Here is a 45,797-nt window from a genome sequence, read left to right as displayed (position 1 = left end):
CTTGCATGTATTAGGCATGCCGCCAGCGTTCGTCCTGAGCCAGGATCAAACTCTCCAATTTGTATTGAAAAGAGCGATTGCTCATTTTGAAACATCTGACGAGAATTTACATTCTCTAACCGACAAGCTCACTCAGCATAAATGCCGTGAAACTCATCTTCTTTTGGATTTTACTTTCGTAAAATCCCACTCACTCGTTGTTCAGTTTTCAAAGATCAAGTTCTCACATTAGCTCGCCGTGCATCTCAGCAGCGACCTTTATAATATATCACAGCACCCTTGCTTCAGTCAAGCGTTTTTTTAATTTAACTTTTCGCTTACCATCTTGGAAAGTTATTCGAGAACATCTTGTCCAAAGGGCCGAGACTTAATGTATCATATATTGCGAAGCTGCGTCAACCATTAATATAATGTTATTTTTAGTCCCAGCAGCATTATCACACCCGGAAGCCCCAGAACCGTTACTGCGCCTATGGTCGCGGGATTCAAGGGTAGGTATACCTCTGTGATCAATCCCGAGAAATTCACCAAATATATTCCTAGAGCAGCAAGGATCAGGTGCGTACCGAACAAGCTCAGCCAACCCCAACCTAATTTTTTCCTAAATACAATTAATATTAAGATTATTGCTGATAAGAACAGCACCCCTATTGCGATCGTTCTGAGCATTTCCAGTCCTCCTTTACAGTTCTTAATATTCCTTTACATCTGACTGCGGTTTAGCCCTAAACTTTTTGCATACTTAAGATGAATCTGATATTTTCGTTCGGCTGCTTCCAAGATATATATAGCGTAGTCGATCTGATCCTGACCCAGAGCTTCATCAAACATTAGATAAGCCCTCTCCCACTCCGAGTGTGCCTTGCGCACTTCCAAAAATGTTACCCAGCTAACATCCTCCCCCTTCACTTGTTCTTCGCCGGAGCCTCTTCTCCACAGATCCCACCATCCCATTGTGATTCCCCCTTCAATATTAAATGAAAAGCACGTCCTACTCATCTCGTTATTCTCATTCATATCGAATTGGGGACAAACTTAGAACCAAAAAAAAGAAGCCCGCATAGGGGCTCCCTTCTATTAACTACTTATGTGAGCTGCTAGAATAGCTCTCGACGGCCTTCTAGCGCTTTGGACAGGGTGACTTCATCCGCATACTCAAGGTCGCCACCCACAGGCAAGCCATGGGCTATCCTGGTGATTTTGATTTCAAATGGACGAATAAGGCGGGATATATACATTGCTGTTGCTTCACCCTCAATATTAGGGTTAGTTGCCATGATTAGCTCCTGTACCCTGTCATCACTTAGCCGAGTTAACAATTCCTTCAAACGAATATCATCCGGCCCAATCCCCTCCATAGGTGAAATTGCGCCTTGGAGAACATGATAATACCCGTGGAATTCCTTGGTCCGCTCTATAGCCACCAAATCCTTGGAGTCCTGGACCACACAAATCATGGAAGGATCGCGGGTTTTGTCCTGACAAATCCGGCAGGGATCGGTATCGGTAATGTTGCAGCAGACTGAGCAGTAATGGAGATTGCGCTTAACGCTTACTAACGCTTTGGCAAAATCAATAACTTCATCTTCTTTCATGCTAAGCACATGAAAGGCTAGCCGGGCGGCTGTCTTTGGCCCAATCCCTGGCAAGCGTGTAAAAGCATCGATCAGCTTAGCTAACGGTTCGGGATAATACAAAGTGATGTTTCTCCTTTGGACTTGAGTGAAGTGTGGGTTAGAACAAGCCTGGAATCTTCATTCCGCCAGTGAATTTACCCATGTCGCTATTCGCCAGTTCTTCAACTTGGCCCAGCGCGTCATTTACAGCTGTAATTACGAGATCCTGCAGCATTTCCACATCCTCCGGATCAACAGCCTCCGGTTTGATCTGAATGGACAGCAGTTTCTTGTGGCCGTTTACTTGTACAGTAACTACGCCTCCACCGGAAGAACCTTCAATGGTTTTGCTTCCTAGTTCCTCTTGGGCTTTAAGCATTTGCTCTTGCATTTTTTTAACCTGTTTCATCATTTGATTCATATTGTTACTCATATTTGATCTCTCCTTTAGAATGCGCGTTTAGCGCTATTATACTGCAATATTAGTCTTTTATGATCACAAGGTCTTCTCCAAATAACTGGATTGCCTCGTCAATCCAAGGTTCCGCTTTCGCTTCTGGGGTTTCATGCTCATGCTCCAGCCGCAGTTCTTCTGTACCTTGCCGCTCTGCTGACTTCAGAGTAGCCTCATTCCAATCACGAAGCATCATAGTGACTAACCTGTAGGGTTTACCAAGACGCGCTGCTAACACATGCTCAATCACTTGTCTATTGGCCGGCTTCTCGGTAGTATCGCGGTGGATGGTATTCTTAAATGCAACCAACACTGCATCCTCCATGACCGAAACAGGCTCACCGTCCACAAACCAAGCATGGACCGTTACCTTCTCCTCTTTAACTCCTTGTAGAACAAGGCTCCACTGTTTATAAATATTCGCAAAATCACTGTGATCTTTGCCTGCGATGAATTTATCCAAATGTGGTGGCATCTTGGAGGAGGGCATCCGTGGAGCAGAACTCTGAGCCACCGCTGATTTCTGGACAACGGCGTTCTCACGCACTCCTCCAGAAATTCCACCTGACTGCAGCGCTTGCTCCAGCTTCTTCTCCAGTGCAGTAATCTGTCTTTTTAGCACATCCAGTTCGCTCAGATCTACGGTGGAAGTGTTGGCTCCCCCAACATCTTGCAACATACCCATTGGAGCAGCACTCAGCGTAGGAGTGATCTCCTGCTGTAAGCTGCAGAGCTTCATTAAAGCCACTTCAAAGAGCGTTTGCGGATGAGTGGCATATTTCATCTCGCCCAGATAACGATTGAGCGTATCCACAATCTCGAACAGTCGTTCACGAGGAAAGGAGGAAGCCATATCTCGGAATTCAGCGGGATTCAGCACTCGCTCTGTTAATTGATCTGCTTTCGGCACCATTTTGATCATTAGTAAATCGCGGAAATAATACAGAAGATTCTCAAGACACTTATCGGCACTCTTACCTTCCTGCATAAGCTGCTCCACAAGATCAAGGAGAAGTCCCATGTCACCTTCCAAGATCGCGGTGGCTAGACGGGCAAACTGCTCCGAAGGGATCCCCCCCGTCATGCCAAGCACCTGTTGATAGGTGACATTCCCGTCAGTAAATGATGATATCTGGTCCAATATACTTACAGCATCACGCATACCGCCATCGGAAAGACGGGCAATGTATTGTAATGCATCAGCATCTGCTGCTATGCCTTCCTTCTCACAGATTAAGCGTAAACGCCCAACCTGATCCTCCAACGATACTCTGCGGAAATCAAACCGTTGACAGCGGGAAATAATCGTTGCCGGTAATCTGTGAGGCTCTGTAGTTGCCAGAATAAACATTACATGTGGCGGCGGTTCCTCAAGCGTCTTCAGCAGGGCATTAAAAGCTTCTGTTGTCAGCATATGCACTTCATCAATAATATACACTTTACGGCGTACCTCGGTCGGCGCATATTTCACCTTATCCCGCAGGTCGCGAATTTCTTCGACACCCCGGTTCGACGCAGCATCAATCTCTTGCACATCCATTACATTACCCGCAGTGATCCGCAGACAGGAAGGGCACTCGTTGCAAGGCTCCGGACCCGGACCGCGTTCACAATTGACCGCTTTGGCCAATACTTTGGCAGCACTCGTCTTACCAGTCCCACGTGGACCACTAAACAGGTAGGCATGCGAAACCCGCTGTTCACGAATTGCGTTCTGCAGCGTTTGGATAATGTGCTGTTGTCCCACCATGTCTTGAAACGACTGCGGCCGCCAGGCACGGTACAGCGCGATATGTTCCACTATGCATTACCCTCTCTTAGGTTGCCGCTTTCCCGGCGTTTGTCGCTAACTCATTATACTATATTCCCCAGACTTTGACCAAAAACAAAAAGCATCTTTGCTTGTGGCAAAGATGCTATTATAGGCAAACTTATAAACCGTGCACCTGTTATTGATGACTGCGATCCAAGCGGCAACCCTACATGACTGCTCGGGCTAGGCAACCCTCCGGCACAAGAGTAACTTGCTTATGGCTGCTTCCTTCCGGACCTGACCAGGTTCACAAGCACTCATTGCGGAGGACCCAACCGTCAACACAGCCCGTAGGGACCAAGACCTTACATCGACAGCACCGCTAACAGGAATTCAACCTCGCTACAGCGGATTGCGAGTTACAGGGCACCGCTACCTCCCCGTCTAGCACGGCGAAGATAAGTATAGCCTACGGCCAGATAAAAATCAACCACAGGTCATAATCTCATACATCCTAAGCGGTCTGTCCGTTCTGATTAGATACCATATTTTCTCTTGAATTTATCGACACGGCCACCGGCATCCAGAAATTTCTGTCTGCCTGTGAAGAATGGATGACAGTTCGAGCATATCTCCACACGAAGGTCCTGTTTGACAGAGCCCGATTCGAAGGTGTTGCCACAAGCGCAGGTTACCCTGGTCAGTGTGTACTTAGGTTGAATAGTAGTTTGCATATTGAATATCCCCTCGTTTGCCCTGAGCCTCATGCGGACTCAGAGTTAATAAATATTTCGATATATTTTAGCACGAAATAATGAAGTGGACAATATGTTACATTTAAATATTCTCTCTACTTTAGCTATGAACCCGCCCCTGTTTAGCGCGGGCTAAACCAACAGGCGGAACATGAGTATAAGAGCCGATTACTACTTCTGGCAGTTCCTCACGAAAAATATCAAGCATTGTCTTCATTCCAAGAATATCGCCTTGTGCTGGTGGAATTAATCCCAGATAACTCTCAGGGTCAATATTCAAGTTACGCATCTGAATTAGCTTCAAATCAGTGCGCTTGACGAATTCAACCATTGCTTCAATCTCTTCTTCGCGATCTGTAACTCCCGGAAATATGAGATAGTTAATCGATGTGTACACACCCTGTGAGGCGGCATAGATAAGAGATTTCTCCACATTAGCAAGCGTATACCCGCGGGGCTTGTAGTAAGCATTATAGTGTTCATCAAGAGCGCTAATCGTACTGACGCGCATCAAATCAAGTCCGGCATCCACAATTCCGCGAATATGATCGTTCAGACCCGCGTTCGTATTGATATTGATATAGCCCATATCTGTCTTGGAGCGTACTTCACGCATAGCTTCAATAATAATTTTGGCTTGAGTGGAGGGTTCACCCTCACAGCCTTGTCCAAAGCTGACTATGGATTCAGGTGTCTTCAAATGCTCCAACATAATTTGTGAAAGCTCATTGACGGTAGGCCGGAAATCCATTCGTGTCTGCGGAGATACAAATCCGCTATCATCAGGTTGTTCGGAAATACAACCGAAGCAGCCCGCATTACACGAAGAAGATACAGGTACTGCACCTTCCCAGCGCCCTAAAAATGTATTGGAGGAAGTCAGACATTCATAACCAAGTGCACAGTTAGAGAGATGCTCGATTAGGCGATTCTCAGGGTACTTGGCAGTCAACGCACTGACTCCAGCCTCAACATCCTCCCGTGCACAGTTCAGAGGATTCCATTTATCCGGACTATCAGTAAGATCAGCCGCCACATAGAAGCCGCCATCCTTCCACACTACAGCAGAGTACCCAAACAAGGGCAGTTTATACGATTTATCTGTCTTGACATAACCAGGAAGGCACAGACGGGTAAAGCCCTGCGGTAGCAATGCTCCCACGGCCTGCGAACCCACTGGCAGTGGCATCATCTCACCCGTTTCCGGATTCATGCCCACGGCCCGCGTACTAGGCAATCCCACTAATGTTGCACCTTCTGGCAACGGGATTAATTCTTCTTCCAGTATTTCAACAATCATGTCTCCGCTGCGGGCTAAGCCGTACAGTTCGGGATGATCGTATACGTTTCCTTGCTCGTCAGCATATACCAAATACATGTTAGTCTCCTCTTATTATCGATCTAGGTGAGTTAAGTTGTAGGCACCGAAGGCGTTTTCGCTCTTGGCGTCCGGCGTGTAGCCGCTGCGCCACTGTTAGAGGTTCCTCCAGCGCTGGCAGTACCCTTCGCGGATTCCTTACTCCCTGCAACATCAAACGACGCCAAAAATTCGGCATTGGTTTGGGTATCACGTAATTTTTTGATGAAACCTTCAACAAAATCGTAGGATTCATTCATATTTTTACGAATCATCCAAATCGTTTCTAGTTCATCTTTGCTAAGCAGCACTTCTTCACGACGCGTACCCGAACGACGAATATCTATTGCAGGGAAAATACGGCGTTCCGCCAGCTTGCGGTCCAAATGGAGCTCCATATTTCCTGTTCCTTTAAATTCTTCATAAATGATATCATCCATACGCGACCCTGTATCGATCAATGCAGTGGCTAGAATCGTCAGACTTCCGCCTTCTTCTACATTCCGCGCCGCTCCAAAAAATCGTTTTGGACGATGAAAGGCTGCCGGATCAATCCCTCCGCTAAGTGTCCGACCGGATGGCGGAACTACGAGATTATAGGCACGGGCCAGACGGGTAATGCTATCTAGCAGGATAACTACATCCTTCTTATGCTCGACTAACCGAAGTGCTCGCTGCAGCACAAGCTCCGCTACTTTAATATGATTCTCGGGAAGCTCATCAAACGTTGATGCAACCACTTCACCTTTTACAGAACGCTGCATATCCGTGACTTCCTCGGGACGTTCATCTATCAGTAATACAAATAGGGCTATCTCAGGATTATTAGTGGCAATGCTGTGGGCAATTTCTTTCAGAAGGAGCGTCTTGCCTGCTTTAGGTGGTGCTACGATCAAACCCCGCTGCCCCAAACCTACAGGAGCGAGCAAATCCATGATTCGAGTAGATAAATTAGTAGGGGATGTTTCAAGTGGCAACTTATCTTGCGGATAAAGAGGTGTCAGCGCTGCAAAGTGAAGACGTTCCGCTGCACTGGCAGGGTTCTCACCATTAACGGCGTTGACCTGAAGCAATCCAAAATAACGTTCATTTTCTTTGGGCGTCCGGCATTTCCCAGAAACCAAATCACCACTTCTGAGATCAAACTTGCGAATTTGAGAAGCAGAGATATAGATATCTTCAGTGCTTGGCAAATAATTAATCGGCCTTAGGAATCCGTAGCCCTCGGGCAAAATCTCCAGCACGCCTTCCATAAACATAAGCCCGCTTTGCTCCGCCTGTGCCCGAAGGATCGCAAAGATTAGCTCCCGTTTCTTCAACTGCCCGTAGTAAGGGATCTGGTATTTCTTGGCCAGCTTATACAAGTCGGTCAGCTTCATTTCTTCCAGATCGGAAATTTGAAGATCCATGTAATAACCACCTATTCAATTTTTATGAGTTCGTCTATCAATGAATGTCTACCGGGCAAAATATGAGTCTATTAAAATCCTCATTAGAATAGCATTACCCAGATTGGAAGAAGATATGCAGTTCAGCTGCAAATTACCTTCCCCCATCTTATAGGATAACCATAATTATTCGTTCTCGCGCCAAACATCAGCTCCAAGATTGCGAAGATTGCTTACCAAGTTGTCGTAACCACGGTCAATATACTCTACGCCTGTTACCTCGGTGATTCCTTCTTCCACGGTCAATCCAGCTATAACAAGGGCTGCGCCAGCCCGCAGATCGGCCGCTTTTACCTTTGCAGCATTAAGCTTACTGCCTTCAATAATTGCCGATCGTCCTTCAACACGGATCTTAGCGCCCATGCGCACCAATTCCGGCACATGCTTGAAACGGTTACTGTACACAAAATCACTAAGAACACTAACTCCTTCGGCCTGAGTCAACATACTTGCCATTGGGGATTGCAAATCAGTGGGAAAGCCAGGGTAGACCAGCGCCTTTACATCAGCATGCGCATATTGAGATCTGCCAATCACACGAATACTCTCATCAAGTTCTTCGATTTCTACGCCCATTTCCAAAAGTTTGGCAGTCAAGGCTTCCAAATGCTTGGGAATTACGTTATCTATCAACACATTGCCACGCGTAGCCGCAGCGGCAATCATATAAGTTCCAGCCTGAATCCGGTCAGGAATGATGGAATGACGGCAGCCGTGCATCTCCGTTACGCCTTCGATCCGGATTGTTTCTGTACCAGCGCCTTTAATAACAGCGCCCATAGAGTTTAATAGGGTAGCTACATCTATAATCTCAGGCTCTTTAGCCGCATTTTCAATAATTGTTGAGCCTTTGGCTCGTGAAGCCGCCAACATGATGTTAATAGTTGCTCCTACGCTGGATACGTCTAAATAGATCTTGGCACCGCGTAATTCTTTGGCGTATAAGTGGATAGAGCCGTGTTCATTGGTAACTGTTGCTCCCAGCGCTTCAAATCCCTTAATGTGCTGGTCGATCGGACGGGGCTCGAAATTACAACCACCAGGAAGTCCTATTGTGGCTTCCTTAAATCTTCCAAGAAGTGCTCCCATCATATAATATGAAGCTCTAAGCTTCTTGACAGGACCATTGGGCATTGGGATAGAAACGATACGGGAGGGGTCAATTCTCATCTGACTGCCTGACCAAGTAACACTTGCGCCAAGTTCTTCTAGAATTTCGGAGTATACGGCTACATCGCTAAGGGACGGTAAATTATCAAGAACAACTTCAGATTCGGCTAAAATCGCCGCTGGAATAAGTGCAATTGCACTATTCTTCGCTCCACTGATGGTTACAACGCCCTGCAGCGGACGTCCACCGCCAATCATTAATTTTTCCATAGATTTATCTGGTTCCCCCTACGTGTATTGCAGCTTCTCAACAATACGTGCTGTGGATTTCATTGTGATGAAAATGGAAAGACACCGGCTACGCGGTGCTCTCCACATCAAACTATTCAACTGGGCAGTATTCCTTCATCTATCCGGACCGCTTAAAAGCGGATATTTGTTCCTGAAAGATCAGGATAAATTGCTGCGAAATTAATACTTATTAATTCTTTAGTTGGATATATTACGCTTGGTTTGTAGAACCGAATTCGCGAATTTTGCCGATAACGGTTTGTTTGATAGCTTCGCGGCCTGGTGCAATAAATACACGTGGGTCATAAGCGTTAGGTTTTGCAGCAAGAACTTCACGAACAGTCTTAGCAAATACGATTTGGTTCTCTGTATTTACGTTGATTTTGGAAGTACCTAGCGAAATTGATTTCTTGATGTCGCTAGTAGGAATACCTGTTCCACCATGAAGTACAAGCGGAAGGTTAGTTGCGTTGCAAATTTCTTCCATTTCTTTGAATCCGAGGTTAGGTTCGCCAAGGTAAGGTCCGTGTACAGAACCCAGCGCTGGAGCCAAAGTGTCAATGCCAGTTTCTTTTACGATTCTGACGCAGTCATTCAGGTCAGCATACATGATACCGCCGATAACGTCATCTTCTTGTCCACCAACAGTTCCAACTTCTGCTTCAACAGAAACACCTTTAGCATGAGCGTAATCTACGACTTTCTTCGTCATTGCGATGTTCTCATCAATTGGGTGATGGGAACCATCGATCATTACGGAAGTGAAGCCAGCATCAATTGCGTCCTTACATTTATCAAAGCTTGAACCATGGTCAAGGTGAATGGCTACAGGAACGGTAATTTTCATGTCGTGAATAAGACCTTCTACCATCTTAACAACAGTGTAGAAGCCTCCCATGTGACGAGCTGCTCCTTCGGAAACGCCAAGGATAACTGGTGACTTCTCTTCTTCTGCGGCACCAAGAATCGCTTGTGTCCACTCCAGGTTGTTGATGTTAAATTGACCAACTGCATATTTTCCTTCAAGTGCTTTGTGTAACATGTCTGTCATAGATACTAATGGCATGGTTTCAATCCTCCTAAGAATGTGTTTACTATGTTTTAAGCCGACATCACATACAGGCTTATTATAGCACATCCTGTGTCAAATGCTAAATAGGATATACAAAAAAATGTCCCGGTGGGACGATATGCGACCATCCCATACTGCAGGCAGATTCCTCCTCTTCACATTTCCTATAAAGGGACCGCTCCAAAGAGGAAAATCACACTCTAGCTGCATTGATCGACAGAGTTATTGTAAAGATGCATATTGACTGCAACCCGCATTTCATCAATGTCGAATGGCTTCGTAAAATGCATTAACGCTCCTAGCTTCGTCGCTTCCTTAATCATGTCCAATTCTCCGTAGGCAGTCATCATAATGACTTTAATAGCTGGATTAAGTTCCTTCAGGTGCTTAAGAATCTCCAGTCCGTCCATTCCCGGGATTTTCATATCGAGTAGGACCAAGTCGGGGGATTCATTGCGGACAATGTCTAATGCCAATTTACCGTTAGCCGCCTGAAATGTGGTATATCCCTCGCTGTTAAATACTTCCATGAGAAGAATCCGGATCCCGTTCTGATCATCGACAATCAACACTTTCTTTTTCTCCATACAATACCCTCCCAGATTTTTAAGGCAGTTTGACTATACCGCGCTCCACAGCTAACGGCCCCTTCATAACTTAGTCCGTACGAAACCTATAATTCGCGCTTTACAGTCAAAATCCTGCTAATCGGATAAATTGGATAAATATATGTCATGAAATGGGTTGAATGTGCATCCGCCAGACATAAGAAAGAAAGAGAGCCTCCAATTGGAGGCTCTTCAAGACCCTTATGAGGCCTAACTCTTTTAGTAGATTACTGTTGCTGGGAATGGGTCAGAGAAGCTTTGACAAATTCACGAAACAACGGCTGCGGACGATTCGGACGGGATGTGAATTCCGGATGGAATTGCACCGAAAGGAACCAAGGATGGCCCGGAAGCTCAACAATTTCCACCAAACGACCATCAGGAGACGTTCCGGAAAAAACAAGACCTGCTTTTTCCATTTCATCACGATAGGCATTATTAAATTCATAACGGTGACGATGGCGTTCATATACCAGTTCATCATCATAACAAGCCATTGCCAACGAATCGGGAAGCAGCTTGCATGGATACAGTCCAAGACGCATTGTGCCGCCCATGTCCTCAATATCCTTCTGTTCAGGCAGTAGATCGATCAGTGGGAACGCAGTCGTCGGATCAATCTCCGAGCTGTTCGCCCCTGCTAGCTTTAGAACGGAACGACCGTATTCAATCACCGAAACCTGCATACCCAAGCAAATTCCGAAAAATGGAATAGCTTTCTCACGGGCATAACGAATGGCGGAAATTTTACCTTCTATTCCCCGATCGCCAAAACCACCAGGAACCAAAATTCCATGAGCACCGCTCAGGAGTTCGTCCACATTCTCATCGGTAACATCCTCAGCATGTACCCAGCGAAGCTTAACCTCAGCATTGGCGGCGAAGCCAGCATGTGAAAGTGATTCCACTACACTCAAATAGGCGTCATGCAGAGCTACATATTTACCAACAATAGCGATTTCCACTGTGTGCTCCAGCTTTTGAATCCGCTCCAGCATACTTTCCCATTCCCGCATATCCGGTGGAGGTGTTGTAAGCTTCAGATGATTAACAACAATCTCATCCAATCCTTCATCACGCAGATTAAGCGGAACTTCGTACAATGTTGACGCATCACGGCATTCCACAACTGCATTAGCATCAATATCGCAGAACAAAGCGATCTTGGCTTTCATATCTGCAGAGAGGGGGTGCTCTGTACGGCATACGATAACATTCGGCTGAATACCAATGCTACGCAGTTCTTTAACACTATGCTGCGTTGGCTTCGTCTTGACTTCTCCCGCAGCCTTGATATAAGGAATCAAGGTTACATGGATGTACATTACATTTTCCCGTCCGATATCACTTTTGATTTGACGGATCGCTTCCAGAAACGGAAGGCTCTCAATATCGCCGACGGTTCCGCCAATTTCAGTGATAACCACATCCGAGCTGGTCTCGCGGCCTGCGCGAAATACGCGCTCCTTGATCTCGTTCGTAATGTGCGGGATAACCTGAACGGTTCCGCCTAAATATTCTCCACGCCGTTCTTTACTAATTACTGATGAGTAAATCTTGCCTGTCGTCACATTGTTATTCTTGGACAGGTTGATGTCAATAAACCGTTCATAATGTCCAAGATCAAGGTCAGTCTCCGCACCGTCATCGGTAACGAATACTTCACCGTGCTGATAAGGACTCATCGTTCCGGGGTCTACATTAAGATACGGATCAAATTTCTGAATCGTCACCTTTAGACCTCGGTTCTTGAGCAGCCTGCCCAGCGAAGCGGCGGTAATGCCTTTGCCAAGGGAAGACACAACGCCACCCGTTACAAAAATATACTTTGTCACTGTAAAACCCTCCTAAATAAAGTCCAAAAATTCAGGCGACGCATGATGTTTATCGTAACCCGCTTTTCTAACATGAAAACGGGGGAACTCAGAAGTTACTTTAAATCACGGAAAACCGCAGCTTCTTGGCATTTAAAAAAACAAAAAAGTGACACCCGTAGAACCGGGGCACTTTTTATTTTAGAAAACACAATTATTAACTTTCATGATAAGCCCATGCAATAGTTTACTCTGAGGACCCTCCACTGTCAAGGAAGGAATTATACCAGAGCAAAGACTGTTCTAATATTAAGCGTTCTCTTCTTCAGCATCCTCATCGGTGCCGTCCTCTGAATCGTCATCGTCAGTTTCCTCAATGTCCTCGTCATCGATAACGACATCTTCGTCAACTTCTTCTTCGCTATCGTCATCAGAATAGAGGTCGTCGCGATCATCGTCGATGGCGTCGAAATCCTCTTCGTCAGCAGTATAGCTCTCTTCTTCTTCAGTGAAATCATCATCTTCCAAATCGTCATCTTCATCGTTGATGATGCGGACACGTTTGGTGTTACCAACCGGATCATCAGAACGTTCCAGAGGATACCAGCGCTTCAGTCCCCACAGGTTAGTTCCAACGCAGGCAAAACGCCCATCAATGTTAATCTCGGTATATAACTGGGCAATAGTATCGTTGCTTTGTTGGTCGGTCATACCGCGCAGCTTGGCCACCTCGACCATCAAATCACGGTAATAAAACGGAGTATTAGCCGACTTAAGCACTAAAAAGGCTAAGTCTACCATCGGCATTTCTTTAACTTTCTCAGGATCCAACTTTAAATTGAGTGGCGCACTCATTAAAGGACACTTCCTCTCACACATTGTTCACTTTATGCTTTATTTCAATAATATCCATTAACAAACCTAAGTAAAACCTATTTGCCAACAAATTGCAAGTCAAAAGCAGTAAGTGCAGATTGAAATACCCCCACCAGACTTAGCCGATGGGGAAAGCCACCCTGTCATAGGCAAATGCTTATGTAACCGATCAAGAAGAAACGGCTTTGCCGTCCTCTGAAAGAGGCGGCATCCGTTTCTTCGAGAAATATAAGGATAAGTTATCGTGTGAAACATATAAATTCTTATATTTTCAAGAAAGGCGGAGGAAGAACCTCCGCGCATGACTGTATCCACGCCAAGGATCGGCTCCTTACGGGATCTTGTGAAGAGAGTTTTGCTCTCTTCCGTTTATTTTATGTGTTGCTCCGTCATTTGACACGATGGGCAGCCCATTTCGTTAAAAAAGGGCAAGTTCCCATTCGTCCTCCCTCCTTTGTTCATACAATATGGCAGCACGGCACCGAGGAGGGACGGCGAGAGAAATGGACTATTACGGATTTTGGCAGATGCTGCTTGAAGAAATATCAGCTGCTCCCAAGAATGGTGAGCGGCGTATCGTTACCTTCAATGATGCCCGCCAGTACGCCGGAGCGCTGTCACAATGGAAGACTCTAAAGGCGAAGCGGCCTGGGTTACGAAAGGTGCAAATCTCTCCATTGATACGGGCCTTTTTCGTACCCGCTGCCGGAATAGGAAGGCTGATGAATAGATTCGCGGACGTGCTATATATCGAAGAGGATATACGAATACAAATACATGCTGCACCTGGGGAAAAGAGCGGAACAGCTATGATGCCGTGGGGCGTGAAAGCGATTCATGCTCCCCAGGCCTGGTCCAGATCAACAGGCGTTCATGTCAAAATAGGTGTAATCGACACGGGTGCGGATTACCGCCATCCAGACTTGCGGCATTCACTTGCCTCTGGCGTTAATCTTCTGCACCGCGGCATGCTACCGCTTGATGATAACGGACACGGCACCCACATCGCTGGAACGCTCGCCGCGGCAGGGGGGACTCGGGGGATGATGGGCGTAGCTCCACGGGCGCTGCTCTATCCAGTCAAAGCTTTTGATCATAGCGGCTCTGCCTATGTATCAGACATAGTACTTGGCATCGATTGGTGTGTACAGAACAGGATCGATATTATCAATATGAGCTTTGGAATGAAGACAAGAAGCAAGGCACTACACGATGTTGTCATCAAAGCCTATCGTGCCGGAATTGCCATCGTTGCCTCCTCCGGCAACGACGGTAAACGTGGCGGGGACTATCCCGCACGTTACCCAGAGACTATTGCTGTCGGAGCCGTAGATAAAAGACACCGTGTTGCCAGCTTCAGCAACCGTGGTCCTTATATCGATGTATACGGACCCGGCGAAAGCATCCCCTCCTGCTGGCTAAGAGAGGGCTACAAGGAGATGAGCGGCACCTCCATGGCGACCTCTCACGTTACGGGAGCTGCTGCCCTGTTGCTCGGCCTGCGACCAGGGCTCACGCCAAGGGAGCTGAAGCTGCTCCTGCGCCGCAGCTCATCACCGGTGCTGCTGCGCAAGGGCCAGCGCCGTGCCTCCTTGGGCGGCGGCGCTGCCGATGCCCTGCGCCTGCTGAGAGCAGGCGCAAGGGCCAAGCGGGGTTCCTCCGCGAACGTGTAATTCTCGGCGTGAGCAGGGTTCTTTCTGTCCCGGCGTTGTTCACCGGGACAATTTAAAAATCCGCCCCCCAGAAACCGGAAGGCGGATTTATTATTACAGTAATATGGATTACATGCGATCAGGAGCAGATACACCGATAAGACGCAGAACATTGGCAATTGCGGTACGTGTTGCACCTAGCAAGGCAAGTCGCGCTACGGTCTGAGCAGCATCTTCGGTAATTACACGCTCTGCTTTGTAATAGCTATGGAAAAGCGCGGACAGATCGTAAACGTAACGAACCAGACGATGTGGTGCATAACCTTCAGCCGCGATAGTGATTTCTGCTGGCAGTTCGCCGATTTTGCGCAATAAGTCATATTCATGAACAGCTGTCAGCTTAGTGAAATCAAGCTCAGAGTAGTCCGGCAACGTTACGCCTTGCTCCTCTGCCTGACGGAAGATACTGCAGATACGCGCGTGCGCATACTGAACATAGAACACAGGGTTCTCATTAGAAGTAGAGATCGCTAGATCCATATCGAAATCAAGGTGGGAATCCATGCTGCGCATGGTGAAGAAATAACGCATCGCATCAAGGCCGACTTCCTCCATCAAATCCTCCATAGTCACTGCTTTACCCGTTCGTTTGGACATTTTGACCTTCTCACCATTCTGGAACAGACTAACCATCTGGGCGATTAATACAACCAGCTTGTCGGGATCATTACCGAGCGCGGACATCGCCGCTTTCATTCGTGGGATATAGCCGTGGTGATCGGCACCCCAAATGTTAATCATTCTATCGTAACCACGACCATATTTATCGCTGTGATAAGCAATGTCTGGTGTGAGATACGTGTAGGTTCCATCATTTTTGATCAGCACACGGTCTTTATCGTCACCGTATTTGGTCGTCTGCAGCCAGGTTGCGCCCTCCTGCTCGTACACTTCTCCACGTTCACGCAGCTCATCGAGCGAACGGAGTACTTCTCCATTCTCATAAAGCGAGGTTTCACTGAACCAAATATCGAAGGAGACACGAAAAAGACCTAGATCCCGCTTGATTTTGTCGAGCTCTTTGTTCAATCCATAGGTACGGAAGAATGCTGCGCGGTCTCCGGGAGTCATCGCAAGCAAGGTTTCGCCTTTCTCAGCCACAAGTTCTCTGGCAAAGCCCTTGATATCTTCGCCATGGTAACCATCTTCAGGCATCTCTGCCGGCTGGCCCAGTTCCTGTAAATAACGGGTCTCGATCGACTTGCACAGATTGGCGACCTGGTTACCTGCGTCGTTAATATAATACTCACGCGTCACTTTGTAGCCTGCGAAATCCAGAACATTGCAGAGTACATCCCCAACAGCGGCACCACGAGCGTGGCCTAAATGAAGGCTACCCGTTGGATTAGCACTGACAAACTCCACCTCAACCTTTTGCCCATGACCTATATCCACTCGACCATAATCTTCACCTTGCTCGGCCACCCGGTTAATCACAGGATACAAGTAATGCTTGGACAGCGTAAAGTTGATGAAGCCCGGTCCAGCGATTTCAGCTTTTTCAAAAGTAGCACCGCTGGTATCCAAATGCTCTATAATAGCTTCGGCGATTTGGCGTGGATTGCGCTTGGCAATTTTGGTAAGCTGCATGGCGGCATTAGTAGCCAAATCACCATGGGCTTTGTCCTTTGGCACTTCCAGCACGATTGCCGGAAGCTCTTCGCGAGTTACCAAACCGGCAGCAACTATTGCATCGGCAATAACTTCTTTCACCCGTTCATTAATAAGCTCTAACGGATCTTTACTATGTGTCATAATTTAAGTTCCTCCTGTATATGCAAACTGATAGCGAACTGACCTGACAACTCCTCGTATACATACAGATCATAATCCCACGTAACTGTCAGTGAGCGTCCGTCACGCACTATTTCCAGCTTTCGGGTTTCTGTAGATAGGTTGAACTGCGTATAAGCTGAACGGTAGAAACCCGGCAAGCGGTTACCCGATTGGAAGGTCTGCTCGGACTGTACCGCGCCGTGTCGGATCAGCTTTAGTTCATTGCCTGCAATCTTTATAGTTGTTCGGACAGAACTGTCTTCTCCTTGAGGTCCCTGTTCCGTTTCCTCATACCGAATGTACATCTGTGATCCTTTGGTTATTACTTCTCCAGCCACATTCAAAACATGCTGTTGCCCATCCTGAAGGCTCACGAGTGTAACAGAAACCCCATATTTGTCAGACTCTATTTCAGGTATCATATGTCCCTCCATTCTGCAAGCCTCTGCACAAGAAGAAACAGCGTTGCGGAAGTTTATACTTTCATATCTTTGACCAAAGGCATATTTGCTTTCCCATTGTACACTATATCCAGTTCAAGAGAGCAATTCAATCCCATTTAGCAGGTAAGGGACGGTTATAGTGGGAATAAAGCAATTTCTGCCCGGTACCCGCAGTCGATCTACCATGCCCCCCACTTCCGGCTTAATATCCAGAACTGCATATTAGCGGGTCAGAAAGTCTGCAATAAGGCTTGTATTTATACCCCATACTAATACCCCTAATAAAAAGGATTATGCCATTCCATAAGTGCTGCATAGTTGCAAGATTCCTCGTCCTCAAGATAATTCGCTATAACGCCTAATGGAATTCGCCCGCAGCGCAGCAGGAAAGATATAACGGGATCGACTAATTCACCGGTGACGACCCGCTCCAAGTATTGCTCTGCTGACATTTGAAAGGCCTGCTTATAATATCCAGGCATTCTCCCTGCCCCCAGCAGCCGTTCGAGCTTCTGCTCTACCACTACGTGATACAGGGATTGCACCAGTTCTTTGCCAAGTCCAAGCTTACGGTATTTGGGGCGTACGCACAGATCGGCGATGTATAATGTATCCCCATCCGGTTCATGGGTGGTAATATACCCGTCAGCTGTAACTTTCGACCAGGTATGCGCTATGTCAGCTGGATTGAAATCAATCTTCAGACCCGTCACTGAGCCCGCCAGTTCCCCATTGACCTCCACACACAATGCACCTTCAGGAAAAAGCGATATATGATTGCGCAGCTGTTCACGGTTCCACCACAATTCGGAAGAATATGGAGGCGGGAAAGCTTCGGACTGAACCAATATCAGCTCTGCAAAATCTTGCTCCGTGTAGTTGCGGATTATAGCAGGCACCGGAGTTTTGAGGTCAAATGCGTAAAAAGTTTTATAATACATTCCCATCCCCCGGTCTACTTCCAATCTGTGTAAAGATCTGTTCTCCGGTCTCGCCACGTCGTTACTGATCCGTGTTCACGAACGCGGTACAACAGCTTCAGGTCCAGATCAGCTGTAATAATCATATCATTATTAATTTCGCCTTCTGCCAACAGTCCCATTGGAGGAAACGGTATATCATTGGGAGTTATAATTGCCGCTTGGCCGAAATTTGCACGCATCAAGTCTACTGTCGGTAGTGAGCCTACAGTAGACGTCAGCACTACGTAAACCTGATTTTCGATTGCACGGGCATGGCTGCTATATCTGACCCTATGAAAGCCATGACGATCATCAGTACAGGAGGGACAAAAAATTACATCTGCACCCTTAGCTCTGGCCATACGCACAATTTCCGGGAATTCCATATCATAGCAGGTCAGCATCGCGACAGTCCCCTTACTGGTCTCGAACACCTGGAGTTCTTCGCCTGCGCCCATATTCCAACCCTTTACCTCCGCTGGCGTGATATGCAGTTTGGCTTGCTCAGCAATGGTTCCGTCAGGATAAAATAAATGTGCTACATTGTACAGCTTGTCATTCCTGCGCAACACATGGGTCCCGCCAATGATGTGTAGATTGTATTTGGAAGCAAAACCGGAGAACATCTCTCGGTATCGATCTGTAAATTGTGGAAGGTCTTCAATACCCAGTGCATTTCCCTGCATGTCTCCAATGGACATCAGCTGAGTGGTCAGAAATTCCGGGAATAAAATGAATTCAGACCCGAATTCCTCAGCAGTCTTTATATAATGTTCGCATTCAGTTGCAAACTCCTCGAAAGAGGATATCGTATGCAGATGATATTGTACTGCCGATACGCGAAAGGACATTCTGAATTCCTCCTAAATGTGCGGTGCACGTCTTATTTTAGAATATAAAAATTCATATAGTACATGAAATTTTAACATATAGATGTTTAAAATTACACTGGATAAACCGCAAAAAGGGCTGCTTTTGAATAAGGGACTTGAGTCCCTTTAGCAGCCCTTTTTGTGATTCCTTTAACCTTTTACTGATTCGTTACCTTAAAGGTAAACTTAAGCTGCCAAGTTGCTCCGCCGTCCTCGGTAATATAAAGAGACGAATTCTCGTACCCTTTGGCAGCGAGCCAGCCTTCCTTGTTACTGGTGAAGGAGATTACGCCCTCATAGCCAACAATGGCAGGAAGATTAGTCCACTGCTTGCCGCCGTTATATGAACGTCCAACTGCAACCTTCTCCCCTGCTGGTGAGAAACCAACCAGAAAAGCTGTGTTGCTTCCAACCAGCTCCAGATTCCCCGGTTTGCCAGATGCGGGTCCAGACTTAAACTGAGCCGGCCCGCTGCCCGGTGCTGGACCGCCTCCAGCAGTCTCCTCAGCGATCACACGATTCCAGCTACCACCCATGTTCGCGCTGGCATATAGCGAATACGATGTCTGTGACATACCCGATCCGCCATACAACACTACATATACCTGGTTACCCTTCGCATACACTTGCCCAAACTCAGGGTCAGTAAAGTTTGCCTTCAGTGAAAGATGCCAAGTAGCCCCACCATCTGCTGTCTTCATCACCCGGTAACCGGTCCCTGGCGCGATCACAACTGCCCAGCCTGTGTTACGGCTGCTGAAATATGCGCCCCGTGTATTGGCCGGAGTCGAAATTTGGCTCCAGCTTAGTCCTGCGTCCTTGGTGTAATATGTTGAAGCCCGATTATAGCCAAAGCCGTTCTTGCTATCCATAAAGTCAATTCTTTCAAAGCTCACAGCCTTGTTAGACAGCCGTTTCCAGGTAGAACCCCCATCCGTAGTACGAATTAAATATTGAGCCTGCCCATCTCCCGCGGAAGCAAGTGCCCAGCCGTGTACATTATCGGGAAAATCGATCTGTGCAAAGCTCCACTGCCCTTGATAAATCTCCTGAAAATGGCAACCTCCATCCGAGGTTCCTATCATAAAACCGTTGCCTGCGGCCCGGCCTATATCAGCGTTTAGAAACTGAATGTCGGAAAAGCTTAGCGGCGTGCTCCCGTCTCCTGAATGCTTGTCCTGTAATCCCTTCAGCAATCCATGATCACCACTCCCGCAAGCCGGTACAGCAGCATTTGCTGCCTGTGCGGTCGAAGCCGCTGTTCCCCAGCCCGAGAAAGCTAAAAGACCGACTGAAAGGAGAACTAATGTTGTTTTGTACATCTTTTGTGTCCAATTCATGATGGCACCTCCTAGTATATTTATACCCGTTCTAAGAATCACTACTCAGTTATACCCTTCGGAGTACTAGTATATCTACCGTAAACAGTCTCAGAATGGAAACAATTTTTTTACCAAACCTCAGAATCATCCGTATGAATATCCTTACTCTTCCTTCCCCATAATGAAGGTGAATAGATCATTCCCAACTTTCAGCAAGGATTGTATACATTAATAGTCTGTTTCTAGAAGCGAGAAAGGAGATTGTGCCATGTCGAGTGATTCCGCTAATCCACCGGTGCGCAAACACCGCCTACGTCGGATGTTCCGGCTGCTGGCCGCTATGATTGTCCTACTACTACTGGCTGCCGGAGCTCTGCTTGGTTACCTATATCAGAAAGAGCTGCCTCCAATCGGAGATGATATCCGCTCCAAGCTGCTCGACTCCCGGGGTAACGTATTAGCCACGTTCACTTCTGATGGGCGCAGCCGTGATCCGGTCGAGTTGAGCCAAATCTCCCCGCTACTCATTCAGGCTACGCTCGCAGTAGAGGATCGCAAATTTTATGATCATGCTGGCTTTGACCTGCTGGGCATGGGCCGCGCTGTGCTCGTTAATCTGGAGGAAGGGAACCGTACACAAGGGGCCAGCACATTGACCCAACAGCTTGCGCGCAATCTTTACCTCTCCCACGAGAAGACGTGGACACGCAAAGCTAAGGAAGCTGTATACACAATGCAGCTTGAAATGAAATACAGCAAGGATGAAATTCTAAACATGTATTTAAATGAAATTTATTACGGTCACGGGGCCTACGGCATTGAAGCCGCGGCCCGGATGTATTTCGGCAAAGCCGCAGCAGACTTAGACCTTGCCGAGAGCGCCATGCTGGCCGGCATTCCAAAAGGGCCTACCTACTATTCGCCCTATAACCATATGGATAATGCCAAAAAGCGCCAAGGTATCATCCTATCCGTCATGGCTGATCTGGGTGAGATTACACAATCGGCAGCGGAGAAAGCCGTACAGGAGAATTTGAGCTTCAAGCCGCAAGGAGAAAAAGATACTACCGTTACTGCACCCTATTTCCGCGATTATGTACGCAACCTTGCAATAGACTCACTGCACATCAGCAGTGATGAGCTGGACCAAGGTGGACTGAAGGTTTACACCACCCTTGATCCCGATATGCAACAGGCTGCGGAAACCGCTGTCGAGCAAGGAATGGATTCGAGCAGCGAACTGGAGACAGCGCTTGTATCCATAGATCCCCGTACTGGGTATATCAAAGCAATGGTCGGTGGTACCAATTATCGTGCTAACCAGTTCAATCATGCTCTGGCGACAACACGCCAGCCGGGTTCATCCTTTAAGCCGATCATGTATTTGACCGCGCTCTCTTCCAAAGTGATGACTGGCCTCTCCGTCTTCAATAGCGAGCCAACACTTTTTCACTACGATAACAACCGCAAAACCTATCAGCCCAAAAATTTTGGTGACAAATATCTCGGTGAGATCAATATGCGCCAGGCTATAGCGGCTTCCGACAATATCTATGCCGTCAATACAATTATGAAGGTGGGCGCGGAGAAGGTGGCTGCAATGGCTGCCAAAATGGGAATCGACAGCCCACTTCAGAGTGTGCCTTCATTAGCACTTGGCACCTCTCCCGTCAGTCCGCTAGAAATGGCCGCAGCCTTTGCTGTAATCGGGGATGGAGGTGTGAAAATGCCCACTACCGCTATCCTGAAGATCACTGATGCCCAGGATAATATTCTATATGAAGCTCCGCAACTGCAAGGAGAGACTGTCGTCGAGCCTGCAGCTGCCTATGTATTAACTCGGCTGATGGAAGGTGTATTCGAATCTGGGGGAACGGGTAACCGTGTAGCCTCCATAATTAAGCGTCCTGTCGCCGGGAAGACTGGCACTACTGACACCGACGGCTGGATGGTCGGCTTCACACCGGAGCTCTCCACTGCAGTCTGGGTGGGATATGACAAAGGACGGAATATTGCCACAGCTGATGGACGGCGGGCAGCTCCAATTTTTGCCCAATTTACCGAAAAGGCGCTGGAGAGTATTCCGCCCAAAATTTTCCCGATACCTGACGGCGTCGTCAGTGTGTATGTGAATCCACAATCCGGTAAACTGGCTACGGCAGCATGTCCTACGAAGGAGCTGGAGACCTTCATCAGCGGCACGGAACCTACCGAATACTGCGATCAGCATGGCGAAGGTGAGAGTTCTGATCCTGCTGCCGAGGGCTCCCAAAACATAACAGCTCCACTCAAGGAGGATCATTCCTTGTGGAATGATATTAAACGGTGGTGGATGAATTAACCTTAGTTACAACAGCAAGCGTTAGCGATACGATGAGAGCGCTCAGACATTACTCTGCTTATTAAATAGTCCTAAGAGCGTTTCGGTAGTACAAAATTCGGTTAAAAAGAAAAGAACCCCAAAAAACCTCTCCCTTCTAGTTTCACGAACGGAGAGGTTCTTATTGCTCAAGCTACTCAGCTTGGCTATCAATGGTTGACCATGTCTGAACATGGCGCAAATCAAATTTCATTCAATGAATACGCTTTCTTGTTCTCTAATATTACAATTACTGTTATAATAATAGATATTCACCAAAAATATATGATTAAATGAGGGACATGGGATGAAAGATACAGGCATGATCCGGAGTTTAGACAGTCTTGGCAGAATTGTAGTTCCCGTAGAAATTAGGATGACACGTAATATCGACATTGGAGATCCGATCGAATTTTTTATTTTAGACGAGAATATTATTGTACTAAGAAAGTACACCTCTACCGAATGTACATTTTGCAGAAGCCTTGAGCAGGTAAGCTATTATAAAGATCAATTTATTTGTAGCAATTGTGTGAAAGAACTGGGCAATCCGGAGCGAATCTCGCAAGAGTCAGAACCACGCCAAGAGGATGCACAGGAGTCCGCTGTACATACTAACAGTATCCGCCGAACAAAGACCGAAGAAATGAACCAGCGCCTGCAACAAGCCATTGTAGATCATCCCTTCGCTAATCAGAAAGGGCTCGCTGAAATACTGGGTATTAGCCAGGCAAGAGTGAGCCAGCTAAAACGCAAATTTAGCTCTACGAGCAAATAATAGGGTTGTAAATTTATTAAAAAAGGCTTCGCCCTCCTGAGACAGGAAAGGCGAAGCCTTTTTTCTTATATTGTCCCTCTCAACAGGAAGTAACTTCGCTCTAATCTGACAGTGCTGTCTTCAGTTCCAGCGGTGACGCATCCCACCAAACCTCATTATGGGAAATCAACAATGATTTCAGTGCAGCCTTTTCTGTTGCTCCAAGCCCGTCCACATTGATCTTGCGCTTAAGCGCTGCATCAAGCTTATTTACATGCTCGGCAAGAATCTTCCAGCCACGACGCGCTTCAGCATCTATCCACATCTCACAAGACGTGATTCCAGCATAAAATTGTCCTTCTGGTAACCGATCGACAGCGACCCACACTACCCAAACCTGTCTTCCATCCGGAACATCCTCACGATTCGTGGAGAATTTAATACCCTTTTCTACCTTGCTCTTGGCATGCATGGCACCGATATCAATGACCGCCTCACCTCCGTCAATAATGACTGGAGACACATTGTTCAGATCTATAGAGCCTGCTCCAAAGCCTTTATGTTTGCTCTTCGCATTCACAATATTCAAGGCAATCTGTTTCTTGCCTTCCGGTTGTAGATTATCCACAGGTGCACATCCTTCCTCTTACGAATAATTTAATTTTAGCTAATAATACGGCGAATGCAAACATATACATTCCGTAGATGCTTGTCACGGGAGGAATTATTGTATGAAGCCACTGTCATTAAGGTCCAAAATTATCCTTGCGACCCTGGCCACCCTAGCTCTACTAGGAGGGGCAATAGATGTCTTTTCAGGGCTTCGTCCTGTTGCTGTAACCATCTCTGCCCCAAAAGAGGCCAAGTCCCTAGTAACCACACCCAAGACAATCGCCCGGCAACTGCCGCTTCCGGATTATTCCCCCGTCCCGGTCACTGAGGCACTAAGCCAAAGAGTTGCTGAATATCACATCGACGTGCAGCTTGTTCCGGATACAGAAACTTTAAAGGCCTCTGAGACGGTAACATGGACCCACCCTGGTGTAAAACCGGTAAGTGATTTGTACTTTCATTTATATCCAAATGCATTTTCCTCCACAGATACAACTTTTATGCAAGAGTCAGGGGGCGAGCTGAGGGGAGACAGTATGCCTGATAACGGATTCGGCAGCATGACTTTAACTGATCTGCGTACCACAGAGGGGGTATCACTGCTTCAGAGAGTGCAATATGTACAACCGGATGACGGCAATATAAATGATAAGACATTGGTCAAGGTACATCTCCCCCAGCCCGTTAATGGTGGAGAGAGCGTCACACTCAAACTTCAGTTTGAAGTCAAACTGCCCAAAATATTTGCCCGCATGGGCACTTCAGGGAATTTCGTTATGGCTGGTCAATGGTTTCCCAAGCTTAGCGTCTACGAACCTGCCGGAACTCGAGGAGTGACCGAAGAAGGTTGGAATCTGCATCAATACCACGGTACCTCTGAATTCTATAGCGATTTCGGAATATACAATGTAACCATTTCCGTTCCCTCAAATTATACGGTCGCGGCAACCGGGTTCCCTGTCAAAAATGCCAAACTGAAGCAGGAACAGAAAATATATCAGTTCTACGCAGATGATGTCCATGACTTCGCCTGGGCCGCATCTCCTGACTTTGTGTACGCAGAAGAAGCCCTCTCTACACCGGAGGTTCCCGGTGTGCGAATTAAGCTGTATCTGGACCCTTTGCATCAGGATCTAAAGGAGCGCTACTTTCAGGCTGCCAAAGCTGCCCTTACCTCCTTTAGCAAATGGTATGGCCCTTATCCCTACTCCACTCTGTCTATCGTCGTCCCTCCCAAAGGGGGGAACGGCGCTGGGGGAATGGAATATCCTACACTGATTACGGCTTTCGGTGCTGCTGAGATTTCTCCGAACACCTCACTCGAGCGCACCATCATCCATGAAATAGGTCATCAGTATTTCTACGGCATGGTGGCGAGCAATGAATTTGAGGAGGCTTGGCTGGACGAAAGCTTCACCTCCTATGCCGAAGATAAGCTAATGGAGCAAGAGTATGGTATTATGGCCAACCTCCCCCTGCAATCCAGTCTGGTAACTACCTCGCAACCGTTGGATCTAGAAACCTGGAAATACGGAGGAGCCGATTCATACACCCGAAATGTATATATTCGTGGCAAGCTGGTGCTTAAGGATATCGAACGGTTGACAAGTGCTAAGGTTATGGCTGCCATCATGTCTTCTTATACCCATAAGTACCGCTTCCAGCATCCCTCCACCTCCGATTTCCAGAAAATTGTGGAGAAAGTGACCGGGAAATCTTGGCAGACTTATTTTGACCAATATGTGTATAGCGGTGGGGCTCCAGATTTTGCTATAGAGAATATTACTATTCCTTCTAATAAGAGCAACAGTGGGGACGCACATAGCTATGAATCGCTGGTAAAGGTCGTGAATAAAGGGAGTGCTTATGCAAACGTCCCCCTTAAGTTCACCTTCTCCGACGGATATACGATGGAGCGTATCTGGAGCGGGGAGCACAAGGAAACTACATTCCAGCTATTCCATAATGCGCCGCTGCTATCCGCTGAGATTGATCCTGATCACTCCATTCTGCTGGAGAGTAAACATATCAACAACTTCAAACTGGCGGCACTGGATCAGGATACACTCTCCCGCTGGACGGTAAGTATGACGAAACTGCTTGAATCAGTGCTCGGAACTCTTGTCTGGTGAGGTGAGAATGGTGAAAAGATCAATAACCCGTGGCTGGTACTGCATGAAGGAGCAACTTTATATTCTGATCCTGTTATTCATATATCGTCTGCTCTGGGGCTACTTTATGTACAGGTTCGTGCGCGCTGCTATTGTTCCGATTCTTCTGCATTATCCCGATATAAACGCTGGGGGCAGTGAAATCGGCAGATTGTTATACTATATTGAAGGCCAGTTCAGCTTGAGCTCCGATCCGGCAGTGCAGCGTTGGCTGTGGACTTTGCTGGGCTTGGCTGCTTTACGCTTGCTGCTATCGCCCTTCATACGGGCGGGACTACTGCATGAATTGCATCAGGAACGCAAGGGAGAGCGTGGCTTGTTTTTTTTCTCAGGCATGAAAATCTATGGACTACCCGTTTTGCTCTTTAGTCTGATTGAATGGCTCCTGACTCTATTGCCGCTTTATTGGCTTGCCCCAAAAATGTACGGGCTGCTGCTGCCCTCCTTTCTGGACTATACAATATTATTCAAGCTGGTTCCTTATATCCTCATATGGCTGGTGTATATCTTCTTTATTCGCTTAGTACTTCTATATATACAGTTTGGCTACACCAGTGGCACCGGGATGTTCTCCTCGCTGTTGATCTGTTTGAGGGTTAGCATCCCTGCTATTGGGATATCCATTATACTTGGGACTGCAGGGCTGATTCTGCTACTGATCGGCGGATTGACCGGAATCTTCTGCCCTGGACTGCCTGCACTCCTTATCCGCCAAATTTCACCGCTCCCCTCCACTCTTTTCAAAATGTGGGGAATCACAGCACAATACCATCTTTGGAAAAGTAAGGCCTTTCCACAATAAATTCATCTTCTAAGGACATTAAAAAAGAGTCTCCCCTTCTGCAAACAGAAGAGGAAACTCTTTTTTGATTACAAATATAATAAGAGTTTGCAAAACCTTAACTCCTTTGATACAATGATGCCTGTACTAGTAGTAACAACTTTGTAATCTTTTAAATCTTTTCTTCATCATTGTATATACGTTATTGGATTTCGATATTGTTGATACGTCACTATTCTGGTGCATAACACGCCAAATTCCCTGCACCGGGGAGTGGGGGAACCATATTTTGGGTGAATTGATCTCCTAACAGAGGGATCATAGGTGAACCTTCTACCGAACCCTTAAGCTAACCTCGCAGGCATTGGAAGGAGTACATCTTTTGAACAGACAGAATTTAAAGAAAAAATGCGCCGCAGCGGCGCTAGGACTTCTCATGGCATTCACTTTGGGAACAGGTAGTGCTTTTGCGGACTCCAAAATGGACACAGTAATCTCCAAAACACTGGGTACCACTTATAAAACAGGTGGGATCAGTACCAATGGATTTGACTGTTCCGGGTTTACTAAATACGTCTTCAAAAATCTCGGCCTTGCTCTTCCACGTACTTCAAAAGCGCAATATAGCGTGGGAACAGCAGTTTCCCGCAATAACATGCGTCCTGGAGACCTTGTATTCTTCAATACTACCGGCGCAGGGATATCCCATGTTGGAATCTTTGTGGGCAGCGGGAAATTCGCACAATCTTCCTCTTCACGTGGTGTAATCATCAGTTCACTTAACGAGAACTATTGGGCCAACCGTTATGTAGGCGCTAAAAGAGTTATGAGTACTACTGCATACAAAACTGTAGCTTATGATTGAAATTCCCCGACAACTATAACCTCTTTAAACTATATGAACCTGAAGTGATTATCACCATAATCATTCTGGGTTTTTTCTTTTCCTTATTCTACCTTTTACACATATTTAACATCGTCGAAACAGCTTTTTAACAGAAAACACAAGAAAATATTGTAAAAAAGACAATTTAGCCGTTATTTCAACGTTTATAGGCATTATCAGTTCAAAAAAAACACAATTATTAGGCATAAATATATTATAAAGGATTGCCAACTGCCGCTGTGTTTGTTACAATTATCGCATCGAGCTTATAGTAACATTTTTGTAATCATTAAGTTGTCTTTTACGAAAGTTTTGTCATGTATTGAATACAGCTATTCCTAATCAACAGTACGTGCCGAGTTCCCTAACAATTAGGGAAACGGGGGAACCACTTTGGGTGAATTGACCTCCTATTTAACAGAGGGGTCATAGGGGACCTTCAACCGAACCCTTAAGCTAACCTCGTAGGCATTTGGAAGGGGTTTACACTTTTGAAGAAGAAGTTGGCAGCAGCAGTACTAAGCTTTTCTATTTTTCTTACAATGGGAATGGGAAGCGCATTCGCGGATTCTAAAATGGATAAAGTGATTGACAAAGCAATCGGGACTAAGTATGTTTCCGGTGGCATCTCAACGAACGGCTTTGATTGCTCTGGATTTACAATGTACGTCTTTGATAAGATTGGCATCGATCTGCCGCACCAATCTGGTTCCCAATACCAAATGGGTTCTGCTATTTCCCGTGATGAGATTAGACCTGGTGATCTTGTGTTTTTTAATACAACAGGTAAAGGTGTTTCTCATGTCGGTATTTATGTTGGTGACGGTAAATTCGCACACGCTTCTTCCTCACGTGGCGTAACCATCAGCTCGCTAAACGATAGCTACTACGTCAGCCGTTACGTTGGCGCCAAACGAATTATGAGCACAGATGCTTATCAAACGCTCGCTACTGATTCTGAAGACAATGATAATGTGCAGTAAGAAGTATTAATACATAGGCTCTTTTCCAGGATTTTTGCCGAAATCTTGGGGGAGAGCTTTTTTTGTGTCTACTATTTATTACCCCTTACAATACTTGTAAAACACAAATTAACAATAAACACTTTATATATAATAGCAATTTATCGAACCCCCCTTTTTTATAAAGTTTATGAGCCAAAGGAAGGTCTTTTTGTATATAATTAGATAAGAAATTATTGCCCTCGTGAAAGGAGGTCTCTGAGCTAATGATTAGTTCATCGGTTACTTTCCACGTTGTTCCTATGGAGATCAAACATGCAAAAGACATCTGCGAGTGGATTTACAAGCCCCCCTATAATATTTATGGCTGGATGCCCTGGGAGCAAATGCAGGCGCTCAATATTGAATTTGGAGATCCACTGCTTCGCCAAGAACAATATGTTTCCGTAATCAATGACCAAGGGATTTTATGCGGATTCGCCCAGCTATTTCCGATGGAAGGTGTAGTTAGACTAGGGATTGGAATGCGTCCAGATCTATGTGGACATGGACTAGGCCATCTATTTGTAGGATCTATTGTAGAAGCTGCTCTGAAGCGTTACCCGGAACGTGAGATTGATCTGGAGGTGTTAACGTGGAACCAACGGGCGATTCTTACCTACCGAAAGTGTGGTTTTACGATTACGGATACTTATGAACGGCGAACTCCGACTGGAGATAAACCCTTTTATTGCATGGTCTATAATAAATAATCCCTTTATGAACAGCCTCCTAAGAAATGAAGTGGGATTTGTTCGTTTTTTTGACACAAACGCTATGACAACGCTTCATATTCCGCTATAATGTAGAGAGCAGCTTACATTGAAGGGACGGATGGGGATGCAAAAATGGATCATGAGCGGTTTGTTTTTTGCCGCCTGTGCCTTTGCGGTAGTACTAATGTTCACCCTTCCTGGCAAAGCAGAGGTAGCTGAACAGGATAAGCCTACAATGCCGGTTGTTCAGCTTGATGAAGCCAAGGCAGAAGCGACTGTGAAGGCCAACTGCATCACCTGCCACGGTGATCAGCTTCAAGGTGATGTTGGACCCAGTCTGCAGAATGAAGGCGGTCAGCATGATGCTGAAGGAATCTATAGCATTGTTACTAAAGGACGCGGCCAAATGCCTTCCTTCAAGGAAAAGCTAGCTCCGGAGGAGATTGCGAACGTTGCTATGTGGCTTTCAGAGAAAAAATAAAGCAGTCTGGAACAACAAATACGCCTGTGCAGCAGATAGGTAACTATCTAGGCACAGGCGTATTTGTTGATTAGCGGTTTTTCTCGAAAGCTTCGTTGAATTCATGCGCTTCGCGGACATCAAGTGGTGTAATGCCACCTGCTTCTATTGAAGTGAGCCGCAGCGTAACGGTTTTATAATCAATCGTAATATGCGGATGGTGTTCAAAAGCTTCGGAAATGGCTGCTACCGCATCCACGAAAGCGATGCCCTTCATATACTCATTAAACATGTATTTCCGCATTAGGATATCATTCTCCAGCTTCCAGCCTTCCAACTTGCTCACCTGCTGACGCAGTTCTTCCTCCGTAAGTAGCAATTCGATTCCTCCCTTACTAAAATAGCAGCAAAGTCTTCATGCCTGCCCTCGCCCTATATGTGTTAAATAAAACATCCCTTAGCTTCTGAGGACCAAGGGATGTGCCAGGATAAAGTTGATTTTCGATTTAATGTATTCTAAAACCCTGGCAAATATAACTCGGCTCTACCAATTTTAACATGGGCTGCTGACTACGGGCAAATCATGTCCCGCTCTGCCCTCTATTAAACCAGAACTACCGAGGCCAAATCTTCTTCTCCAACCAAAATATTAATGCGGTGCGTCTCCTTGTCATAAATCACAACCCCGCTACCTACTTGAATGACCGGTTCCTCACCTAGCGCGAAGAACAGATCCTCGGCAAGCGCTTCCCATACCTCCAGCTTCGATTCCTGTGGCAGCTCCTGCCATTCATCTGGCTCCATTTCGAAAAACACATATCCGTCGGAAATACGTCCGACCGCTTCCGTTAATTCATTCAGAATTTCAGCGTAATCTCTACCATGCTTAACACCCACATATATCACTCCGTTTTCTCCATTGATGAATAATATCGTACCTTATCCATTATAGCCGAAAAAATGACTTCACAAAAAAGGGAATGCTGTCGATAAATAAGAATATACGTTAGTCGGTTTTTCACAGGGTGTCCAGCCGCCATTCAGGGATGATGTACGCGGCTTAGTCGGATCACTATTTAAATCTCATGGACGAGGTGCATAATGGAAATTTCAACAATTCTTGGTTTAGTTTTTGGTTTAATCGCAGTTTTATGGGGGATGATGCTCAAACATGCCCCACTTACAAGTTTAAACAACCCCGCAGCTTACGTTATCATATTTCTCGGTACGGCCGCTTCAATATTTATGGCATTTCCCATGTCAGAAGTTAAGAATATTCCCAAGCTATTCAAGATCCTATTTGTTACAAAAAAGATGGTCAGCAAATCACAACTAATTACTATGTTCATGGAATGGGCTTCTATCACCCGCCGCGAAGGATTGCTGGCGCTGGAATCCAAGGTTGATGAAATAGAGGATAACTTTCTTAGAAACGGCATGCGGATGATTATTGACGGTAATGATCAGGAATTTGTCCGGGATGTACTAATGGAAGATATCCATGCTACAGAAGATCGACATAAAGCAGGAGCACTAATCTTTTCACAGGCCGGTATGTATGCCCCAACCTTGGGGGTACTGGGTGCTGTAATTGGATTGATTGCCGCGCTTGCCGATATGAGTGACATGGACAAGCTGGCTCACGCCATTGCAGGAGCCTTTATCGCTACCCTGCTAGGTATTTTCACCGGTTATGTAATGTGGCATCCTATGGCGAACAAGCTCAAACGACTATCCAAACGAGAAATTGAAGTTCGACTGATGATGGTAGAGGGCCTGTTGTCTATTCAATCGGGCGTATCCACTATTGCTATTAATCAGAAGCTCGCTGTCTTCTTAACACCTGCAGAAAGGGCCAAGCTGACGGAGAAGGAGGCCACCACGAGTGAGTAAAAAGGTTAGACATGAGGAACATGAGGAACATGCTGATGAGTCCTGGCTATTACCCTATTCCGATCTTATGACCCTGCTGGTTGCCTTGTTTCTCGTAATGTATGCTATGAGTGCTACAGATGCCAAGAAGTTCGAAGAAATGAGCCAGGCCTTTAGCTCTGTGCTCAACGGTGGGAGCGGTGTTTTAGATCAAAAAGCTGCCACCCCTACGGAAAGCCAAATGGATCTGGGCAAAGGCACGAAGATGGATAGTGTAGTAGCTGATAACAGCGGTGAAGCGGAGATCGCCAAGCTACGACAGCAGGAGCAAGCGGATCTTGAGAAGCTCAAGAAACAATTTGATCAATATATTAAGAATAACGGACTCACTGATTTGCTAAGTACCAAGTTAAACCAGTCCCAGCTTATGATCACGATCAGTGACAATGCCCTATTTGCCTCTGGCCAGGCCATAGTAAAGGATGATTCAAGGCAGTTGGCTAAATCCATTTCGACCATGCTACAGCAATTTCCTGATTATGATGTACTCGTACAGGGTCATACGGACAACGTGCCTATTGCGAACACCAACTATTCTTCCAACTGGGATCTTAGCGTCGATCGGGCACTGCACTTTATGAAAATACTGCTGCTGAATTCCAATCTTAATCCGCGTAAATTCAGTCCCATCGGATATGGAGAATATCATCCGATTGCGGATAATTCTACTGCTACCGGACGCTCCAAAAACCGCCGTGTAGAGGTCTCTATCATCCGTAAATATCAGGCATCCACTGAGTTTACAGGCATCGTTCCATCCACTAAATAATTTCTATAGCATAATAAAAGAGCTGTCCAAAAGGTCTACGACCTTTAAGACAGCTCTTTTTTTCTACCCATACATCCTTAGCCCTACAGCAACTCGTAATTCAACATAGTCCCCAGCTCCGACTTCTCCTGGGGTGACAGCTCCCGCCATTCTCCCATTTGCAGAGCCCCTAGACGAATATTCATAATCCGGATGCGTTGCAGCTTTCTAACCTCATAGCCAAAAGCGCTGCACATGCGGCGAACTTGCCGATTCTTGCCTTCTGTCAGAATAATACGGAATACTCTCTCTGTAATACGTGTCACCTCACAGGGCAGCGTCTTGCCACCTGCTATCTTGACCCCAGTAGACATACCCAGAATAAAAGAAGGAGTAATTGGTCTATCTACGGTAACTACATATTCTTTCTCATGCTGTCCTTCTGCCCGCAGTATCTTGTTAACGATATCTCCATCATTCGTAAGCAAGATTAATCCTTCCGAATCCTTATCGAGCCGACCAATCGGAAAAATACGCTCATGGTGACCAATAAAATCGACGATATTCCCTTTGATGTGCTCCTCAGTAGTAGAAGTAATACCTACTGGCTTGTTGAGAGCGATGTAAACGGTCGTACTACCCGTTTCAAGAATCCTCCCATCAATTAATACCTCATCACCTGAAACAGCCTGACTACCAAGCACAGCAAGCTCTCCATTGATTGTAACCCTGCCACCCTCCACCAGCTTGTCTGCCTCACGGCGTGAGCAGTATCCTGTCTCACTGATGAACTTGTTGATTCTCACCTTATTCTTCACTCCGTTCTTCATTAATGCTCTGCCCAGCCGGTAACCGGATGGTAACCTCGGCCCCAAGTCCAAATTCACTTTGTATTTCCATACTGCCCTTATGTGCTTGGATAATTCGCTGGCTGACCATCAGCCCAAGACCTGTTCCTGATTCTTTATTTGTAAAAAACGGCTCCCCCAGCTTAGGCAGCATATCTTCAGGAACTCCTTCTCCTTCGTCAGAAATCACAATGACTACGGAATTCTCAACTACATGCTGAGTCAGTGTAATGGTCCCACCTTCAGGCATGGCTTCAATAGCATTTTTGACGATATTAATAAATACTTGCTTTAACTGATTCTCTTCACAGTGGACAATTGCCGGATGCTCAGAGAATCTGGTATCGAACTCAATTCCGAACAAATGTGCTTGGCTGTCCAGTAGAGAAATTACATCACTCAGAATGTGCCGTACATCTTTTTGTTGAAAATGAACCGCTTGAGGTTTGGCTAAAATCAAAAATTCACTGACTATAAGATTAATTCGCTCCAGCTCGGACAACATTAGCTCAATATGAAGCGGTACGAGTACCTTCTTCTCCTGCTGAAGCTGGAGGAATCCCCTCAGTGTGGTCAGTGGATTGCGAATCTCATGAGCCACTCCTGCTGCAAGCTGGCCAACTGTGGTCAACTTCTCGGATCGTCTGAGCAACTCTTCCATCCGATTCCGCTCCGTCATATCACGGGAAACGTGAATGTACGATTGTGGATGACCTTCTTCATCGCGAATGATCGAAGTACTGACACTTACCTCGACCACCGAACCGTCCCGCTTAAGTCTTACCGTCTCTATTGGAGGCAGAGGGGTACCTTCTCTCAGCAATTGCAGCCGTGCCGTCTCTTGTCTGAGCGCAGTGGCTGGAACCAGATAGGGAGTTTTGCTCACCGCTGCCTGTGCTGCATTCCATCCATACAGCTCTTCAAAAGCTCTGTTCGTACTGAGGATCCGACCATCCATGTCGACAGTATGAATAGCATCCGATGTACCGTTAATTACTGACTCTAAATGCTCCTTAACCGCTCGGTTCTCTTCGAGCGTCTGTCCCAGACGATTCGTATGCTGCATGAGATGAAAGGTCATCGCATTTATGCGCAGTGCCAGTTGGCCCAGCTCATCCCGGCTGCTTACATCTAGTGGAGGCTCGAATTTACCTTTTGCTACATCATTTACTTTTCCAAGTATAGATTGAATCGGCCGCGTTACAATACCAGCCAATATATAACTACACAGAAAAAAGACTACAAGCAGCAGCAAAGAGGTAGTGATATTATTGAAGAGTTGATGTCTGATTACTGAAGAAATTACCGCGTAGTCCATAACAACGGTGATAACATAAGTGCTACCCTCCGGCTGGAAGATAGGTATGAAGCTCTTCAGTACTCTTTTCCCAAGTACCTCAGTATCTAACGTAACAGGTTCCTTCCTGTTCAGAGCCTGCATAACCGCGGCTTTATCCTGATCCACATTTCCGTAGATATAAGTACCATACTGAATCGGACGATTATGCAGCTTCACATTTATACTGTCGCTTCCATCAGACGCCATGCTTGCCGAACCAAATGTATCCGGATTAATCCCCGTGATTTCCAGGATGCCCGGGTTGACTTCTTTGGACTGTCGAACAATTTCGCTTGGACTCATGATTTTTACATAATCGCTGACCGCAGTGCTGCGGATATAAGGATCAATAATGTAATTGCTTCTTGGGTCATGATAATATCCCCATTTCTCGATGTAATCAGGTGTAGCTGATGAATACTCAAACGGTCCAGACCAAAAATTATCCAGAGCCTGACCTTGCTCAATCGTTACAACCTGGTCACGAAAAAGCTCTAAAAGGGCTATATACCAAAAACCCATGCCTTTTGTAGATAATCCGATTTCTTTGGAATCTGAGGACTTGGCCACTATAATATCATTATCAGTCTTGACTAGAAGCGAAATATTAGACACACCCAACTTAATGGAGAGAGCCTTGAGCTCGTTACTTCTAACATTCTTAATATCCGGATCAAGCTCATAGGAAGCAAGTATTGCAGCCATCCGCAGATTTTTGGCAATTTGAGCTTCGACATAATTAGAGCTGTAACTGCTTTGTTCTACAGCAACAGCAATCTGCATAGCGGTCATCTTCATGTTACTTACATTTTCGCTGCGCAAATTACTGCGAGCACTATACAGGTTCAATGTCAGGTTAAGTGCCAAAATAAGCAATACTGAGCCAAAGATAATAGCCGATAACTTTGTTTTTATAGACAAGCTTCTTATTCCCTTCTTACCCACTGGTAAAACCTAGCGGAGTTGTTCATAAATATCATACCTTTTGCCCCCTCATTTGAAAAGACATTTCAAAGAAGTATTACTCTTCAAGAAACATTGAAATTTAATAGCTCTTTCTCTACAATATATTAGGAAACCATCCACAAGTTATGCACATATAAACATTTTATTAAAAGGCGATGTGTACAAAATTGTGCATAAGTCGGCCGTTATCCACAGAGTTATACACAATTTGTTCAGAACGAATATTTGTTCGTTGTATAATAGAGCAGATCAGAAGGGAAGATGAGTTTGAGTAATTTGGAGAATGAAGCACTAGAGGATATGCAAGCCGTCCATGAATTTTGGATGAGGCAAGCGATTGCGGAGGCTCGCAAAGCTGAAGAGCTTGGAGAGGTCCCGATTGGGGCGGTTATTGTTCATCATGGTGAAGTCATCGGACGCGGATACAACCTGAGGGAGACCACGATGGACTCGACCGCTCATGCCGAGATGGTAGCCATCCGTGAAGCCAGCAAAGTCCTGAGTTCCTGGCGGCTGTTGGACTGCCAACTATACGTCACGCTGGAGCCTTGTCCAATGTGTGCGGGAGCTATTGTACAGTCCAGAGTACCACTTACTGTTTATGGCACTCCTGATCCTAAGGCCGGCTGTGCAGGGACCCTAATGAACCTATTAGAGGAACCACGATTTAATCACCGTACTGAAGTCATACAAGGAATTTTACAGGAGGAATGTGCGGAGCTGCTCACCACATTCTTTCGTCGTTTACGTCAAAAACCAGCTAACTAGCATCTTGGCTTCTGTAATATTCACTGAGGGGAGATCATACGTATGTCTTTAACTTTATACCAGACGTCACAAGGTATCTATATTTCTCCGCTTCAGCCGGAGGATGCAGAGAGTCTACTGGAACTCCGTCTGCAGAACCGGATTGCACACGCACCGTTTGAACCGAAGCGTGAGGAGGATTTCTATACGCTTAACTATCAACTCCAGCATATTAACCAACGTACCGAAGACGCCTTACAGGATCAGGCCTATATGTTTGGCATATTTTCACTGGACGGACAGCTGATTGGACAGATTACAATCTCCAATGTTGTAAGGGGCGTGGGGCAATTTGCCGATATGGGATATTTTCTAGATCATCAAATGCAAGGTAACGGATACATGACGGCAGCAGTTGGACTAGTATTGGGGTACGCATTCCGAGCCCTTGCCTTACATAGGGTACAGGCTGCCATTTTACTGCATAATGAGGCTTCACGACGGGTACTGGAAAAGAGCGGCTTTCAGGCTGAGGGAGTCGCCCGACGTTTCATCAAGATCAACGGACTGTGGCAGGATCACCAGACCTATGCCATTTTAGCAGAAGATATTCTGCAGGATGAATAGGGACATTACCTTACATCAGTGTATTGAAGCAACTAGACAGCAAACATCCCGCATGAGCGTATGACTACGCACATGCGGGATGTTGTCTTGTCTACAGATTAATACGTGCCCAAGCCACCAAATTGCTTCTGCAGCTCATCCAACGTAATTACAGCATCCCCTTCCGGGATACCTATCTTGAATTCAGCCTTTTCATTAATCTTGCTGTACTGACTGCTGCCAGTTAGTGATAAGCCTACCTTTGTGCTCGTATCCGGATCATTTACTTTAATGTCCATTAACAAATCTTGATACACAGGGAAACTATCCTTATTGATCGCTGTATTAAAATGAAAATCATTAATCGTTAGGTAGTTGCCAAGATCAGCGAGACCTTTATCGAGTTCCGTTCTTGCCGTACCTGACTGAAGTTCCTCTTTAGCCTTAGCCAAATCTGCAGCATCAATTTTCAGCATATCCTTATATTCGTCTTTACCTAGAATATCGATAATCTTCGGCAAAGCGTTGTTCATCATAATAGTGATAGCTTCTTTGATATTGTCATTAGTCACTTTGAACTGAATAACCTGCTTGGCCTCAACACCCTCTGGCAGATTCGCATCCTTAAGCTTGATTTCACTAAAATATTTCGTTTCATCGTATTCTGCCAACAGTGTGCTGATTACTTCGTTAGAAAGCTTTTGTGCTTTCTGAGTATCCAGGGTATCAGGGGTAAATTCAGTGCCCCCTTGCTCTGCCAGCTCTTTCAGGTCAAGCTCTACATATTTACCAACTATAGTCTCCGGAATTGGGAAGAACGGAATAGAAGGCACCTTGATGTAGATCTTCTCCTTAGTGATGACCATAGGTACAGTAAAGCTCATCGCCATATCGCCCTTCAGGTTTAAAACCATTGTTGCTTCAGTCTGCATCGGATCTGCCTGATACACGCTATCCACGGAGAGCTCTGCATTCTTGAGCATGCTTAGCACTTGTGTAGTCATAGCACTGGATTCATCGGTTGGAGCGTCAATGGTCAGATTATTGACCACTATTTTGCTCTTCATCTCATACGATGTCATTGTAGACACTTTAGTCGCAGCTGACTTCAATGCCTCCTTAGGTGCTTGTTCTTTGTTCCCACAAGCCGGCAATATTAATGCTGCTGTGAGCAGCATTGCGGCAGCGGATAACCCCCATTTTTTATTCATTATTGTTTTTCTCTCCCATGCAAATAATTTTTTCCCTCCTTAATAGTAACCCATTTGGCAAATTCAAGAAACAATTCTTAGAAAATCATTTCTTAACCCTGCGGATTATGATGGTCCACATGATTGGCCTGTTTGACCTTTTTGGAACCAGAAAGGGGTTCAGGTCCCTGCGGACCATGGTCCTTTCGGCGTTGTCCGCCAGACGGCTGCGCTCCAGAAACAGGCATACTCTTGGGCTTAGTCATTCTGTCTCCTCCTAATAGTTTTATGTGTATCTGCTTCTGTGCATTTGCTTAGTTTTGAGGAGTTAAACTCCTTTGAGTACGAACTATGGATTGGTTAGGCCCTGCAACGCTTGCGCACATTCATGAATCTGTCGTGTATATTGCTGTGCCAATAGCTGGACAGCATCGCTACGTTTGTCCGTGTGCCGCCCACTCTGTTCAACATCGACTAAATCCACTGCAACCTCTCTACTGTCTACATACGTACAGCGAAAATCAAGCGAATAAGCCTGACGTCCAGCTGCATTAAAATGGATAAGTAAGCTGTTTCGGTCGGCCTCATCACCCTGTACGATAAAACTGTCTCCATCCTCCAACAGAGCAGGCAATCGTTCCTGCCAGGCAGAGACAAGACTATGTTGATCCAGTTCCAATTGTCGATTCATTTTTACTACCAGCCTCCTTCCCTAATACATTGCGGAGAAAAGAGTCTTTTTATTCTCAACTGGGATTGGTTCGATAAAGAAACTATTCAGACTACATGATGGCAACATAACAAAGAAGCCGCCCCCAGAGGGAACGGCTTATATCTATAAAGGATTTAATTTTTAGGAATGGCGGAGAGGGTGGGATTCGAACCCACGTGAGCTTGCACTCTAACGGTTTTCAAGACCGCCCCGTTATGACCGCTTCGGTACCTCTCCATTGCATAAAAATTTCACATGCAAGAGGATTATACCATGCTCTACAAAGAATACGCAACTAAATATTATAAATTAGATTTAGATTGAATTGATTTCACATTACGCATATAAGGCTGCAGGCATTCTGGCACCAATATACTACCGTCTTCCTGCTGATAATTCTCCAGAATAGCGGCTACTGTTCGTCCCACAGCCAGTGCAGAACCATTCAACGTGTGTACGAATTCCGGTTTGCCTTTTGGTTCTTTACGGTAACGGATGTTTGCTCTGCGGGCCTGAAAATCCTCTGTGTTGGAGCAAGAAGAGATTTCACGGTACATTCCACTCTCAGGCAGCCATACCTCCAAATCATAGGTCTTAGCCGATGTGAAGCCCATATCCGCCGTACAGAGACCCAGCACTCGATAAGGCAATCCCAGGAGCTGTAGCACGCTCTCAGCATCTGCAGTCATCTTTTCCAGCTCCTCATAAGAGGATTCCGGTGTAGTGAGCTTTACCAACTCCACCTTGTTGAATTGATGCTGACGGATCAACCCACGGGTATCACGACCTGCTGAGCCTGCCTCAGAACGGAAACAGGAGCTGTAGGCAACATGATATTTAGGCAAATCTGCTGCCGTCAGAATTTCCTCACGGTAATAATTCGTTACCGGCACTTCAGCCGTAGGAATTAGATAATATTCCGTATCACGCAGCTTGAAAAGATCCTCTTCGAATTTTGGGAGTTGCCCTGTACCATACAAGCTGTCCTTGTTGACAATGTAAGGCGGCAGCATTTCCTCATAATTATGCTCTCCACTGTGAAGATCCATCATAAAGTTAATAAGCGCACGCTCAAGCCGTGCTCCCAATCCTTTATAGAAGGCAAAACGAGAACCTGTAACCTTGGCAGCGGCTTCAAAATCAATAATATCCAGCTGCTGTGCCAGCTCCCAGTGTGATTTTGGCGTAAAATTAAATACTCTCGGCTCTGACCAACGGCGTACTTCGACGTTGTCTTCCTCCGACTTGCCTTCTGGAACGGAATCATGCGGAATATTAGGAATGCTCATGGTTAGCTCGAAAATCTCGGCCTCCACCTCACGAACCTCATCATCCAGCTCTTTAATCTTGTCGGATACAGCTCGCATCTCCAAAATCAAATCATCTGCTGGTTCACCATTCTTCTTCTTCTTCGCAACTTCACCAGATACGGTGTTTCGTTGATTCTTAAGACCTTCGGTCTCCTGCAGAAGCTCACGGCGGCGTAAATCTAACCGTGGAAAATCCGAAATCAAATCCAGTGATTTTCCTCGCTTCAATAATGCTTGTTCCACCCGGGCGTAATCACTGCGCAATACTTTTACATCTAGCACAAAGTTTCCCTCCTGAAAACAGCCTAAACTCTTTCAAATTGCTGATTACAGCTTTGAAAGAGTCAGAATGTTCTTATATGCGGTTCTATTATTTCGCTGCTACGTTAGCCTCTACCATGTCGGCAAAGTATTGATGAAGTCTGTAATCATCCGTAAGCTCCGGGTGAAAAGAAGAGACGAGCAGGTTGCCCTGACGCGCGGTTACAATCTCATCATTATAGATGGTGAGCACATCGACCTCCGGACCCACCTCATTAATGAGCGGAGCCCGAATAAATACTGCCCGAACCGGTTCATCAATACCCAACACGTCCAAATCACATTCAAAGCTTTCCCGTTGGCGGCCAAAAGCATTCCGAGCCACGGTAATATCCATCAGCTCCAAATGTCCGGGTTCGCCACCGGCAATCCGCTTGGCTAGCACAATCATACCGGCACAGGTTCCAAAAATCGGTTTACCCTGACTTGAGAAATCACGAATCGCTTCAATAAAACCATATTTGCGCATGAGTTTACCGATAGTCGTACTTTCACCGCCAGGAATAATCAGGCCTTCTACCTCTTCCAGTTGCTCTACACGCTTGATAGGCAAACCTTCCGCTCCAGCCTTCTCTATACTGACGATATGCTCTGTTACAGCGCCTTGAAGCGCCAGCACTCCTATTTTCATTCTGAAACCCTCTCTCTATTAACGGCCACGCTCCGACATACGTTCAGCCGGGGTTAGAGTTGCAATATCAATCCCCTTCATAGGTGCACCAAGGTTCTTTGATACTTCAGCAATCAGTTTGTAATCCGTGAAGTGAGTAGTTGCCTCAACAATGGCACGTGCGAATTTCTCAGGATTGTCCGATTTAAAAATACCGGAACCAACGAATACGCCGTCTGCACCCAAATGCATCATCAAAGCAGCATCGGATGGAGTTGCTATGCCACCTGCGGCAAAATTAACTACTGGCAGCTTGCCAAGTACGTGAATTTCAAGCAACAATTCGTAAGAAACACCCAGGTTCTTGGCTTCATTATAAAGCTCATCCTTAGACATGTTTGTGACTCTGCGGATCTGGCTGTTAATAACGCGCATGTGGCGCACCGCTTCAACAATATTGCCAGTTCCCGGTTCACCCTTGGTACGGATCATGGATGCACCTTCGCTAATACGACGCAGGGCTTCTCCTAGATCTTTAGCTCCGCATACAAACGGAACAGTGAATTCATGTTTATTAATATGGAATACTTCATCTGCAGGAGTAAGAACTTCACTCTCATCTAAATAGTCAACACCAAGAGATTCCAAAACCTTTGCTTCTACATAATGACCGATACGCGACTTAGCCATCACGGGGATACTAACAACTTTAATGACCTCTTCTACAATTGTAGGATCGGCCATCCGTGCTACTCCACCAGCTGCGCGAATATCAGAAGGCACACGTTCCAGAGCCATAACGGCTACTGCACCCGCAGCCTCAGCAATTTTTGCTTGTTCTGCATTCATGACGTCCATAATGACGCCACCCTTTTGCATTTCTGCCATGCCTCTTTTAACTCGTGATGTTCCTGTTTCCATGTCAAAGCCTCCCGATTGATCTATCTTAATCTAACTTGTAATTTTACCGTAAGACGGCTAAATATACAACCCATTTACTCGGAATATCTATCTTTATCGACAATTGCTGCCCTTAAAACAGGTTTTTGATGCCTGAGAACAGATCGCCGAAAAATTCTCCTATAGCTCTAAGAAGCAACTTAAACCAACCAGCCTTTTCAGCTTCTTCAGCAGTAATTAGATTTACCGTCTTCTGCTGAGCTTGAGAGATGCCTTTAACTTGGTAGGAATATGTCACTTTACCTACTTTAGAGGATTGTGAGATAGGAGCTACCAGTGTTGCTGCATCATTTATTGCGACAGTGGTCTTAATTTGAGGAGAAACCGTTCCCTTTGGTACGATAAAAGTTACGCCTTCATCGGTAACTACGGAAACCTTTTTATTCTTTCCCTTCAATACTGGAACTGTTTCATTTCCAGCGATTACTGCCTTTGGTGCTATAACTTGCTTAACTTCAAAGTTATTAAAGCCAAAATCAAGTACTTTCTTCGTTTCCGTAAAACGATGGGCCTCTGAATTTGCACCCATTACAACACTGATAAGCCGCATTCCATCACGGACAGCTGTACCGGTGAAGCAGTTGCCAGCATTCGAGGTATGTCCTGTCTTTAAACCATCAAGACCAGGATAAGCATATGCCTTAAAGTTGGCAATATCTTTATTGGCTTCCAGCATCCAGTTGTAGTTAATCATCGGCTCTGTATCTCGTTCACGAAATTTATAGGATTGAATCGTCGTGAAATCCGTGAAATCAGGGTGGTCGGTGACGATAAATTTAGCGAGAAGTGCCGCATCCATTGCCGACATTACCGTTTCACGATCTTCTTCAGGGCGAAACTTTGCCGGCATATCGTCCCGGTCAAGCCCAGTGGAGTTAATGAAATACGCGCTCTTCATTCCCATCCTCTTGGCCGTTTGGTTCATCAATTCTGCGAATTGCTGCTCTGATCCGGATACAAGCTCTGCTAAAGCTACCGTAGCATCATTTGCAGATCCAACAGCCATGGCTATGTATAGATCCTTAACGCTATGTTCATCTCCCACGGCCAGAAAAATACGCGAACCAATCTGCTTAGAAGCATTTTCCTGCACAATTACTTTTTGATCCCAAGTGATCTGACCGTTCTTCACAGCATCAGCTACAAGATATTCCGTCATCATCTTGGTCATACTTGCCGGAGGAAGAGGAACATCTGCATTCAACGATAACAATACCTCACCTGTAGTCGGTTCAATCAACACCGCCGATTTTAAATTCAGACCAAGCGATTCTACAGAAGGAATCTTTACAGCAGTTGCTGCCGCTGTTGTAGTCTTGGTGCTTGTAGTACCCGTTTCCGTAGTTGCCGGAGTCTTTCCTGCCTCAGCCAGTGCCGGAGCTGTAGGAGAAATTAGCATATTTAAAAGTAGACCTACTGTCGCTGTCTTAATCACAAATTGCTTACCGTTAAATTGTCGCTTGTACTTCAATGATTACTACTCTCCTTTGAACCTCATATCAATTGCTTGTTCTATTCTAACACAGGGGTATCTGCAAAAAAAGACAGGCAGGACGAATTTAGCCCTGTCTGTCCGTAAAATAGTATTAATAGTCGATTATAAGGAATAGTTTGGTGCTTCTTTTGTAATTTGAACATCATGCGGATGACTCTCACGCAGTCCGGCTCCAGTGATCCGAATAAAGGAGGTATCATTCCGCAATTCTGACAGGTTCTTCGTTCCGCAATAGCCCATACCGGAACGCAAGCCACCGATTAGTTGGTGAACGGTGTCGGAAAGAGGCCCTTTGAAAGCTACACGACCTTCAATACCTTCAGGAACAAGCTTTTTGTCATCATCCTGAAAGTAACGATCCTTGCTGCCTTGTTTCATCGCACTCATACTGCCCATGCCACGATATACCTTGAACTTACGGCCTTGGTAAATCTCGGATTCCCCAGGGCTTTCCTCTGTTCCCGCGAATAGACTACCCATCATGACCGCATGCGCTCCGGCAGAAATAGCTTTTGTTATCTCTCCTGAGTACTTAATACCCCCATCAGCGATGACCGGAATTCCATACTCACGAGCAACGGAAGCACAGTCATAAATCGCGGTAACCTGTGGCACACCAATTCCGGCGATAACGCGCGTTGTACAGATAGAACCCGGCCCGATTCCCACTTTAACAACCGAAGCCCCTGCTTCAATCAGCTCTCGGGTCGCTTCGCCAGTGGCAACATTGCCGGCAATGATTGTCAAATCAGGATACAAGCTGCGCAGCTTACGAACTGCATCAATAATATTAATATGATGACCGTGTGCAGAATCGACACTGATCAGATCCACACCAGCATTGACCAAGGCTTCCGTACGTTCGTACGTATCCTTAGAAATCCCGATAGCCGCACCCACAAGCAGTCGCCCTTGGGCGTCCTTGGCTCCGTTAGGAAACTGGATAGCCTTCTCAATATCTTTTATGGTAATAAGTCCTTTAAGAATATTATTCTCATCGACCAAAGGTAACTTCTCGATCTTATGACGCTGTAATATTCCTTCTGCCTCTTGCAGTGTCGTACCTACAGAAGCAGTAACGAGATTCTCATGCGTCATTACTTCTTTTATTTGAATATTATAGTCATGAATAAACCGTAGATCCCGATTTGTTAAAATACCTACCAGTTTATTGCCTTCATCTACAATAGGGACTCCAGAAATCCGATATTTACCCATTAAATGTTCAGCATCGGATACCCAGTGCTCAGGTGTAAGAGAAAAAGGATTAGTAATAACTCCGCTCTCAGAGCGCTTCACACGGTCCACCTCTTCTGCTTGCTGCTCTATGGACATATTCTTATGAATAATACCAATGCCACCTTCACGAGCAATAGCAATTGCCATAGCGGCTTCTGTTACGGTATCCATACTCGCACTCATAAGTGGAATATTCAGCTTCACATTCTTACTCAGTACAGTGGACAAGTCCACTTCCTTCGGCAACACTACAGATTTACGCGGCACCAGTAATACATCATCAAACGTTAATCCCTCTTTACCAAACTTATCTTCCCACACCTGGGTCATTCCTCCTCAATAGTATTGATTCTACCCGCTCACAAACTTTATGAAAGAAGAAAACTCGATTCAAGTCCATTCACGACAGACAAAAGTGCAAACTTGAAAGTTGTATATCTTCCTATCCTCGATTCAGGTTTGAGATGCTTGTCCAAAAATATATTATTGCCATCTTAGCAAAGGGTTTTTGGACTGTCAAGAACATTACATCATTAGAGTAGGTATTCAGATAAGCAAGCTCTAGTAAGCGAATTCTTGGACGAAAGTCCTTCTCCAGTGGACACTATCTGCAATATATTCCATTATTTATTATTACTCTATTAGAGGATTTACAACTCATTGATACAACAAAAAACCACCGTTGAAAGATCAACAGTGGTCTTCAGTGCTTGGCAACGTCCTACTCTCCCAGGACCCTTCGGTCCAAGTACCATCGGCGCTGGAGGGCTTAACGGTCGTGTTCGGGATG

Annotated in this window: 44 protein-coding genes, 1 tRNA gene, 2 rRNA genes, 1 other RNA gene and 2 riboswitches; of the genes, 13 read left to right on the top strand and 35 right to left on the bottom strand. The window is 45.9% G+C overall.

Translation table 11 applies throughout. The annotated features are described in order from the left end of the window. The 15 genes from GJB61_RS30775 to rpoE form a co-directional block, all read right to left on the bottom strand. Positions 1 to 61, bottom strand: a 16S ribosomal RNA gene (locus GJB61_RS30775); the annotation flags it as partial. A 341-nt stretch (positions 62 to 402) separates the two neighbouring features. Next, positions 403 to 669: a pro-sigmaK processing inhibitor BofA family protein gene (locus tag GJB61_RS30770; protein WP_154122824.1), complete on the bottom strand. Its 267-nt coding sequence runs from the start codon at positions 667 to 669 to the stop codon at positions 403 to 405. A 33-nt stretch (positions 670 to 702) separates the two neighbouring features. Further along, entirely contained in the window at positions 703 to 954 is a 252-nt protein-coding gene (locus GJB61_RS30765; RefSeq protein ID WP_154122823.1) for a hypothetical protein, read from the bottom strand. Positions 955 to 1,097: 143 nt separating this feature from the next. Next, a complete protein-coding gene (recR, locus tag GJB61_RS30760; protein ID WP_154122822.1) occupies positions 1,098 to 1,697 on the bottom strand; it encodes a recombination mediator RecR in 600 nt (199 codons plus the stop codon). Between the two features lie 37 nt (positions 1,698 to 1,734). Beyond that, on the bottom strand, positions 1,735 to 2,049 hold the full coding sequence (locus tag GJB61_RS30755) for a YbaB/EbfC family nucleoid-associated protein (protein ID WP_154122821.1): 315 nt from the start codon (positions 2,047 to 2,049) through the stop codon (positions 1,735 to 1,737). 49 nt (positions 2,050 to 2,098) lie between these two features. Then, positions 2,099 to 3,871, bottom strand: a complete 1,773-nt coding sequence (gene dnaX, locus GJB61_RS30750) for a DNA polymerase III subunit gamma/tau (RefSeq protein ID WP_338116208.1) — start codon at positions 3,869 to 3,871, stop codon at positions 2,099 to 2,101. 137 nt (positions 3,872 to 4,008) lie between these two features. Beyond that, an RNA gene (gene ffs, locus GJB61_RS30745) (signal recognition particle sRNA large type) lies at positions 4,009 to 4,276 on the bottom strand. Positions 4,277 to 4,359: 83 nt separating this feature from the next. Then, complete coding sequence (rpmE, locus tag GJB61_RS30740; RefSeq protein WP_154122820.1) at positions 4,360 to 4,557, bottom strand: 50S ribosomal protein L31; 198 nt, start codon at positions 4,555 to 4,557, stop codon at positions 4,360 to 4,362. Positions 4,558 to 4,678: 121 nt separating this feature from the next. Further along, on the bottom strand, positions 4,679 to 5,956 hold the full coding sequence (locus tag GJB61_RS30735) for a radical SAM family protein (RefSeq protein WP_154122819.1): 1,278 nt from the start codon (positions 5,954 to 5,956) through the stop codon (positions 4,679 to 4,681). 32 nt (positions 5,957 to 5,988) lie between these two features. Then, a complete protein-coding gene (gene rho, locus GJB61_RS30730) occupies positions 5,989 to 7,344 on the bottom strand; it encodes a transcription termination factor Rho (RefSeq protein WP_154122818.1) in 1,356 nt (451 codons plus the stop codon). A gap of 165 nt (positions 7,345 to 7,509) precedes the next feature. Further along, the gene (locus GJB61_RS30725; protein WP_154122817.1) at positions 7,510 to 8,763 is read right to left on the bottom strand and encodes a UDP-N-acetylglucosamine 1-carboxyvinyltransferase; all 1,254 of its coding nucleotides are present in this window, start codon (positions 8,761 to 8,763) and stop codon (positions 7,510 to 7,512) included. A 232-nt stretch (positions 8,764 to 8,995) separates the two neighbouring features. Then, positions 8,996 to 9,850 (bottom strand): class II fructose-1,6-bisphosphate aldolase, encoded by an 855-nt coding sequence (gene fba / locus GJB61_RS30720; protein WP_154122816.1) that lies wholly within the window; start codon positions 9,848 to 9,850, stop codon positions 8,996 to 8,998. Positions 9,851 to 10,056: 206 nt separating this feature from the next. Then, positions 10,057 to 10,443 carry a response regulator gene (locus tag GJB61_RS30715; RefSeq protein WP_154122815.1) on the bottom strand — a complete coding sequence of 129 codons (387 nt, stop codon included), beginning with the start codon at positions 10,441 to 10,443 and terminating at the stop codon, positions 10,057 to 10,059. A 248-nt stretch (positions 10,444 to 10,691) separates the two neighbouring features. Further along, positions 10,692 to 12,299, bottom strand: a complete 1,608-nt coding sequence (locus GJB61_RS30710; RefSeq protein WP_338116207.1) for a CTP synthase — start codon at positions 12,297 to 12,299, stop codon at positions 10,692 to 10,694. Between the two features lie 288 nt (positions 12,300 to 12,587). After that, positions 12,588 to 13,133, bottom strand: coding sequence for a DNA-directed RNA polymerase subunit delta (gene rpoE / locus GJB61_RS30705; RefSeq protein ID WP_154122814.1), 546 nt, complete (start codon positions 13,131 to 13,133; stop codon positions 12,588 to 12,590). A 524-nt stretch (positions 13,134 to 13,657) separates the two neighbouring features. Here rpoE and GJB61_RS30700 point away from each other — a divergent pair. Next, positions 13,658 to 14,827, top strand: a complete 1,170-nt coding sequence (locus GJB61_RS30700) for a S8 family peptidase (RefSeq protein WP_154122813.1) — start codon at positions 13,658 to 13,660, stop codon at positions 14,825 to 14,827. A gap of 108 nt (positions 14,828 to 14,935) precedes the next feature. Here GJB61_RS30700 and argS read toward each other — a convergent pair whose 3' ends face one another. The 5 genes from argS to GJB61_RS30675 all read right to left on the bottom strand — a co-directional run bounded on the left by argS (position 14,936) and on the right by GJB61_RS30675 (position 20,259). Further along, complete coding sequence (gene argS / locus GJB61_RS30695) at positions 14,936 to 16,621, bottom strand: arginine--tRNA ligase (RefSeq protein WP_154122812.1); 1,686 nt, start codon at positions 16,619 to 16,621, stop codon at positions 14,936 to 14,938. Beyond that, the gene (locus GJB61_RS30690; RefSeq protein WP_154122811.1) at positions 16,618 to 17,064 is read right to left on the bottom strand and encodes a YwiB family protein; all 447 of its coding nucleotides are present in this window, start codon (positions 17,062 to 17,064) and stop codon (positions 16,618 to 16,620) included. The genes argS and GJB61_RS30690 overlap by 4 nt, the downstream gene beginning before the upstream one ends. Positions 17,065 to 17,363: 299 nt before the next feature. Then, positions 17,364 to 18,026 (bottom strand): GNAT family N-acetyltransferase, encoded by a 663-nt coding sequence (locus tag GJB61_RS30685; RefSeq protein WP_154122810.1) that lies wholly within the window; start codon positions 18,024 to 18,026, stop codon positions 17,364 to 17,366. A gap of 14 nt (positions 18,027 to 18,040) precedes the next feature. After that, positions 18,041 to 18,898 (bottom strand): carbon-nitrogen hydrolase family protein, encoded by an 858-nt coding sequence (locus GJB61_RS30680; RefSeq protein ID WP_154122809.1) that lies wholly within the window; start codon positions 18,896 to 18,898, stop codon positions 18,041 to 18,043. 179 nt (positions 18,899 to 19,077) lie between these two features. After that, positions 19,078 to 20,259 carry a beta propeller repeat protein gene (locus GJB61_RS30675; RefSeq protein WP_154122808.1) on the bottom strand — a complete coding sequence of 394 codons (1,182 nt, stop codon included), beginning with the start codon at positions 20,257 to 20,259 and terminating at the stop codon, positions 19,078 to 19,080. A gap of 250 nt (positions 20,260 to 20,509) precedes the next feature. Here GJB61_RS30675 and GJB61_RS30670 point away from each other — a divergent pair, with 250 nt between their 5' ends. Together GJB61_RS30670 and GJB61_RS30665 are read left to right on the top strand one after the other, a co-directional pair. Next, complete coding sequence (locus tag GJB61_RS30670) at positions 20,510 to 22,582, top strand: transglycosylase domain-containing protein (RefSeq protein WP_154122807.1); 2,073 nt, start codon at positions 20,510 to 20,512, stop codon at positions 22,580 to 22,582. 325 nt (positions 22,583 to 22,907) lie between these two features. Further along, entirely contained in the window at positions 22,908 to 23,378 is a 471-nt protein-coding gene (locus tag GJB61_RS30665) for an AbrB/MazE/SpoVT family DNA-binding domain-containing protein (RefSeq protein ID WP_154122806.1), read from the top strand. A 100-nt stretch (positions 23,379 to 23,478) separates the two neighbouring features. Here the strand turns inward: GJB61_RS30665 and GJB61_RS30660 are convergent, their stop codons facing one another. Then, the gene (locus GJB61_RS30660; RefSeq protein WP_338116206.1) at positions 23,479 to 23,985 is read right to left on the bottom strand and encodes a YwhD family protein; all 507 of its coding nucleotides are present in this window, start codon (positions 23,983 to 23,985) and stop codon (positions 23,479 to 23,481) included. 103 nt (positions 23,986 to 24,088) lie between these two features. Here GJB61_RS30660 and GJB61_RS30655 point away from each other — a divergent pair, with 103 nt between their 5' ends. From GJB61_RS30655 to GJB61_RS30630, 6 genes are all read left to right on the top strand, one after another. Next, positions 24,089 to 26,101, top strand: coding sequence for a M1 family metallopeptidase (locus GJB61_RS30655; protein WP_154122805.1), 2,013 nt, complete (start codon positions 24,089 to 24,091; stop codon positions 26,099 to 26,101). Positions 26,102 to 26,144: 43 nt separating this feature from the next. After that, positions 26,145 to 26,942, top strand: coding sequence for a hypothetical protein (locus tag GJB61_RS30650; RefSeq protein WP_229522539.1), 798 nt, complete (start codon positions 26,145 to 26,147; stop codon positions 26,940 to 26,942). Positions 26,943 to 27,161: 219 nt separating this feature from the next. Beyond that, positions 27,162 to 27,300, top strand: a riboswitch (cyclic di-AMP (ydaO/yuaA leader). Between the two features lie 57 nt (positions 27,301 to 27,357). Next, on the top strand, positions 27,358 to 27,786 hold the full coding sequence (locus tag GJB61_RS30645) for a C40 family peptidase (RefSeq protein ID WP_154122828.1): 429 nt from the start codon (positions 27,358 to 27,360) through the stop codon (positions 27,784 to 27,786). A gap of 364 nt (positions 27,787 to 28,150) precedes the next feature. Then, positions 28,151 to 28,293, top strand: a riboswitch (cyclic di-AMP (ydaO/yuaA leader). A gap of 5 nt (positions 28,294 to 28,298) precedes the next feature. Further along, positions 28,299 to 28,790 carry a C40 family peptidase gene (locus tag GJB61_RS30640; RefSeq protein ID WP_420819786.1) on the top strand — a complete coding sequence of 164 codons (492 nt, stop codon included), beginning with the start codon at positions 28,299 to 28,301 and terminating at the stop codon, positions 28,788 to 28,790. A 245-nt stretch (positions 28,791 to 29,035) separates the two neighbouring features. Beyond that, positions 29,036 to 29,521 (top strand): GNAT family N-acetyltransferase, encoded by a 486-nt coding sequence (locus GJB61_RS30635; protein ID WP_154122803.1) that lies wholly within the window; start codon positions 29,036 to 29,038, stop codon positions 29,519 to 29,521. Between the two features lie 127 nt (positions 29,522 to 29,648). After that, positions 29,649 to 30,005, top strand: coding sequence for a c-type cytochrome (locus GJB61_RS30630; protein ID WP_154122802.1), 357 nt, complete (start codon positions 29,649 to 29,651; stop codon positions 30,003 to 30,005). Positions 30,006 to 30,075: 70 nt separating this feature from the next. Here the strand turns inward: GJB61_RS30630 and GJB61_RS30625 are convergent, their stop codons facing one another. Both GJB61_RS30625 and GJB61_RS30620 read right to left on the bottom strand, forming a co-directional pair. After that, positions 30,076 to 30,363, bottom strand: coding sequence for a 4a-hydroxytetrahydrobiopterin dehydratase (locus GJB61_RS30625; protein ID WP_154122801.1), 288 nt, complete (start codon positions 30,361 to 30,363; stop codon positions 30,076 to 30,078). A gap of 224 nt (positions 30,364 to 30,587) precedes the next feature. After that, entirely contained in the window at positions 30,588 to 30,881 is a 294-nt protein-coding gene (locus tag GJB61_RS30620) for a hypothetical protein (RefSeq protein WP_338116211.1), read from the bottom strand. Between the two features lie 204 nt (positions 30,882 to 31,085). On the opposite strand from GJB61_RS30620, the gene motA reads away from it, so the two are divergent. After that, the gene (gene motA, locus GJB61_RS30615) at positions 31,086 to 31,877 is read left to right on the top strand and encodes a flagellar motor stator protein MotA (protein ID WP_154122800.1); all 792 of its coding nucleotides are present in this window, start codon (positions 31,086 to 31,088) and stop codon (positions 31,875 to 31,877) included. After that, entirely contained in the window at positions 31,870 to 32,685 is an 816-nt protein-coding gene (locus GJB61_RS30610) for a flagellar motor protein MotB (RefSeq protein ID WP_338116205.1), read from the top strand. Before motA ends, GJB61_RS30610 begins: the two co-directional genes overlap by 8 nt. A gap of 83 nt (positions 32,686 to 32,768) precedes the next feature. On the opposite strand, the gene rluF is transcribed toward GJB61_RS30610, so the two are convergent. Both rluF and GJB61_RS30600 read right to left on the bottom strand, forming a co-directional pair. After that, positions 32,769 to 33,470, bottom strand: coding sequence for a 23S rRNA pseudouridine(2604) synthase RluF (gene rluF / locus GJB61_RS30605; RefSeq protein ID WP_338116210.1), 702 nt, complete (start codon positions 33,468 to 33,470; stop codon positions 32,769 to 32,771). A 1-nt stretch (position 33,471) separates the two neighbouring features. Beyond that, positions 33,472 to 35,772 (bottom strand): sensor histidine kinase, encoded by a 2,301-nt coding sequence (locus tag GJB61_RS30600; RefSeq protein WP_154122798.1) that lies wholly within the window; start codon positions 35,770 to 35,772, stop codon positions 33,472 to 33,474. A gap of 306 nt (positions 35,773 to 36,078) precedes the next feature. Here GJB61_RS30600 and tadA point away from each other — a divergent pair, with 306 nt between their 5' ends. Together tadA and GJB61_RS30590 are read left to right on the top strand one after the other, a co-directional pair. Then, positions 36,079 to 36,585 (top strand): tRNA adenosine(34) deaminase TadA, encoded by a 507-nt coding sequence (tadA, locus tag GJB61_RS30595; protein WP_154122797.1) that lies wholly within the window; start codon positions 36,079 to 36,081, stop codon positions 36,583 to 36,585. Between the two features lie 42 nt (positions 36,586 to 36,627). Further along, positions 36,628 to 37,191, top strand: a complete 564-nt coding sequence (locus tag GJB61_RS30590) for a GNAT family N-acetyltransferase (RefSeq protein ID WP_154122796.1) — start codon at positions 36,628 to 36,630, stop codon at positions 37,189 to 37,191. Positions 37,192 to 37,289: 98 nt separating this feature from the next. Here GJB61_RS30590 and GJB61_RS30585 read toward each other — a convergent pair whose 3' ends face one another. From GJB61_RS30585 to rrf, 10 genes are all read right to left on the bottom strand, one after another. Further along, complete coding sequence (locus GJB61_RS30585) at positions 37,290 to 38,381, bottom strand: hypothetical protein (RefSeq protein ID WP_154122795.1); 1,092 nt, start codon at positions 38,379 to 38,381, stop codon at positions 37,290 to 37,292. Positions 38,382 to 38,473: 92 nt separating this feature from the next. Next, positions 38,474 to 38,626 carry a small acid-soluble spore protein P gene (locus GJB61_RS30580; RefSeq protein WP_154122794.1) on the bottom strand — a complete coding sequence of 51 codons (153 nt, stop codon included), beginning with the start codon at positions 38,624 to 38,626 and terminating at the stop codon, positions 38,474 to 38,476. 83 nt (positions 38,627 to 38,709) lie between these two features. Further along, entirely contained in the window at positions 38,710 to 39,051 is a 342-nt protein-coding gene (locus GJB61_RS30575) for a hypothetical protein (protein WP_154122793.1), read from the bottom strand. Between the two features lie 169 nt (positions 39,052 to 39,220). Continuing rightward, a tRNA-Ser gene (locus GJB61_RS30570) sits at positions 39,221 to 39,309 on the bottom strand. Positions 39,310 to 39,374: 65 nt separating this feature from the next. Further along, positions 39,375 to 40,664: a serine--tRNA ligase gene (gene serS / locus GJB61_RS30565; protein ID WP_338116204.1), complete on the bottom strand. Its 1,290-nt coding sequence runs from the start codon at positions 40,662 to 40,664 to the stop codon at positions 39,375 to 39,377. An 88-nt stretch (positions 40,665 to 40,752) separates the two neighbouring features. After that, complete coding sequence (pdxT, locus tag GJB61_RS30560; protein ID WP_154122792.1) at positions 40,753 to 41,334, bottom strand: pyridoxal 5'-phosphate synthase glutaminase subunit PdxT; 582 nt, start codon at positions 41,332 to 41,334, stop codon at positions 40,753 to 40,755. Positions 41,335 to 41,352: 18 nt separating this feature from the next. Then, on the bottom strand, positions 41,353 to 42,234 hold the full coding sequence (gene pdxS, locus GJB61_RS30555; protein WP_154122791.1) for a pyridoxal 5'-phosphate synthase lyase subunit PdxS: 882 nt from the start codon (positions 42,232 to 42,234) through the stop codon (positions 41,353 to 41,355). 112 nt (positions 42,235 to 42,346) lie between these two features. After that, the gene (locus tag GJB61_RS30550; protein WP_154122790.1) at positions 42,347 to 43,744 is read right to left on the bottom strand and encodes a D-alanyl-D-alanine carboxypeptidase family protein; all 1,398 of its coding nucleotides are present in this window, start codon (positions 43,742 to 43,744) and stop codon (positions 42,347 to 42,349) included. 126 nt (positions 43,745 to 43,870) lie between these two features. After that, positions 43,871 to 45,328, bottom strand: coding sequence for an IMP dehydrogenase (guaB, locus tag GJB61_RS30545; RefSeq protein WP_338116209.1), 1,458 nt, complete (start codon positions 45,326 to 45,328; stop codon positions 43,871 to 43,873). Positions 45,329 to 45,715: 387 nt separating this feature from the next. Next, positions 45,716 to 45,797 (bottom strand): 5S ribosomal RNA (gene rrf, locus GJB61_RS30540); the annotation flags it as partial.

The organism is Paenibacillus monticola (genome assembly GCF_009664975.1).
GTDB lineage: Bacteria > Bacillota > Bacilli > Paenibacillales > Paenibacillaceae > Paenibacillus_AQ > Paenibacillus_AQ monticola.
This window is presented reverse-complemented; position numbering and strand designations above follow the sequence as displayed.

Coding starts and splice junctions, on each gene's coding strand:
- rpoE (WP_154122814.1), bottom strand. CDS start 13,133: ATGAGTGCGCCACTCAATTTAAAGTTGGATCCTGAGAAAGTTAAAGAA.
- GJB61_RS30585 (WP_154122795.1), bottom strand. CDS start 38,381: ATGAATAAAAAATGGGGGTTATCCGCTGCCGCAATGCTGCTCACAGCA.
- GJB61_RS30690 (WP_154122811.1), bottom strand. CDS start 17,064: ATGATACCTGAAATAGAGTCTGACAAATATGGGGTTTCTGTTACACTC.
- GJB61_RS30770 (WP_154122824.1), bottom strand. CDS start 669: ATGCTCAGAACGATCGCAATAGGGGTGCTGTTCTTATCAGCAATAATC.
- GJB61_RS30665 (WP_154122806.1), top strand. CDS start 22,908: ATGAAAGATACAGGCATGATCCGGAGTTTAGACAGTCTTGGCAGAATT.
- GJB61_RS30685 (WP_154122810.1), bottom strand. CDS start 18,026: ATGTATTATAAAACTTTTTACGCATTTGACCTCAAAACTCCGGTGCCT.
- GJB61_RS30590 (WP_154122796.1), top strand. CDS start 36,628: ATGTCTTTAACTTTATACCAGACGTCACAAGGTATCTATATTTCTCCG.
- GJB61_RS30650 (WP_229522539.1), top strand. CDS start 26,145: ATGAAGGAGCAACTTTATATTCTGATCCTGTTATTCATATATCGTCTG.
- GJB61_RS30635 (WP_154122803.1), top strand. CDS start 29,036: ATGATTAGTTCATCGGTTACTTTCCACGTTGTTCCTATGGAGATCAAA.
- argS (WP_154122812.1), bottom strand. CDS start 16,621: ATGACACATAGTAAAGATCCGTTAGAGCTTATTAATGAACGGGTGAAA.
- fba (WP_154122816.1), bottom strand. CDS start 9,850: ATGCCATTAGTATCTATGACAGACATGTTACACAAAGCACTTGAAGGA.
- GJB61_RS30700 (WP_154122813.1), top strand. CDS start 13,658: ATGGACTATTACGGATTTTGGCAGATGCTGCTTGAAGAAATATCAGCT.
- GJB61_RS30715 (WP_154122815.1), bottom strand. CDS start 10,443: ATGGAGAAAAAGAAAGTGTTGATTGTCGATGATCAGAACGGGATCCGG.
- GJB61_RS30755 (WP_154122821.1), bottom strand. CDS start 2,049: ATGAGTAACAATATGAATCAAATGATGAAACAGGTTAAAAAAATGCAA.
- GJB61_RS30575 (WP_154122793.1), bottom strand. CDS start 39,051: ATGAATCGACAATTGGAACTGGATCAACATAGTCTTGTCTCTGCCTGG.
- GJB61_RS30580 (WP_154122794.1), bottom strand. CDS start 38,626: ATGACTAAGCCCAAGAGTATGCCTGTTTCTGGAGCGCAGCCGTCTGGC.
- GJB61_RS30670 (WP_154122807.1), top strand. CDS start 20,510: ATGTCGAGTGATTCCGCTAATCCACCGGTGCGCAAACACCGCCTACGT.
- GJB61_RS30675 (WP_154122808.1), bottom strand. CDS start 20,259: ATGAATTGGACACAAAAGATGTACAAAACAACATTAGTTCTCCTTTCA.
- GJB61_RS30630 (WP_154122802.1), top strand. CDS start 29,649: ATGCAAAAATGGATCATGAGCGGTTTGTTTTTTGCCGCCTGTGCCTTT.
- tadA (WP_154122797.1), top strand. CDS start 36,079: ATGAGTTTGAGTAATTTGGAGAATGAAGCACTAGAGGATATGCAAGCC.
- rho (WP_154122818.1), bottom strand. CDS start 7,344: ATGGATCTTCAAATTTCCGATCTGGAAGAAATGAAGCTGACCGACTTG.
- GJB61_RS30725 (WP_154122817.1), bottom strand. CDS start 8,763: ATGGAAAAATTAATGATTGGCGGTGGACGTCCGCTGCAGGGCGTTGTA.
- pdxT (WP_154122792.1), bottom strand. CDS start 41,334: ATGAAAATAGGAGTGCTGGCGCTTCAAGGCGCTGTAACAGAGCATATC.
- GJB61_RS30765 (WP_154122823.1), bottom strand. CDS start 954: ATGGGATGGTGGGATCTGTGGAGAAGAGGCTCCGGCGAAGAACAAGTG.
- GJB61_RS30645 (WP_154122828.1), top strand. CDS start 27,358: ATGGCATTCACTTTGGGAACAGGTAGTGCTTTTGCGGACTCCAAAATG.
- motA (WP_154122800.1), top strand. CDS start 31,086: ATGGAAATTTCAACAATTCTTGGTTTAGTTTTTGGTTTAATCGCAGTT.
- GJB61_RS30655 (WP_154122805.1), top strand. CDS start 24,089: ATGAAGCCACTGTCATTAAGGTCCAAAATTATCCTTGCGACCCTGGCC.
- GJB61_RS30680 (WP_154122809.1), bottom strand. CDS start 18,898: ATGTCCTTTCGCGTATCGGCAGTACAATATCATCTGCATACGATATCC.
- GJB61_RS30735 (WP_154122819.1), bottom strand. CDS start 5,956: ATGTATTTGGTATATGCTGACGAGCAAGGAAACGTATACGATCATCCC.
- pdxS (WP_154122791.1), bottom strand. CDS start 42,234: ATGGAAACAGGAACATCACGAGTTAAAAGAGGCATGGCAGAAATGCAA.
- rpmE (WP_154122820.1), bottom strand. CDS start 4,557: ATGCAAACTACTATTCAACCTAAGTACACACTGACCAGGGTAACCTGC.